Below are 57671 nucleotides of genomic sequence, written 5' to 3' on the forward strand. Positions count from 1 at the left end.
TGGACATGGCTGCCTACCATGAATGGCGAAACAACCGTTGATATCCATTCCGATAAGCTAGATGAGATTTTACACACAAATTTGGACTTGACCTGCATAATGGTTATCTTTTCTAAAATAGAAGGATTTCCTCCCGCTAAAATAGCTTTAAGCAGCTGGATAGTCATTTTAGATGGAATTCATCCTGTTAATTAATCCCTAGCAGCCGCCTTTCGATTGATTTGTTGAAATTAGCAGGAGAAACTCCATATAAATAACAAAAATAGACGATTTCACCTTATTTTAAAGGGAAAAATTCCAACTAAATGAAACGGGCTAAGCTACCTTGCCTAAATCTCATTCGTCTGGGGGGTACTGCTGATTAATTGTGGACATTACACTTTCGTTTTGGATAATGTTCCTTCGTTTTTGATATTGCTCATTGATGTAGGACACTACACGTCCATTTGGACGCTGATTAGTTGTATTGGATACTGGTCAATCGTATTGAATACAGATCATTTGTTTCGGATTCTGCTCCTTTGTTTCTGATATTGCTCACTTGTTATGTACACTGATCGATCGTATTGGACACTGACATCCGTTCTAGATACTGCTTCATCGTGAAGATGCTAAATATCCGTATTGCATGCTGCAAACAAAGAGATGTGTCAGCGTGTTCCGGTGAGTTAATGTGTTTCAATATGTTAGTGTATTCCGGTTGTTAATATGTTCCAGTAGTTAGGTTAAGCTGAGATGAGCTAGTGGAGTGGAGAGTGCTTGAGCGGAGTCTGAGTCTGTAAATACGCAGTGGCTAAAAAACAAAAAGACTTTGCATCCTGTTTATGACAGTTTACAAAGTCGTATTTTACATGATGAGACTAACTGACCGAAGAGTTGATCCTGCCTAGTTCATTTTCCACCAATGTTGTTAATTCATCCTCGTAGCCACCGGTAATCCGATATTTGCGAATGTACTCTTTAACAAACTTCCGTGGGTCCTTGGGTTGAAAAATTCTCGTGAGTTCCTTCAGGCTTTCCTTGACTTCATTCTGGCTATGCTTCGCCATGAAATCTCCTCCCCTTTACGTTGGATGGTCGTCCTAAACAGCATTATACGAGACCGCATGCGGCGATTACTCCGCAAGAACCCCCATTCGGTGCAGGTAACTCCATGGCCAATGAGTCACAATGTTTGCATTTTTCTTACTATTATAACATTTTGATTTCGAATATGAAAGTGAACAATTCTTAATCTTGCGGAGCAGCTTGTTCGGTTTTCGCTTCATTATTATGCCCGCTATCCATTGTTTTAGCTGTAACGGCGCCGTTTGGAGGCGAGACGTCGGCTGCGTGATGCGACGTCGAAGAGAGCCTGTCTTTACGAAACATTCTTAAATAAGCAATAACTCCAATGACCGCTACGCCAATGCCAAAGCCCAAAACGACGATCGTTGCCCATCCCTGCACCATGTTCTCGCCTCCTTTCTCCTACTATATTTATCGGCTTTACAAGCTCAAATATTAGCCAATGGATCATCCAATTAACTTCCATTTATTAGTTATTATTATAACCAATCCACTACGGCCAAGCAAATGACCGCAGCCTCACCTTAAATAATACGGTAAGCCCCGCTGCCGAGTACCAGCAGCTTGCCCGTATCATCCCTGACTTGGGCTTGCAGCGTCAGTGTTCGAGCGGTACGATGAATTAGCTCAGCTTCGCATAAGATGACGCCGCCCTTGCTGCTGGAGAGGAATTGCGTATTTAAATTTGCGGTTACGGATCGCTCCTCCGGCGCTGCAAGCATGACGACAAGACCCATCGCATTATCAAGCAGCGACATGAGCACACCTCCGTGTACAATGCCAAGCAGATTCATATGACGATCCGAGGCGTCCAGGCAAATGGTCGCTTTACTGGCATTTGCCTGCACCACCTCACAGCCGAGCACCCCCCAGAAGGTGGCTTGAGCACGCTCCGCGAGTCTAGTCAAATGACCGGCCTGATCCGCTTCTTGAACAAACCAATCCTCATCCACGCCGACCACTCTCCCTTCCAACCCATGCCCAGCTATTTCTGTTCAGCTACTTCCTCCTCCTGCAGCTTCCGGCGCAGCACCTTACCAACCATCGTCTTTGGAAGCGTTTCCCTAAAGGCATAGTGGTGGGGTACCTTATAAGCTGCCAGCCGTTCCCTGCACCAGCGATCCAGCTGACTAGGCGAGACCTGCCAACCCTCTTTGAATACGATAAATGCTTTTACCGTCTCACCACGGTATTCATCCTTTACGCCAATAACGGCAGCCTCCCGCACCGCCGGGTGCTCAAACAGCACCTCCTCTACCTCGCGCGGGTAAATATTAAAACCGCCTGCAATGATGACATCCTTGATCCGATCCATAATCGTAAAAAAACCGTCTTCATCCATCGTAGCGAGATCGCCTGTATACAGCCATCCATCCCGTAGCACCTGCAGGGTTTCAGCCGGTTTATTCCAATACCCCTGCATGACTTGCGGTCCACGAACGATAAGCTCGCCGAGCTCACCTACTCCCAGTCTTTCACCGGTTTCTGGATGAATAACAACAGCCTCTGTATCCTGCAGAGGGATGCCAATCGTGCCGATTTTGCGTTTTCCCCATATCGGATTGGCATGCGTCACGGGAGAAGCCTCTGACAGGCCATAGCCTTCAATAAGCCTCCCTCCCGTCAGCGCTTCGAATTTCTCCTGCACCTCAAGCGGCAAAGCGGCAGAACCGCTGATACATACATTAATGGAGGAGAGGTCCGTTTTTGCAGCCTCCTTATGATGGAGAAGAGCAACATACATCGTCGGCGCTCCCGGGAAAATCGTAGGCTTCTGCTGATGAATCGTCTGCAGCACTGCCTCCGCATCAAAGCGCGGAAGAAGGATCAGCGTGCCGGCACGCAGCACAGACATATTCATTAATACCGTTAATCCAAATACATGAAACAGGGGCAATGCTGCAAGAAAACGTTCCTTGCCATCCTCCGCTTTGTAGCACCAGGCTGAGATTTGCATCGTATTCGCAACTAAGTTGCGATGCGTCAGCATCACGCCCTTTGGCGTACCTGTTGTGCCGCCCGTATACTGAAGCGCGGCAAGCTCAGCTCCCTTCGCAGGCTCGGGAAGCTCCGCCGACTCTTTCCTCGCTGACAGCAGCTTCTTGTAGGCTACAACTCCAAAGCTTCCATAAGGAATATCATCCCGAAACCCATCCTTGCGCTGCTTTATCGGATACAGCAAGCTTTTTGGAAAAGGCAGCCCGTCCTTCATCGACGTGATAACGGCATGGCGAAGCTTCGGCAGCGGTCCGGTCTCCGGTACCTTGCCGCGTACCCGGGACAAGCGGGCATACAGCAAATCAACCGTAATAATGGCAACGGCACCGCTATCCGCGAGCTGGTGCTCCAGTTCCCGTTCCACGTAAAGCGGATTAGTCTGAACGACCACTCCTCCCGCAAGCAGCACCCCATAATAAGCGATAACCGCCTGCGGGCAGTTCGGAAGCATGATCGCTACCCGATCCCCTTTAGCCACGCCAAGAGACTGCAAGCCGTATGCGAGCCGGACAGCATCGTCATACAGTACGCGATAAGTTACTGTTTTGCCCATAAAATGAACGGCCGTATGATGAGGATGACTTTTAACGGAATTCATTAAAAATTGGACGATGCTCTGATCGGGATAGCTCTGCGTAGGAGAAACTTCCTCCGGGTAATCGCGAAGCCATGGGCGCGCGAGCTGTTCGACTTCGGCTGACGACTTTTCAGGCATAAGCGGGTCCTGCGGTCCGAGCGATTCCATCCTTGCTCTCCCCCTTCACAAGACATAGTGCTCACTGCGAATCACACGAGCGGCAATGCTTCGCTTCAAAGCGACCGTATCCGAAAGCGGCGCGCGCATCAGTTTTTTCAGAATGGAAAGCTGCATCTGGAGACCGTCTCCCTGCTCGAGGGCGGCAAGCGCAAGCTTCGCCAGTGACTCGACTCTCTCCATCGCTTCCTGCACGTATACCGTCGTCATCGCCACCACATTGCCTGTTTTCTCTGTCCCCTCTCCACCGCTCGCTTTCAAGATTTTTTGCGAGCGCAGCAGGGCGCTTTCCATAGCAAAAATTTCAATCATGAGATCAGCAAGCGAGCACAGCACTTCCTGCTCCTGTTCTAGGCGCAGCCCAAGCTTCTGGACGGCAAGCCCGCCCACGGCGAGAAACGTTTTTTTCGCTTGAGCGAGCCGATAGGCTTCCTTGCTAAGCGGCTTCTCGAAGGGAGGCAGCGGCATGGGCTGGATCAGCTCCGCTTGCAGCGAGCGAATCTTGCGGAGCAGCGGCAGCTCTCCTTTTAAAGCTTTTTTCATCAGCGTGCCCGGAATAAGCATCCGATTAATTTCGTTCGTCCCTTCAAAAATCCGATTAATCCGCGAATCCCTGTAGATTCTCTCCACCTTATAATCACGGATATAGCCGTATCCGCCATGAATTTGCACCCCTTCGTCCGCAACAAAGTCGAGTGCTTCGGATGCAAATACTTTAACGATCGAGCATTCAATGGCATACTCACCGATGGCCTTCGCTATCTTCATTCCATCGTCTGGCGTTCCATCAGAATCCTCCGCGGTCCGCAGCATCGCATCGATCCAGCCCGCGGTCCGGTACACCATGCTTTCGAGCACATAGGTGCGGATATTCATGTCTGCCAGCTTGGCGCCGATGAGCGGATAGGAAGAAATCGCCCTGCCGAACTGCTTGCGCGTATTGGCATAGGCGGACGCCAGCTCAATCGTCTCCTTGGATGAGCCAAGACAAGCTGCCCCAAGCTTAAAGCGTCCAATATTCAAAATATTGAAGGCGATATGATGCCCTTTGCCAACCTCCCCCAGCACATTTTCGACGGGTACCGGCACATCTTCAAAAAACAAAGGGCGCGTCGAAGAACCCTTGATGCCCATCTTATGCTCCTCTGGCCCAATACTGAACCCCGCCATGCCTTTCTCTACGATAAATGCGGTAAAATACTCGCCATCCACCTTTGCATATACGATAAACAGATCAGCAAAACCCGCATTCGTGATGTAGAGCTTAGATCCGTTCAGCACGTAAAACTTGCCGTCTGGCGAAAGTCTAGCCGTCGTTTTCGCACCCAGGGCATCCGATCCGGAGGCTGGCTCTGTCAGGCAATAGGCGGCAATTCGTTCTCCGGTGGCGAGCGCCGGAAGATAGGTTTTCTTTTGGGCTGGTGTGCCAAAAAACACGATCGGCAGTGTTCCGATGCCGGTATGGGCGCCTACCGAAAGCGCAAACGAAGAGGCTCTCGCCAACGTTTCTGCAAGCAGCGTCGTGCTTACCTTATCAAGCCCTAAGCCGCCGTAAGCCTCCGGCACGTCTGCACCCAACAGCCCCAGCTCGCCTGCCTTGCGCATAAGCTCGGTGGTCAGATCATAATCGAGCGCCTCAAGCTCCGCATCACGCGGCGTAATTTCCGTTTCCAGAAATTGCTGCGCCGCATCCCCCATCATGCGCTGCTCCTCCGTAAAATCCTCGGGTGTCACGACTGATTCCGGCACGCTGTCCTCCACGACAAACCGACCGCCAAACCGTATCGTTTCCGTCATGCCGCAGCACTCCTTCCATCCTTCAATTATTAGGCCCGTTAACTTTTAGCGGCTTAAACCATTCATGCCCTGACAACCAGCTGATCCCGAGGATCAACCGCCATATACTTCAATGACGCCAGCCGCCCCCATCCCGCCGCCTACACACATCGTGACGACGCCAATCCCGCCACCTCTGCGGCCTAGCTCATGAATAAGGGAGACGGTCAACTTCGTTCCTGTACAGCCAAGCGGATGTCCTAGCGCAATTGCCCCTCCGTTCACGTTCACCCGCTCCGGATCGAGGCCAAGCTCCCTGATAATCGGCACGCATTGTGCCGCGAACGCTTCATTCAGCTCATAAAGATCTACCTGCTCGAGCGTAATGCCCGCTTTGCCCAGCGCCTTCGGGACCGCTTCAATCGGCCCAATGCCCATGACCTCGGGGGCAACGCCTGCAACGCTAAAGCTGCGGAACACAGCGAGCGGCCGCAAGCCCAGCTCCGCGGCTCGGGCCCGGCTCATCACGATGACCGCGGCAGCGCCATCGCTCATTTGAGAGGTATTGCCCGCCGTAACCGTCCCTTCGCGCGCGAACGATGGCTTGAGCGCTGCCAGCTTTTGCGTTGTCGTCTCTGGCCGCACGCCCTCATCGGCTTCAAACGTAAATACTTTGGACCATGGGCGGCCCGCATCGTTTACGCCCGAACGGCTTGTCGTGATCGGCACGATTTCCGTTTGGAATCGGCCGGCCTCGATAGCAGCTGCCGCCTTCCGGTGGCTTGCTGCTGCGAAGGCATCCTGCGCCTCGCGTGTAACGCCGTAACGCCTCGCCACCTCCTCTGCCGTATGACCCATGCCCATATATACTTCCGGCTGCGCATCAACGATGGCCGGATGCGGAGACAGCTTTAAGCCGGTCATGGGCACGTGGCTCATGCTCTCCACCCCGCCTGCCGCAATCACATCCGCATCGCCCAGCCTGATCCGCTCGGCTGCATAAGCGATCGCCTGCAGCCCGGATGCGCAAAACCGGTTAATCGTAACCGCTGGCGTTGACGCCGGCAAGCCCGCATAAAGCGAAATGGTGCGAGCCATGTTCAAGCCTTGTTCGCCTTCCGGCATCGCGCAGCCAATAATGACATCCTCCACAAGCTCCGGCGACAGGGCCGGTACCCGCGCGAGCGCGCCTTGCAGCACCGCCCGCCCCAGATCCTCCGCCCGTGTCTCCGCTAAGCTTCCCTTGGATGCTTTGCCGACCGCCGTCCGTACCGCAGCAACGATAACGGCATCGCGGTCGTGATCCTTAAACGGTGATGCAGCTGACATTTCGATTCCTCCTTTTCAGCTCCCTTTGGCTTGTTCCGCGGCTAATTACGGAGCGGCTTGCCGGTTGCAAGCATATGGCTCATGCGATCCTGCGTTTTGCGCTCGCCGCATAGGCTGAGGAATGCTTCGCATTCCAGATCGAGCAAATACTGCTCGCTCACCTCCGCGCCCGGCTGAATATCGCCGCCCGCAAGCACCGATGCGAGCTTGCCCGCGATGAGCGCGTCATGCCCGCTAATATGGCCGCTCAGCCGCATCGCCTGCACCGCGACCTTCAGCACCGCGTTGCCCTCCCGGCCAGCAACGCGAATGCGCCCCTCCGCCGGCGGCAAGTAGCCGGTTCGGTCCAGCTCAAGCACCGCCCGCTTGGCCTCGCCAAAGCGCGCCTCCTGCCGCATAATGACGCGGTCCTCAGGCCGCATCAACCCCAGCCGGCTCACCTCATAGCCGCTGGAGGAGGTTTTGGCGAGCGCAATCGTCTCAAACAACGCATTCAAATGCGGCTGCAGGTCTCCGCCCGCCTTGCCGCCACTTGCGATAAGAGCCCGTTCAGCCGCCATCGCAGCCGCTTCCTTGCAGCCCCCGCCCGCAGGAATAAGGCCCACTCCCGTTTCCACAAGCCCAAAATAGGTCTCTGGCGAATAGATGATTTGATCCGCTGGCAAACAAGCCTCTACCCCGCCCCCAAGCGTCATCCGATGCGGCGCTGCCACCACCGGCCGATCCAGCCTCTTCAGGGCCAGCATGCTGCTCTGGAAGAAACGGATGATTTCCTCTACCTCATCCCATTCTCCGCTTTGCGCTTCCATCAGCAGCAGCATCAAATTGGCGCCGACGCAAAAATTCCGGCCTTCGTTCGCAAGAACAAGTCCCCGCCAGTTCTGCGATACCTCTCTCACGCTTTGCTGAATTGCGGATAAAATGTCGCCTCCAATGGCGTTGTTAGCGGAATGGAACTCCAGCAGCGCCACATCATCGCCGATATCAATCAGACTGGCGCCCGAGGTGGACAGCACCGTTTTTCCCGAAGCTTTTAACGCCGCTAAAGACAGGGAATCCGCTTCTCGCTCCTCCGACTTATAAGCGCCGCTAGATGCGTAGACGCGTTCGTTGCCTTCCGCTTTATAAAAGCTCTCATGCCCTTCTTCAAGCCACGCCAGCACCCAAGCCGGGATCGTCTCCCCCTCCTTCTGCATCTGCTGAACCGACTTTCGCAGCCCGATCGCATCCCATAGCTCGAAGGGCCCCAGCTCCCAGTTGAAGCCCCAGCGCATCGCACGATCAATATCAGAGAGCGAGTCCGCTATAATACCGACCTGCGCGGCCGCGTAAAGCAGCGTTTTCTTGATCGTTGACCATGCGAACCTCGCATAGCGATCCTGCGGATCGGTTCGCAGCAGCGCCTTTACCTTGGCCGCCGCTCCCTTCGCCGCTTTGGAAGCGTCGATTACAGGCGAGCTGACCGACCGCTTCGGGCCATATTCGAGCGTATCCAGCCTTAAGGCTTCAATCTCGCTGCCGCCCTTCCCCTTCACCTTTCGGTAGAATCCTGCCCCGGACTTTTCTCCAATGCGGCCGGACGAGGCCAGCTGTTCCAACAACTGCGGCCTTGCAAAAACCGCTTGCTCCAGCGGGTCGCCGCTTCTCTCCCGCACGTTGTCCACGACATGAAGCAGCGTATCCAGCCCCACCAGATCCAGCATCCGCAGCGTTGCTGTTTTTGGCCTGCCCATGGCTGGGCCAGTCAAGGCATCCGTCTCCTCTACCGTCAGCCCGAAAGCCAGCGCATCCTGAAGGGTCACCAGCATGCCGTAAGTGCCAATTCGGTTGGCGATAAAGTTTGGCGTATCCTTCGCAATGACCACGCCTTTGCCAAGCCTCTTCTCGCACACCTCCTTAAGCAGGCTAACAACCGCTGGAGCCGTATCCGCAGTCGGTACGATTTCAACAAGCTTCATATACCTAGGCGGGTTAAAAAAATGCGTGACGCCAAAATGCTGCCGAAACTCCTCGCTCCTCTCCTCCGCCATGGATGCAGCCGATAAACCCGAGGTGTTGGTGGATACAATCGCCCCAGGCTTGCGGGCAGCTTCAATGATGCTAAGCACCTCACGCTTGACTTCAAGCCGCTCGACAACCGCCTCAATAATCCAGTCCGCCTCGCCAAGCAAGGCCAAATGATCCGTCAAATTTCCCGGCGTAATGCGCGACGACCACGACGGATCATACAGCTGTGCCGGCTGGGCCTTGCCCATCCTCGCAATGGCCGCGCTCGCCAGCCGGCTCCGAACCTTGGCATCCGCGAGCGCAAGGCCCTGCCGCTCCTCTTCTTCTGTCAACGTCTGCGGGACGACGTCCAGCAGGCTTACGCGCATGCCCGCATTCGCCAGATGGGCGGCGATGCCCGCCCCCATCACGCCTGAGCCGATAACGGCAGCTTGGCGAATGGAACTTGCATGTTTAGGTGATGCTTGCAGCGCCATAGGCAGCCTCCTTCTTTTTCTCAGTGAAAGCCCCAGAATTCATACCGAGATTACCTCTATGAACCATGATCGCTTTGGTTAGCAAACCCTTGCGGCTCTTTCCTATTCCCCGAACACGCTCTCCGCAAGCAGCTCCGCCACGTCACGCGCAATGACTTTCTCGCCCTCGGACAGCGCCTTCAATCCATCCTCCATCATCGTCAGGCAATACGGGCACGCCGAGCTGATGACCGACGGCTTCACCTCCAGCGCTTGGGCCACCCTCGCCAGGTTCACGCGCGTGCCGGAATGCTCTTCCATCCACATCAGGCCTCCGCCAGCTCCACAGCACATCCCATTGGAGCGCGAGCGTTCCATCTCCTCAATCGACACGCCGGGAATGGCGCGCAGTAAATTGCGCGGAGCTTCATAGGTGTCGTTATAGCGGCCGAGGTAGCAGGAATCATGTACCGTGACGCGTTCATCAATCGTATGCACCGGAAGCAGCGAGCCCTCCTCCAGCAGCCGCGCCAGCAGCTCGGTATGATGCTCCACCACGATATCCGGGTTCAGGCCAAAATCAGGATATTCGTTTTTGAACGTGTTGTAGGTATGCGGGCAAGGGGTGACAATATGCGTAACGCCATATTTGGAGAGCGTCCCGATATTCTCGCGGCAAAGCTCCTGAAACAGCAGCTCATTGCCGATTCTCCTTGCCGTATCGCCGGAGCTCTTCTCCTCTAGGCCAAGCGTCGCGTAGCTGACACCCGCTTGATCCAGCAGCCTTACAATATCGTACAGCACACGGCGGCTGCGCATGTCGTAAGCTCCCATCGAGCCCGCCCACAGCAAAATATCCACTTTCTCTCCCCGATTCTTCACCTCCTGCATCGTCTTGACCCTGATCCCCGTGCGGGTCTCGCAATCGGTAATCCATGCCGCCCGTTCCGCGCGCGGCAGTCCCCACGGATTGCTCTGCCGCTCGATGTTCTGAAGGGCGCGCTGCCCATCGGACGGCATTTTGCCCTCCATCAAAACAAGGTAACGGCGCATATCAATAATTTTGTCGACATGCTCATTGCCAACCGGACACTGCTCCTCACAGTTGCGGCAGCTCGTGCATGCCCAAAGCTCCTCCTCGGTAATCACCTCGCCGATCAGCTGCACCTCCTCCGGCTTGACGCCTTCCCGCACGCTCCAAGCACCTGCTTGCGCGGTCATCGTCGGTTCGATGCTCGTTCGGCCCTCCGCCTCCGATTCCCAAGCGGGGAGCACCGCTCCCATCACATGCGCATAAGCCCCGTTTGCCTTCGACTGCCACAGACCGGCCGGGAGCCAAGGCGACTTGGACGTAATGGCAGCGCCTTTCTCCGTCAAATGATCGCGCAACTTCACGATGAGATGCATCGGTGACAGCAGCTTGCCTGTGCTTGAGGCCGGACAAACATTGGTGCAGCGCCCGCATTCGACGCATGCGTACAAATCGAGCAGCTGCTTTTGCGTAAAATCCTCCACCTTGCCTGCGCCGAACGATTCCGCTTCCTCGTCCTCCAGATCCAGCGGCACAAGCCGGCCAGGCGGCGTGCTGCGACGAAACCATAGATTCACTGGCGCGGTCAGCAGATGAAAATGCTTCGACTGCGGCACATAAACAAGGAAGCTAAGCAGCACAAGCAAATGCAGCCACCAAAACACCTCCAGCCCTACATCCGCTGCGGCGCTTCCTGGCCGAATACCAGCCCCTTCCAGCAGCGCTGCCAGCGGGGCACTCACCGGAGCATAACCGGCTTCGACGATATGGACGCTAGGCGCCCCCCCAGCTATCCCGTTTCCTTGCAGCTCCGTTCCCGCCAATCTTTCAAACGATAGAGTAAATAGGATCGTCAACATCAGCGAGCCGATGAACCACATGACCAGCGAAGGCTTCCACCCCCTCTTCAGCCGCGGCAGCCGCTCTCCGTAGCGGCGAAACGCTCCGTAAAGCACAGCCGCGAAAACAAGCGTGACGGTGATCTCCTGCGACAACGAAAACCAAGGATAATAAGGCAACGGAAGCGGTACGCCGTCATTCAGCCCTTTCCAGATCAGGTCCGCCGCGCCAAACTGAAGCACAATAAAGCCGTAAAAATAAACCAAATGCATGATTCCGCTTCTCACGTCATTTAGCAGCCGGCGATGGCCAAGCACCTGACCGCTGAAGCTCGACTTGCTCCCCGGCTTTCGCCTGAATCTGGTGAATGGGGCAGGCGTACCAAGCTGCATATACAAGATCCGTCTGTGCACGACAAGGACAAATAGGCCAATCGCAAGGAATACGGCCGCAGCAAAAAAAATCCACCTTCCCCAATGCCACCAGTTATCGATCGGTTGGATGGCCAACAACGAATGCATATGCCTCGCCCCCTTATAGGCCGAATCATGGAATCAAGCATGACAACGCGGAGCAGCCGGACAAGCTTTAAAGCGCTTACAAAAATAGCCGCGGTGCTCCAAGTATATGAGCTTTTTGCCATGAACATGCCGCCCAGAAGTCGATTGCCTTCGGTCTATTCGCCAGAAAATGCTCATATCGTAGCACTGATGGACAGTGCCAGCAAATACTGAAATAAGGGAGGGATCTCCTGTGCTGAAAATAGTCGTGCTGCTCAAGCAAACGTTTGATACGGAGGAAAAAATAACGGTAACGCCTGCCGGCGTCGATGAAAGGGACGCTAAGTTTGTCATTAATCCCTATGACGAATATGCGCTGGAGGAAGCACTCCGCCAGCGCGAGCTTCATGGCGGAGAGGTGATCGCCGTGACCTGTGGCCCTGAGCGGGCCCAGGATGCGCTCCGCACGGCGCTTGCGATCGGAGCCGATGAAGCAATACGGCTGGATAGCGGGGGCGTGCCGGATGACAGTTCATCCGTCGCGGCGGCGCTTGCCGCTGTCATCCAGCCTCTAGCGCCAGATCTGGTGCTGGCCGGATTATTTGCCGTCGACAGCGGCTCCGGCAGCGTTGCGCTTCAGGTCGCTGAGCGGCTCCAGCTTCCCCACGCCTCCTCCGCGGTGAAAGTCACGATTCTGCGCGCGGAGGAGCTAGGGGATTGGGCTGGCGGAGGAACAAGCCGTACTTCTGGGGCAGCAGCATCGCCTGGAGATGAAGCTAGAAAATCTTCTTCTGCGGCGGCGGCTACGTCGGGAGATAGAGCGAGCAAATCTTCATCTGCCGTGCCTAACGCGCAGAATAACGGAGGAATAAACAGCGCCGCTGTAACGCTTAGCGCCGAACGGTATGCGCTCGTTGAGCGCGATGTTGAAGGCGACACAGAAACCGTCTCCATTCCGCTGCCTGCGCTTATTACCGCACAGCAGGGATTAAACGAGCCGCGATATCCGTCGCTGCCCGGCATTATGAAAGCCAAGCGCAAGCCGCTGCGCACCGTCACGCTGGAGGAACTGATCACTAGCGCCGCGCTCTCAACTGAAAGCGTTTCTCCACGCACCTCGCGCTCGGAGCTTCTTTCCCCTCCGCCCCGCGCAGCAGGCAAGCGGCTTCCGGGCGCTCCAGCGGAACAAGCCACGGCTCTCGTCTCCTTGCTGAGAGAAGAGGCGAAGCTGCTCTAAATTTACGAATTCATTCCTTCTCAGATGTTGAGATACAAAACTTCTATAAATTCGAAAATTCATGCTCCGCCTGAAGCCGGAAAGAATATCACCTTCATTTTTATAAGCGATCACATAGTCGATTCAGCATGTCGAGCGCTATGCCGTGTAGATATAAAGCAAAAGACTAGTCTGCTCCAAGACTGGGTATACGCATCAAAGTTAGGTGAGAGGAGCTGCATCCCATGTCCAAAACGATTCTCGTATTCGCTGAAAGCCGGGACGGTGCGCTGCGCCGCGTAGCGCTGGAAGCGCTCGGCGCCGCGCGCCTGCTTGCAGGCAAGGACGGCACTGTGCATGCCGTCCTTGCCTGCTCCGGCGGCGCGGCGGAAGAAGCCGCCGCGCTAATCGCGCGGGGCGCGGACGGCGTGCATATCGCCGACGATCCGGCCCTTCGCGCCTTCGCGCCCGAGGCGTACATCGCCGCCCTGGGCGCAGCCATGGCTGCGGTGCAGCCGGACGCGCTGTTGCTCGGCCACACCGCTATGGGGCGCGAGCTCGCGCCCCGGGTGGCCGCTGCCTATGGCGCCGGCCACATCGCCGACGTCACCGCCATCGAAGCCTCTGGCGATGGCAGCGACGTCGGCTTCATTCGCCCGCTCTACGCCGGCAAGGCGTTCGAGCGGCGCAGCTTTGCGCCGGGCCACCCGTGGGTCATCACGGTGCGCCCGAACAACCTGCCGGCGGCCGAGCCAAGGGACGCCGCCGAGCAGACCGGCACCGTTACGGCTCTGCCGTTCACGGTGCCGCAGCTGTACACCGCCGTGCGCAGCCTTGTGCGCCGCGCCGGCGGTCAGCTTGATCTCGCCGAAGCCGACGTCGTCGTATCCGGCGGACGTGGCGTGCGCAGCGCGGAAGGCTTCGCGCCGCTGCAAGCGATGGCTGCCGCGCTTGGCGGCGCAGTCGGCGCCTCGCGCGGCGCGTGCGACGCGGGCTACTGCGATTACGCCCTCCAAATCGGGCAGACCGGCAAGGTCGTGACGCCGCAGCTGTACATCGCCTGCGGCATTAGCGGCGCCATCCAGCATCTGGCGGGCATGAGCCAATCGCGCGTCATTGTGGCCATCAACAAGGATCCTGACGCACCAATCTTCGGCGTAGCCGACTATGGCATCGTTGGCGATCTGTTCGAGGTCGTGCCCCTCTTAACCACCGAGCTGCTGCGCGAGCGGGCCTAGCTGCTTTCAATAATCGTTCTTACACAACACGCTGCTAACCATCACCAAAACCATATCCCAGCTCATATTCCGATGAAACGCCACACACTTGCCTTTACAGCTCTTAAATTAGATGGAATTTATACCACTAAAATGGTTATTATCGATGTAAACATGAATTAGATGGAAATAATACCGTTAATCCAGCCCTTGTCCATCAATTCCGCACAAATTATATAAATTAAAGGGAAAAATTCCAGTTAATCTTCATAAAAAGCTAAAATGCTTTGAATTAGAAGGAGAAAATCCATCTAAATCATACGAAGCCATGTTATAAACCAAATTATATCTGACACCATCAACAGATTATACTTTGAGATATTTCAGATGTTTTCTTTGAAAGCTTAATTAGGAATACAGCTAAGAGCCTTAAAGGTTTGTTTCGTGTTGTTCGTGTTGTTTGTGTTGTTTGTGTTGTTTGTGTTGTTTGTGTTGTTTGTGTTGTTGATGTCGTTGGTGCTCTTGGTGCTCTTGGTGCTTTTGGTGTTCTTGGTGTTCTTGGTGTCATTTTGTTATAAATGTTCTTCTTAACGTTCTTTCTATCCTAAAGAGCTAGAGAGGTTAGTCGGGTTTACGGGTTTACGGGTTTACGGGTTTCCAAGCTTCCGGGCTTCCGGGTTTACGGGTTTACGGGTTTCCAAGCTTCCGGGCTTCCGGGCTTCCAGGCTTCCGGGCTTCCGGGCTTCCGGGCTTCCGGGCTTCCGGGTTTCCGGGTTTCCGGGTTTCCGGGCTTCCAGACTTCCGGGCTTCCGGGCATGTTAACTGAGCTACTAAAGTTACCAGGGTAGCCACCCTAAAAAACTTTAAATGTCTCCAATGTTCTTGCCGTGTCTGCACACAAAATGACACGTAAAATAGCACTCTCAGCCAGAAGTCAAAAGTCGAAATATTGGCAATGGCTAGTGGTCTCCAACCAACAAAAAAAGGCCTACGTCCCCCCCGATTGGCTTCAATTGAAGCCGGGCGGGGGGAAACGTAGGCCTAACGTATTCTTAATCTATGTTTATTCTATGCTTAATCTATGCTTAATCTATGCCTAAGCTTCGAAACGTTCAGCTATGCAAAATCCGGACGAATCTCGCGAATGCAATCTGGCGACTCAAACAGATCGTCATGTACAGCGTTAGTCACAGGGTAAGCTCGCATGAGATAGGAGTCCATAGCTTCCAGATGCTTGCGGAGCCCGCTAAACTCCGTAATTTGCGGATTCAGCCAGTCCTCGATGCCTTCCTCGTCCAAAATAACCGGTACCCGCGGCTGCCAAACCGACATGGCACCCGTGGCGGCCGCCGTTACCATCGTGAAGGCGCGAACCTCTTTGCCGCTCACGTTTTTCCAGCAATCATAAATACCTGCGATACCGAACAACTGCTGGCTCGGAACGACAATGTGCATGGCCCGCGGGTCACGCTCTTTCCCGATTTGTTTTTGCCCGAAGAACCCGCTGCACGGAAGCACGCAGCGCTGCCTGCGCAGCATCCGTTGCAGGAAAGGCTTCTCGGATAGTGTCGTATGGTCCGCGTTGACCGCATCCTTCGCCCAGAACGGGAACAAACCCCATCTTGACTCCTGCATCGTGCGTTGATCGAAACGATCGTTCATCACAATGGATACCGTCTGTGTCGGTGCCACATTAAACCGGTTTGTATGACCGCGAATAACCTTCCCTACCTGAAACATATCTACAATATCGCCTAATTCTGCCGTTAACGAAAACCGTTCAATCATCGCGATCACCCTTTTCACGTTGTTGAATCCAGTTTTTGTTAAAGGCCTAAAAATTATGCAAAATTTTTCTTGATTCGCTTTAGCCCTCTCGCTGCTTGTTCGATATCAAAATATTCACATCGTAAAGCGTTTACGGAATTTTAGCGGCGGCATTCCCGTATGGGCCGCAAATAACCTTGAAAAATGAGGGGTTTGCCGAAATCCGGTTTCTTCCGCTACCCGAGCAATGGTCCAATCCGTTTTGATGAGAAGAAGCTTCGCCTGATCCAGCCTATAATAAAGTAAATATTGCTGCGGCGTGCAATCGAATACCTCTGTCATGCAGCGCGTTATGTAATTGGTATGAAGCTGAAGCACATCGCTAAGCATCGTGTTGCTGATCGGACTGCGATAATTCAGCTTCAAATAGGCAGCTGCCCGTTCCGCAACCGACACCGCTGCCTTCGCTGCGTCGGATCTCCATCCCTCATCCAGCATTTGAAGCAAATGCAGAAAACGCTGCTGGCGTTCCCAGAATGCACCATGCGATGAGCTTTTGGCCGCTTCGTGCAACTGCGAGAAGATCAGCTTCGCTTCATCGGGATAGGTCAGCTTCATTTTTTTCGGAAGGCGTATTGCGTATGTATAATAATCGCCTCTAAGCGAGCCACTCTGGCTGCCCTCCGTCTCCTCCCAAGCGCCTACCGTCTGAAAGTGAATCCAGTCAAACACCGTGTCCTCCTCGCAAGGACGGGTGGAATAATGCCAACGGTCCGGCCGGAGAATAAGCACATCGCCAGGACCGAGCGTCCAGCGGTGATTATCTTCGGCGACATGAAGCGCTCCCTTATTGACGAATAACAAATCAAATACGCCTAGATTCGTCCGGTTCGGATGCTCCTCCCCCGCCCGGTAGGTTAAGCGGTTCGATTCTATGAAAAACGGCAATGGCGGTGAGCGAAAGGTTAGTAATAGTTCCTCTGACAATCTAATCTCTCCTTCTAGCGTTTTGCCTCGCAAAAATTTGCTTCATGAGCATAGTTACAAGACTCTTCCTAGCACAGCTGGCAGCAATACGATGCGCATTCCAAAATTCACGCGCTTAAGCATGCGCAAGCGGCTGTTTTTGCTCAAAATAATTAGATTCATCCTCTTTTTCATGTGCAAATATGCAAAAATGACTACTGCCCATGTTACTTGAAAACCATTTCATTTGTCTACAACTGTCTACAACAAAACAAAGCCCCTATCATTCTGGGTAAGAGAATGCGAGGGACTTGCACTTAAATCTATTCTATTTATGAAGAAAGGCTACATGACGAGCTGAACAGGAAAAGCCGGGTTTACCTTAAATACATCTGCCTCCGGCAGCAAGCTTTTGATTAAATACATATAGTCGTAAGACTGCTCAAGCGAGGCTTCGTCAGGAACAAACACCATATTTTTTCCGTTTAGAAGAGATAGGACTTCAATACGGGAAGGGAGCTTCTCGAACGCACTCATACAAAATACCGATGTCATATGGAACAGCAAATCCAAGGCTTCAGAATCCACATCCACCGCGAGCTTCTGTACGATATAATCGTCAGCAGCCCCTACCTCATCTCTTGATATCAAATGGAAAATTTGTGATATTTCCAGATCCAGCTCTTCTACGTAAGTAGACAGCTGCTCAAAAAAGACAATCGGCATCGCCGGGCATGAGCCATTTAGCAGAAAAACCTTAAGCTGGTCTTTAATTTGCTGCTTCATTTGCAAATAATGCTCATCCGAATGAAATTTATAATTGCGGTTCGTCCACCAATGCTCGACGGAAGCTTCGATCGCTTCCGGCGTTCGCGCTGCTTCAGGAAGCCCATAGAAATCATTTATGCTATGGCTGGCAGCGAATTGGACCATTTGGCGCCAATTCACGTCGCCTTCCCGCTTGCGTCCCGCTTTTCTCTTGGCGAAACGTTCAGGGCAGCGCAGCAGCTCTTCAAGTTTGTAATCTTCAATTCGTAGCACCGCTGGTATTTGCTCCATCACAACGTCCGCCTCTCTCGCTTAAATTAACCTGCTACCGCAACAAGCCCTGCAATTTGGCGCCCTAAGCTTCTGCCCTGCTCCTTCTCTGCTTCCGAAGGATTGTATTCAAATTTAATGCATTCACCTGAAATTTCTGCTCCAAGCTCCTTCAGCTTTGCTTCGATAATGTCAACCGCGGCGCAGTAGATCGGATAAGACGTATCTCCGGATCCGAATACCGCAGCTTTCTTGCCGCTGAGATCAAGCGAATCCATCGCTTCATAGAAGTCGATAAATTCATCCGGCAGCTCGCCGTCTCCCCATGTATAAGCACCAATAATAATGCCCTCGTATTCGTTCAGTTCTTCTGCACTTGCATCGAAGGCTTCCTTGGAGACGACCTCTGCGCCCGCTTCCTTTGCTCCCTCTACAATAGCTTCGGCCATTTCTTCCGTATTTCCTGTCATGCTTGCATAAACTACAAGTACTTTCGGCACCCGTTATTCCTCCTCTTCCTGACTCTTATTTATGAAATGCTTACCGTTTGAATGCCTTGAAATAACGTCGCCATATATAAATTTCCATTTTGCATATCTATATCCGTGACCGGGCAGCCCAGCTTAACGGAAAGAAGCGTAACCTGGTTACACAGATAAGCGAGTTGGAACAATCCCCGGTCCGTGCACACGTAGACGTCATTGCCTTTCGCAAGCACGGAAAAAATAAACGGCTTGCCGAAGCGAATTCGGTCAAATCTGCCTTTCTTATCGCCAATCAACAGCTCGCCATGCTCGCTCGTTCCGATCAAATGACCTCTAAATACAGCCAAGCTGGTGACACTCGTTTCTAGCTCGAAATGTGCCCATTCATCCATAAAGCGGTCATATAATGAAACGCCGCTCTCATGCGCAATAATTAAATATTGCGGAAGATTGATAAAATCATATACCCGCTTTTCATTGCAGGCGATTTGCTCCCATTTGGAGCTAGCCTTAGACCACAGCCCGTATTCCGTTGCAGCGTAGCTGCTTCCACCGATTTTGCGATATTGGTAGCAAGGAATCGACAGTCCGTCATTCTCCCATGCGTGGTCATTCCATTCATATAAACCATTGCTCGTGCAGGCATGCAACAAATCGTGCTGCAGTTGCAGCCGATTGACATTGGTTTGGTCCTCCATTCCTTGAGCGAGCTTCTCCCATCCGCCTTCTGCATCGATATGATAAATACCGTGGCCGACTGAAGCCGCGAACAAGCCATCCGGACCCGCCTTTACCGATGAGAACGGAAAAAGCAGCCAATTCCAGGGCTTACTTGTTTCAGTCTGCATGGTTCTCACTCCTTCTGAAAAAGTTGCATTAGCTCTGTTGCCTTATCTCATTGCTGCCGTATCTCGTCAGCTCTACATTTATGGTTAGCTTCTGGCGTATATTTCCCTCTATGCTTTGTTTCCCATTGCCTTGCTGCTGCAATAGGAAAGCCGATTTGCGTTTTTTGAGAACCATTTCATAAAGCAAGCCCACTAGCCCTGCCTCCGCTCTATATGCCTATGTACGCATTATTATTGATAATGATTATCACTTTCGTAATTATGATAACCATTCTCAACGGATATGTCAATCAGTTTCTTTAAGGCTCGGCTGTTCAAACGGAGATTTCCCCCTGCGTTATTCAGACAAAGAAATAAGTATAATAATCCTTTTAAATCAAGCTAGAAGGCTGAATACTCCCCAACAAACGTACAATTCCGCAAATATAGTTGAAGGTCTACGACCCTATAAGCCATTTACCCAATCAATAGATAGAGTACAAACGTAGAATAAGGCAAATACCAAGGAGGTGCTTTCGCTGAGTTATTCAGATGGTCACAAGAAACGCTGTGTTAGAAAACCGAGTTCAGGCTGCAGTCCAAAAAGAAAGAAGCATGGAGATAAAGTACTTGTAGTGAAAAAGAAACTCGTCATTAATACTCCTAGAGGAGAAAATGGACGCAGAGGTCCGCAGGGCCCTCAAGGGCCTCAAGGTCCGCAAGGAATTCAAGGAGTCGCTGGTCCTGCAGGCGTCGCTGGAGTTACAGGCGCTGCAGGTTCTACCGGAGCTACGGGATCTATCGGAGCCACTGGAGTTGGTACGACTGGAGCTACAGGTGCTACCGGCCCAGCTGGAGCTACTGGTCCCGGCGTAGGCGCTACTGGTCCTACTGGCGCTACAGGTGAAGCTGGTGCTGCAGGTGCGATTGGAGCCACAGGTGTTACCGGGGCTACGGGTGCCACTGGCGCTGGCGTAACTGGTGCGACTGGAGCTACAGGTGAAACGGGTACGGCTGGCGTTACTGGTGCCACTGGGGTTACCGGCGCTACCGGAGCCACTGGCGAGACTGGAGCCACGGGGGTTACCGGGGCTGGCGCTACGGGCGCTACTGGGGTTACGGGTGCTACAGGCGCTGGAGCCATCATTCCATTTGCTTCCGGCTTGCCTGCCGCTCTGACTACGATCGCAGGCGGTTTGGTAGGAACATCAAGTCTGATTGGTTTTGGCTCTTCTGCTGTTGGTGTCAGCATTCTTGGCGGTATTATCGATCTCACAGGCGCTGCGGGAACTCTTCTGAACTTTGCGTTCTCCGTACCTCGTGACGGAACCATTACTTCTCTAGCTGCATATTTCAGTACGACTCTTGCACTCTCGCTTATAGGTACAACGGTTACGATTACGGCTCAATTGTACAGCTCCCCAACTCCGAATAACACGTTTACCGCAGTTCCTGGCGCTGTAGTCACCTTAGCACCTCCACTCACTGGCATATTAGCTATTGGCGAAATTAGCAGCGGAATTACGACTGGCTTGACCATTCCCGTTACTGCAGGAACTCGTCTGCTGCTCGTCTTCTCTGCAACAGCAGCCGGAATTACCTTGATCAACGCAGTCGCTGGCTACGCTAGCGCAGGCTTAACCATCGATTAGTTTCCAGAACCCGCAATAAAAAACGACAGTTCCTGGCCTATGCCAGGAACTGTCGTTTTTTCATTCTATTTCGTTAATACCGTTAAAGCTGAAGCTTGATCTGCAGCTTAAACCTGATTTTAATTTGATCCAGCAGAAATTGGACATCCGTTACGGTTACCACATCGCTAGCCGGCAAATCCAGCGGCACAATAATGGTATCCAGCATGCTGACTGGCAGCTTTAGTTTTTTGAGAGACAGGGCCTGCGGCCTTAGCACAATGTTTGGAGACTGCCATTCCAATGAGTACACGGCATCTAACCCAGCATGAATTCGATCTTTATAAGTCACATTCAGACGAGCAATGAGTTTATCCTCTTCAAGCTCAAAGCGTGCGCCGTCTATTCGAATATCTTTATCAAGCCCCATAACAGCATCTCCGGAGACACTGTCTACATAATCGTCATTCATATGCATTTTAATCAAATGGTTAATATCCGCTTCTGTGAGAATCAGCTCCGGCTTTAAGCTTTTGATCATATTCAGCGCCTTCTCCTTCACATCAATAGCTTCGTAGCCCAGATCCAGCTGCTCCTCTGGTGCGATATAGGACAACAGCCACCAGCTTGCGCCGCCAAGCAATAACGCGAGAACAATTATTGTCGTTAGCAAGCGTTTGAAAAATTTTCTCATGCTACTCCTCCTCCCCAATTCATCGCATCCAAATTTCTGATGCGTCAATTCGGCATGATAGTGCTATAATGGATCAAATAATCTATGCTGCCGCTTAAGATAGACTGAGAGGATGGTTACCGTGAATACGAACAACGCACCATTACACCGCATCGGGCTTGAAGAAATTGTCCAGGCTCAAATGCATTTAAAGGATGTTATTACACGGACGCCGCTCCAGCATAACCGTGTGTTATCCGAACGCTACAACTGCACCGTGCTGCTGAAGCGCGAGGACCTGCAGATTGTCCGCTCGTTCAAAATACGAGGAGCCTATCATCTGATGCGCTCACTTTCGCCCGAGACGCTAGCCAAAGGCGTTGTCTGTGCAAGTGCAGGCAACCACGCGCAAGGCGTAGCCTACTCCTGCCAAACGCTGGGCATTCCAGGCAAAATTTATATGCCAAGCACGACTCCGCGCCAAAAGGTATCCCAGGTCAGTTTCTTTGGCGGTTCCCAGGTAGAGGTCATCCTCACCGGAGACACCTTCGATGATGCCTATGCCGAGGCGGTAGCCGAAAGCAATCGCAGCGGCATGGCTTTCATTCACCCTTTCGATGATCCGAAAATCGTTGCAGGCAACGGTACCATTGCTCAAGAATTTATGGAAGCTTCCGATACCGTACCTGACTTTGTCTTTGTGACCGTTGGTGGAGGCGGGCTTGCTGCAGGCGTGTCCTCCTATGTCAAAATCGTCTCTCCCTCGACGCAAGTCATTGGCGTAGAGCCAGAAGGCGCACAGTCGCTCAGAGCTTCACTTGATGCGGGCAAGGTCACCCCGCTGGACCAAATCGATAAATTCGTAGATGGCGCGGCCGTCAAACGAATTGGAGATCTGACCTTCGAGCTTTGTAGAGACCAGCTTGACGATGTCATTGCCGTACCCGAAGGCAAAGTATGTACCACGATGCTGGACTTATACAATGAGAACGCGATTGTAGCTGAGCCGGCAGGCGCTTTGTCCATCGCAGCGCTTGAAGCCTATCGGGAGCAAATTCAAGGCAAAACGGTCATTTGCGTCGTGAGCGGCGGCAACAATGATGTGGACCGGATGCAGGAGATCAAAGAGCGATCCCTGATCTATGAAGGCTATAAACATTACTTTATGGTCAGCTTTCCGCAGCGCGCCGGAGCTCTCCGGGAATTTCTGGATCAAGTACTGGGGCCAAACGATGATATTACCCGCTTCGAGTACACCAAAAAATCCAATAAGGACAACGGTCCCGCACTAGTCGGCATTGAGCTTAAATACAAAGAGGATTACAACCCTCTAGTTGACCGCATGAATAAAAAAGGCTTTCAATTTCTCGAGCTGAACAAAGACCCTGTCCTATTTAATCTATTGATTTGATTGTTCCTTAGAACCCAGTTCGCCCCGCTTCCAGCAATGGAAACGGGGCGATTTGTTTTTTACCAAGCGTACGCGCGAGGGGCGTCCCCGCCTGGGCCAGGGAATATTTCATCGATGCGCTTAAGCGCGGACTCATCCAGCGTAATTTCCACCGCGCGCAGGGATCGCTCGAACTGATCGAGTGTACGCACGCCAATAATCGGAGCCGTAACGGCCGGATTGGCTAGCAGCCACGCGAGAGAAACCAAATCCTCCGGCTCGCCTAGCTCATCACAAAAAGCCGCAAAGGCATCGAGCTTGTCTCGATGCTGCTCCAGACGTTTCGAATCGCCGCTGCGGCGCCCGCCATCCTTGCGGCGATGATTGCCTGCAAGCAGGCCTCCATCTAGCGGACTCCAAGGGATAACACCGAGCCCCAAGGCTTGTGATGCCGGCAATACCTCAAGCTCAGGAAGACGGCAAAGCAAATTGTATTTGTGCTGCTCCGACACAAGGCCAATGGAGCCTCTTGCCTTCGCTTCTCCCTGCGCTACCGCGATATCCCAGCCGGCAAAGTTGCTTGAACCTATGTAGCCGATCTTGCCTTGGGATGCTGCCGTTTCGAATGCGCCCCATAGCTCGCTCCAGTTTACGCTGCGGTCCACGTGATGCATTTGATAAAGCTCGATATGGTCTGTCTGAAGACGTCTAAGCGATCCTTCCAGATGTCTGCGGATCTTATAGGCAGACAAGCCTGCCTCGCGGTTCGGTCCGTCGTGCGCGTCGCTCATATCGCCGTAAACTTTCGTCGCCAGCACGGTGCGCTCACGTCGTCCATCGCCTTGCTTAAACCATTTTCCGATGATTTCTTCCGTACGGCCTGCATTCTCTCCCCAACCGTATATATTTGCAGTATCAATAAAATTAATGCCAGCATCAAGTGCAGCGTCTAGTATGCGAAAGGATTCCTTCTCATCGGTGTCCACTCCGAAATTCATAGTGCCCAAGCACAATCGACTTACCCTTAAACCCGATCTACCCAACTTCGTATATTGCATGTTCATCATCGCTCCTTCAATTTTTGAAATAGGATGGATTACGTATCCATTATACAAAAATTACACAAAGTAACCAAACCGCGTTCATCATCGCAAAACAATTATTCGCTACACTAACGGCAGGAGGTGTGTATATGATTCATGATGATAACCCTTTACAGCCAAAACTGCTTATTTTGTACGCGTCCTACGGAGAAGGGCACCTGCAAGCCGCCCGCGCCATCAAGAGCGCATGGGAAGAGCTTGGCAATCATCGTACGGTCATGGTCGACCTGATGGCTGAATCGCACCCTTGGCTGAATGAAATGACCCGTCGCTTTTACTTAAAGAGCTATACGCACATGCCCTCGCTCTACGGCTGGATGTACGATTTCACTAGGCTGATGAAGCATGACTCCTGGTTTGGCGGCTTGCTCCACTCCTTCGGAAAAGACAAAATCAGACGCATCCTGACCATGGAAAAGCCTGATATCATCATGCATACCTTTCCATGCTTCGCACTGGGGGAGCCGGGGCAGCGAAAGAACCCTTATCCACCCTCCTATGCCGTCATTACCGATTTCGATCTTCATCGCCGCTGGGTCCATCCAAGCATTGACCGTTATTATGTAGCTACTGAGGATTTGAAGAAGGAGCTGACCCTTCTTGGTATACCGAATTCTGCAATTCAAGTGAGCGGAATCCCTCTCAAGCGGGGTTTTGTCGCCACAGAGGCATCCTATCCGTTATATGATCTCTACAATTTGCGCCCTGACCGTCCCGTCGTCCTCATTATGACAGGGGCCCAGGGGGTCATGCCTGATGTATCACACATCTGCAGCCTGCTCCTTCAAGATGACAGTATTCAGATCGCACTCGTATGCGGCCGAAATCTTCCCATGAAAGAAGCCATCCAGCACCAATTTCGACATCATCCCGAAGCTTCGCGTCTACAGGTGTATGGTTATGTGGAATCCATTCACGAACTGATGGCACTATCCGATTGCTTGGTCACCAAGCCTGGAGGCGTTACGCTCTCCGAAGGAATAGCAGCGGGATTGCCCATTTTCATCTATAAGCCTGTTCCAGGGCAAGAAAAACAAAATGCGCTGTATCTTGCATCAAAAGGGGCGGCCGTACTGTCCCAAGACCCAAACGAGCTGGCAGAAAATATTTTGAAACTTGTACACGATCCGCTTCGTCTTACTGTTAGCAGACTATCCATGAAGCAGCTTCAGGTCTCGCAATCAGCGGCGGAGAGCATTGTTTTGGATATGCTATCCAATTTGCGTATAATGGAAAATACAGCGACTTTATAAGGGAGAAGGGCTTATCTGTGCGTACAAATCAGAGCGTTTGGTTTGGAGCGGAGATGCGACTCATCTCCGTTATTTTATTCGTTGTGGAGTTCGTACGGGGAGCAGTGCTCGTCAGCTTGCTGCCGATCTATGGCGCCAAGACGCTTGGGCTTGCTCCCGATGTTATTGGAGCCGCTATTTCAGCCCATTACATAACCGATACGCTGCTCAAAATGGCGATTGGCTATTTATTGGACCGCTTCTCGGTTCGTATCGTCGTGCAAGCCGGGCTTATAGTTTCGCTGGCTGGCGTGTATTTGCTGCAATTTGCGGAGCTGCCTTGGGTGTTCATAAGCGCAGCTGCATTATATGGAATAGGCATGTCTCCGATTTGGATCGTCTGCTTGACTAGAGTAACCGAGGAGAAGCGCGCCACCCAGATGGGATTCCTCTATACGATCTGGATGGTTGGCCTTGGAAGCGGCCCGATTGTTTGTAATATTTTGCTCGATTACAACGTATCGTTTACGTACAAGCTGCTTGTCAGCATGTCCGCAGCCGCATGCTTGCTCACGCTATTTATGAGCAAAGAAAGGGCAATGACGCCAAATCGAATTCCTCTGCGCATGCAGCTGGCTATCTTAAAGGAACGGCTTGGCCGCATGAAGCTCCTGCTTCCCGGCATGATCCTGCAAACGACAGGAGCCAGCATGCTCGTTCCGATTCTGCCTGGCTTCGCAAATCAAGAGCTTGGCCTATCCGGTACGCAATACTCCATTCTCCTTACCGCCGGGGGAGTCTGTGCAGCTGCCGGGCTTATGCCCATGGGGCGGCTCTCGGATAAACTAAGCGGAAAAAAATGGTTTTTAGTCGCAGGTTTTACGATATTTGCGCTTGGCCTCTACATGCTGGCCTCTGGTCTGACGTTCTGGTATTGTTTACTTATAGCAGCAGCTCTCGGCTTGTCTTATTCGGCTATATTGCCTGCTTGGAATGCGCTGCTCGCCACGTATGTCCCTCCGAAGCAGGAGGGGCTGGGCTGGGGAATTTTATCCACCTTTGAAGGCATCGGGGTTATGATTGGGCCCGTTGCAGGCGGCCTTATTGCGGCTTGGAGAGGCGAATCCGCCGTTTTCTGGGTTAGTGCTGTCCTCTTCGGACTCATTGGACTGTTTTATTTTTGGCTCCCGAATCGGGTGTTTCAAGCAAATGAAAAAGATACAAACAAGTAGAACGGGGTTAAAGCGATGGACGATTGGCGTAATTGGCTGGAATACATAAAACATTTGGACCTGGATTCGATACAGTGGACGCTGGAGAGCTACTCCCAGTGGGGGCCCTTCCCGGGCATTCTCCTTCCGATGATTGAATCCTTTCTGCCCTTCCTCCCGTTAATTCTAATCATTGCGGCTAATGCCAATATTTACGGGCTTGGATTTGGGTTTCTTTTCTCTTGGATTGGCGTTACGGCAGGAGCCGTATCGGTTTTTTGGATAAGCCGGACGCTAGGACGCAATGTGAAAGGCCGGCTGGAGCGACGGTTTCCGAAGTCGGAGCGATTTTTTAACTGGGTGGAGAAAAGAGGTTTTACGCCCCTGTTCCTGCTCGCTTGCTTCCCATTCACGCCTTCCATTGTCATCACTGTCGTTTCGGGCCTAAGCAAGGTTCCATTTCCTACGTTTTTGCTGGCTACTTTGCTCGGAAAAGCGGTCATGATTTTTTGCATCTCATTAATCAGCTTCGATATTGGCAACCTGGTCAATGAGCCATGGCGGATCTTTGTCTCGGTTACTGCGGTACTGGTCATGTGGTTCGGGGGCAAGCGCCTTGAATCCCGTTATCAATTGAATAGCTAGCGGAGGCACTTTGACGGCAGCCTTCCTCCAATTTGCCAGTGTGGCGGCGCATTTAGCGCCGTTTTTGTTTTCCTGAACTCATACATTTCTTCCTTCGTGGCACACTAACGGAGGATCTTCTTGCGAAGAACGTTAAAAACCACAGGAGGGTGACCGCATGTCAGGCAAACAGCCATCCGATCAACAGAAAGCCGCCAGCAAGGCGCAATCTAGAGCAGACCGCAATCTAGCCAGCAAGGAATCAGCGAGCGAGCTGCAATCTGATGCAGACCGCGCAGCCGTGCCCAAGCACGGATTATAAGCATAGGAAGGTTGGGTGAGCGTATAATGAGCAATTCATCTAATCATCATGAGATGAATCCCCTATCAGGGGAGCCGGTCGAGGTAAAGGGCACCTACCGCAATGAGTGGGGACGCGAGGAGCAATTGGAGCGTGGCGATGTTTTTCCAGCGGATCCTATGCTCGGAACAACGGAGTGGCAGCTGGTCGAGCTTTTTTTCAACAATCACCATCAGGGACATACCGATCCAAGACTTGTTCCGCATGATGATGATAACGACCCTGAAGCCCATATGCAGCATCCCCGCCGTCATGAGGGCAGCAACAAAAACGACGACGATCAATAAACGTCAGCTTACAAGGCAGTTTTAAAAAAACAGCAGGCCGCAGCGGATAATCCTATCGCTGCGCCTGCTGTTTTTTTCAGATGCTTTAGCTTTTTTCGCATCAAGCCCGCTTCTGCTTTTCTTCTTCCGGTTCTTCTTCGCCCCGCTTGGCGTTTTCCTCGCGCTGCTGAACCTGATCAAGCAGCTTCTCCAACCGCCGCAAATGATAAGCATATTCGAACAAGCCCGATGCGACAAATACCAGCCGCTTATGCTCATCCGGATCGTCCAATATGTATTCGGTCAGCTCTTTCACAAAGCGCGCTTCCCGCTCCTCCTCTGGCTCGATCAGCGCATTCGGCTTCATTTTGTCTTCCGCCTTCAACAAAATTTGCTCATGGTACTTGGATAAATCCTCTATTTGCCGATCGAATCGAAGCGCCCACTCTCCGGCGCTGGGCGAGGCAAAATAATGCTCCTCCACCACATCGAGAAGGTCAGCCCCTTTCTGCAGCGTCTTGATCATTTGCTTGGAGACCAGCAGCTGCCTGGCATGGCTCGTCTTTGTTCGGGCAAGCACCTTGCGCTCCTCCTCGAAGACAGCATAACGATCCTCCAGCTTGCGCAGCGTTCCGTGCAGCTTATCCTTCTCTTGGCGGAAGATCTGCTCCTTCATTTCATTGGAGACAGCGGTCCGCAGCAGCAGCGAGAGCTGGGTATACGCCTGGTGCACTTGTTCGGTGAACTGGCGCCTTGGGCGCGGCGGGAAGACGAGCACGTTCACGGCAAAGGAAGAGCCGATTCCCGTAAGCACCATCAACAGTCGCTCAATGGCGACATCCCAGCCTTGGCCGTTCGCTTCCATGATCGCGACGACGGTTACGAGCGTCAGGCTGATGGTCGTCTCCATTTTCAGACGTATGCTGATTAGAATAACTAGAATACAAACGAGCCCTACAGCAATTGGCGTATGTCCGAACAGCCGCACCGCAATAATGGCAAAGATAGCGCCCAGTATATTCGTCTGCACCTGGTCCGCCACGCGCTGCCACGAACGGTAAATCGATGGTTGTATCGTAAAAATAGCTGCCACTGCCGCGATAAGCGGCGAGGCAAAGCCGAATAAGCTGCTTAAATAAATCGCGAAGGCTACTGCCATTCCCGTTTTTAGCACTCTCGCGCCGATGGTCATGTCGGGTCAGCCTCCGTCACGAGAAGCTCAGCGGCGGCCACTTCTCTCCCGTTCACCCATAAGCTCATGCGGTGAAGACCGCTATAATGCTTGCGCGTCGTCAGGTCGGCGAATCGATGGGCACGCGTTCCCTTCGCTACCGCTCCCCCAGCATATTCCCGGTCCGACAACAGAAAGCGTTTGATCGCCGTTTTGCCGCTGGACTTCACGAAGTCAATCCCGTATTCAATCCGCAGCTTGGCCGGTTCGCCCTCACGCAGCTTCACAACATACTGCAGCTCCGCTTCTCCTCCAATCGGTACCGTACTAGGCTGAACCTCAAGCTCTGCTACAGCTACGAGTGCACTGCCGCCCTCCGGATCGTCCTCATGCTCAGAATAACCAAACAAGGCCATAATTTGCGGATGGGCTTGCTTAATCAAGGTCCGGCAGCCGTGACGAATGATCCAGTCCGTGTGAGCGTCCTTGCCATGCCAAGCCCTTGCAAGCTGAATCACCAGCTCCGGATGATCCTTTGCGATATCATTCAGATTATTCGCCACGCTCTTGCGCACGTAAAGCGAAGGATCTGCCTTCAGCTGCTCGAGAATCGGAATAATAGGCGCGGGATCACGCTTGAACATGGGAAGCGCCTGCGCCCACGGCAGACGGGGCCTAATGCCTTCGCTCGCCAGCCGCCTGACATGCTCATTCGGATGGCTTGTCCAGGCCAGCATATGCGCAGCCATCCGCTCCGGATCGGTTAATATAAATGCCCTTATCGCGAATTCCGAGGTTGAGCGCTCCGTAAAGCGCTCAAGCGCCGCCATAGAAAGCTGCCAGCGCTGCGGCGTCATTCCGAATACCTCAACGAAGTCGGGAAAGAAAATATAAGGCAGTCCTCGGCACTGTTCATCTATTTGATATAAAACACCCAATGCGTCTTCATAGGCCTCCGGCAGCTCTGCACCGAGCGCTATCGTAATTTTGCGGGCCCGCGCTTTCAGCTCAAGCTGCTCCCAGCTGTCGTCCCTCACGCGCTCCACAAAGGCCGCTTCCTTGAAAGGAGGCCACGCCGTTTTGACCAAGCCAGCAAATCGTTCCAAAAATAATCCATCATACATCACCTTAAGCGGTTCAGCCAACGTCAATCCCCTCCTCCAGCTATTATACCGAAAAAACCATTTCAATCACTACCGTTAAACCCTCTCCATCTGAAGGCTTTCCGATTAAGCGCTATTCCTCATTTGTACCCCTGCTGACTCCTGCAAGAAACATAGGCTTTCGAAAGCAAAAAAACCTGGAGCTGCTCTCGCAAGAGCAGCTCCAGGTTCATGCGCGATATCCCCTACTACACGTAACGCGAAATAATGTCCGTCAATTGCCTTGCAATCACTTGCGGACCGGCTGCCAGTTGGTCATTCGTGAAGCGAGTGCGAACGAACGACTCATCCATATTCATGGCCTCTGCAAAAAAACTGGACAACCCGCGTGCGCGGCGGTCAATTTGCAGAACCAGCTCAAGCTCATGGTCCGAAGGGTAAAACATCACTTCCAGCTCGTCAAGCTGCGCGCGGAACTGCGTCGTCGGCACGAATTCGAGCTCTTGGATAAAAGGCATTTTGCCGCCTAGCCGTGACGAATATTCGCATTCCGCCTTGCGCAAGCGGAACCCAATCACTCCGAGCGCCTCCAATACCGTATTCATCGCAGCTGTCGGAATAACGTCTATCCGGTCATTGTCCCCGGGATCGATTCCACCCCGAACGTCAAGCTCCGTCTTTACCCATACGGGTGCGCGTCCGATCGTCAGCGGCGTTTGGTGCGGCAGCCGGAAGGAAAACGGCACCTCGCGGCTCTCTCCCGACTGAAGCGTGAACGGCGCGCTAACCTGGTAACGCCCGACCTCGCCATGCTGCTTGATCTTATTATCGTTGCTTTCTCTTATATATTCTGTCATGACCGATAGCTGAATGGTTTCAATTTTTTGCTCCACGCTGCCGCCTTGAATCTTCACAACGCCCCTAACCTCTTCGCCAGGTGAATACCGTGCCTTCTCCAGCAGCGTATCAATCTTGGCGGAGCCGATCCCGATACTGGCCAAAAACCGATTGAACATCAACATGACCTCCACTCCAATGATCTTGAACCCTTATTGCATAAGCATATTACGAGGCCTGCTGTCTTAGGTTTCAATTTCAATTTTTTGTTTTTCTGGATCGGGCTCAACCTCCCGTTTCTGATAAGGCAGCTTGATAATGAAGGTGGTTCCGACCTCGACTTCGCTCTCGGCCATAATTTGGCCATGGTGATTATCGATGATTTTATACGTAACCATTAAGCCAAGCCCCGTCCCTTTATCCTTGGTCGTATAGAAAGGCTGGCCAATCTTCGCCAACTGCTCTTTCGCAATGCCCGAGCCTTCGTCCTTGATCCTCACGATTACGTTCTCTTCCTCTTCCAGAGACATCGTAATGCTTACCACGCCTCCAGCCTGCATCGCTTCAATCGCATTTTTGAGCAAATTAATAAAAACCTGCTTCAGTTGATTCTCTACGCCAAATACCCAAAGCGGCCGGACATCCGCTTGGTATTCAATCATCACATTATGCAAAATAGCCTGGGTCTCCAGAAGGTTGACCGTTTCCTCCATAATTTGACGTGAATCCTTATACACGCATTCGTACACCTGCGGCTTGGACAGCATCAGTAATTCACTGACGATCGATTCAATTCGCTCCAGCTCTGATTTCATAATGTCATAGAAATTGTTGCCATTCCCTCTGCCGGAAGCGATCAGTTGCAAAAACCCTTTCAGCGAGGTGAGCGGATTACGGATCTCATGAGCGATGCCTGCAGCTAACTGGCCGGCGACGTAAAGCTTTTCCGAATTAATGAGCAGCTCCTCGTTCTTCTTGCGTTCAGAAATATCCCGAATGATGACCTGTACAATCTTTTTGCCTGAGAACGAGGAACTGGCCCTCACCATCTCCGTATGAAGCGGCCTGCCCTGCACCGACATCCATTGCAGCTCGATCGGCTTCGCCGAAACAGACTCGCCAGTCTGCCCTTCTTCAAGCCAATCCGCCATTTCACGATGATATTTTTTGTCCAGCAGCGCATAAAGGTTCGTTCCCATAATTTCTTTATCCGATTGCACTTCAAACATCCGCTGGCCTGCCCTATTCATAAACTCCCAATGCCCATCGTTGATCAACGCAATCGTATCCATGGAATTTTCGACAAGCAGCTTGTACCGCTCATCCATTTGATTATATTTGCTGGCAGCAAGCCAAGTCGTCAGGCTAAAGCTGAGAATAATCAAAGTCGACAAGCCAAGCAAAAAACCAAGCATCAGCAAATACTCATTCAGCAAATCCGTTGATAGTACTTCCATATAATCAACCTGCAGCGCATGCAGTCCAATTTGATGCATGACCATATTCGAGAGGCCAAGCGACAAACAGCTTTTAAACTTGTAACTGGGCGACTTTCCCTCTAGCCAGGAGAAAGCCAAATACGCGCCTGCAAAGCTCACTCCATAAGATAGCCAGAAGAGCAGCCAGTTCATTTTTAATAAAATAACCGTTTCCGAAAGCATGGACATGTACTGCAGCATCGTAGCACCGAGTGCCATTAATAACGCACTGATCAAGAAGCGTCCCCGCTTAAGCTCCCGGTTCTTAAGCACAACCAGTGCGGCGTAGACCGTAATTGCACACACTACCAAAATGACCAACATGCTCCAATTCATAGCCAAACGGTAATTGGAAGCCAGCAGCGACACAACGTGCATCGTCCATAAGCCTAATCCAAAAACGGACGCTCCGCCAATCACCCAATTAAATCCGTATGCCCTTTGTTTTGGCTGGAGCTGTTCAATCATATTGAGCATCGTATACGAAGCAAAACACATAATAATAATCGACAGAATGAGATAATAGGGATTTCCGCTAATCAAAGGATGGGTCATAAGACTCCTTAAATATCCATAAATTTACTTCCAGATAGTAAAATTCGACAATTATTAAAAAAATCCTCTCCTAACATTCGAAATTTTGCTGCTTTTTGTCAGAAACACGCAAGGTATTTCTCTTCTCTTCAACTTCGGCTATTATGATAGAATGGCAATTGTTAATAGGAGGAGAACCAATGAAGATCATTAAGGAATTTAAAGAGTTTGCCATGAAGGGCAATGTCATTGACCTCGCGGTCGGGGTTATTATCGGGGGAGCGTTCGGCAAAATCGTCACTTCGCTCGTTAATGACATTATTATGCCTCCGATTGGGAGAATTTTAGGCGGTGTAGACTTTAAAGATCTAAAGATTCCTCTTTACACCAAAGCACAAATAAACGAACTAAAAGATCCACTGACAGCCCCATACATTAATTACGGCCAATTTATTAATGTTATGTTAGATTTTCTAATTGTGGCATTCTGTATCTTCTTGCTTGTTAAAGTAATTAACGTTTTACGCCGCAACGAGAAGAAAGAAACCGCTCCTGTAGAAGCGACCGAGAAGGATTGCCCGTACTGCTTGTCCAAGGTGCCGATCAAGGCTTCGCGCTGCAAGCACTGCACGTCCCAGCTAGAGGCAGCAGCGCATGGCTGATGAGCTGTTCGACATCTACGACGAGCAGCTCCGCCCGCTGGGCACCGCAACCCGCGCGGAGACGCATGCCAAGGGCTATTGGCACCGCACCTTTCATTGCTGGCTGACGCGGCGAGAAGAGAACCGCAGGTTCGTGCGTTTCCAACTGAGACAAGCCGGCAAGGATACGAATCCCGGCTGCTTTGACATTACCGCTGCCGGCCATTTGGCCGCGGGAGAAACGATTCGCGAAGCTATGCGCGAGCTTGAAGAGGAGCTGGGGCTTACCGCCACTTTCGAGCAGCTTATCCCGCTCGCGCAAATTCGCGAGGACGTCAGCGGCGAAGTCAATGGCATGCTCTTCATTGACCGCGAGGTCAGCGACGTATTTGGCCTCGTAAGCGAGGTTCCTTTGACTTCACTGCGGCTGCAGCCTGAAGAAGTGGCCGGCGTTTACGAGACTGATCTGGATGAGTTGATTGCGTTGTTCGAGGGCTCTTTAGCCTCGGTGCAGGCGACTGGCGTCGAGCTGTCCGGACAGGACGGATCGCTGGCACAGGTTCAGCGCTCGGTTCAGGCAAGCCAGTTCGTGCCGCGCGACTTTTCTTATTATACGAGCGTACTTCGGGCGCTGCATGGCTGTACTTGACGCCTGCAGCGTTTTTGCTTGCTTGCGTACGCACGCCCCATGCACGTTCCCAGTTCGTATACCACTGGTCAATTAGGCCATGGATGTTATAAAACTCGGTATGGCGCGGCGCAAGATCAAAATCGTTTAGCTCTGGCTGATTGAACAGCCGCGCTCCCATCTCATGGAAGCAGCCATGCAAATTGGTTTCAATAAAGCTGCCCAACTGGTCCGCAGTCGCGAATGAGCGTGGATTGTTCTGCACACGCTGCTCGGCTCTCGGGTTATAACAGTTGGATCGTCTAATCCCCTCTGGAATCTGAGGCCAAGGCGCAATCCAGCTCCGATCGTAACCCATCGAATCATGCCAGCTGTACACTCTATTGATAAAATCACGATGAAATCGCAAAAAACGCTCCCCATAACCAGGAGGAGGCACAGTCCCCGGCACCAAATGATTGGTATGATGCCAAATACGATGCTCATCCAGCAGAGCTTGCGGAAAATTAGGTATTTGCGGCATCCGTTTTCCTCCTTGCTTGTGCGATTATCTCGCCTCTCATTTCCCTATCTTATGCCGCCGATGCACCTGCGGTGATTTGCGTCTATCTTCACGCTTTCGCTCATGCGCGATATGTAAATTGCATTTTCTTACGTCTGTCATCATATTTGCGCTCTTGCGGTGATATATATTGCACTTTTTCACGCCTGTCTTTATGTTTTGGCTCTTGCAGTGATATATGTATTTCACTTTTGCGTCTTTCTTACGCTTTTGCTCATGCAGTGATATGTGTATTTCACTTTTTCACGCCTGTCTTTATGTTTTAGCTCTTGCAGTGATATATGTATTTCACTTTTTCACGCCTCTCTTTACGTTTTGGCTATTGCAGTGCTATGTATATTGCACTTATGCAGGCAAATGGGCTGCTTTCCACTTGAAAATTAGCCTATACTGCACATTAGCATCATAGTTGATATCTCTAACACAAAAGCACGTGAAATCAATATTGAGCAAGTAATAATAATGCAAATCTGCAGGATAGACCCCTTAAACCCTCCAATCAGGAGCAAGTTACTGCAAAAGTGCAGGATAAGCCAGACCCTTCACAAAAAAACAGGGACGTTCCCTCTAAGCAGCCTAACTGCTCAAGGATTCGTCCCTGCTTCCCATTCCTGTCACTGCTACTGTTCCTATTCCGAGCCCATTACCCTTACTCTTCTTCTCCAACGAACTTTAGAACGGAGCTATTGCTTGCATTAGAACCAAGAATTGCGACGGCATTCATCCTGCACTCTTCTTACGCAAATATCAAACGTGACTGTTACATCGTTGGATCTACCGAAAGAACAGCAAATTCTTACGCAATCCTTATCGCGTGTGCAGAAGAAGCAAACGACGCGACAGTTGCAATCGAGCAAGCTTTGAACTGCTCTTGCATCGCGGCAACGAATCGCTTTGACCAATTTGGCAGCGGTATTCTCATCCTTCAATTGCTTGAAAATGTCGCTTAGCTCTTTTCCTGCCTCTTGCATCGCTTCAACGGCTGGGTCTTCTTTGCGGCGACAGCCACAGCTTTTGTGATCGTCTTTGCATTTGCAATCCGATGATATGCGTGCACGGCTTGCCGTTTTGCGAGCAGATTTCACACTGCGGATGTTAAGTTTTAATTTGGCGGACATTTCTATCCCCCCTCCCTCTCGAACATACTCTATTCTATGAAGATTTAAGAGAATCGTGTGGACGAGTGCTACCCTCCAAACGTTGAATTTGTCCTTTGCAAATTTCGTATGACCAGCTGTCCGCCTGCATACCTATATGACATACCATACGAATGGAGGTTTTGGGCTTGGCTGAAAATATGACGAATATGGGCAATATCGGCAATATGGGCAATGTGCCGAATACAGCCGGCATGAGTACCGCTCCCAACATGGGTCAGATGGGTGGCATGCCAAACATGGCAGGAATGGCGAACGGCCCCAACATGGGCAGCATGCCAAACATGGCAGGGATGGCGAACGGCCCCAACATGGGCAGCATGCCAAACATGGCAGGGATGGCGAACNACGGCCCCAACATGGGCAGCATGCCAAACATGGCAGGGATGGCGAACAGCCCCAACATGAACAGCATGCCAAACATGGCAGGGATGGCGAACAGCCCCAACATGGGCAGCATGCCAAACATGGCAGGGATGGCGAACAGCCCCAACATGGGCAGCATGATGCCAAACATGGCAGGGATGGCGAACGCTCCCAACATGGGTCCGATGGGCATGGAGAAAGCAGCACCCGTTCTCTATGAAGCGGAACCGCAGCATACGGCAATGGTCATGGAGGTACGCGACCGCGTCATGAACATGTGCGGAGGGCATATGCACAAGTATGTTTGCGTCCAAATGGTCGACGGGCATATTTATGAAGGAAGAATTATGCATATCGATCACTGCGTCTTATATTTGCAATGTACGATGCGTGATCCTCGTGCCTTTATGAATTCCTATAATGCGGTGCTGCCGCTTATCCTCTACGAGCTGCTCGTCATCACGCTGCTCTCTACCTAGTTAATTCGGTCTGTCCATTCGACAGGAGGTTGTCCCTTTTGACATCGACGGTCTATGGCTGCGAGAGCTGTCATACATATGAGTGAGTGGAACTGTCGAAGAGAAGAGGTGAGCAAGCTCGTGATTGAACGGATAAACCGGCTTCAGATAGAGCTCCCGCCGTCCCCTTACGCGGATGCCAATGCTGCTGCAGCGGTACAGGAGCTGCTGGGTGGGAAGTTTGGGGAAATGTCGACCCTGAACAACTATATGTACCAATCCTTTAACTTTCGTGAAAAGAAAAAACTTAAGCCTTTCTACGATCTTGTATCGAGCATAACAGCAGAAGAATTTGGCCATGTCGAGCTTGTTTCGACAGCCATCAACATGGTGCTCACGGGCACGACAACGGCTGGCGATCCCAATTCCACTCCTCTGCGGGAGGGTGTGAACAAGCGCAACAGCTACTTTTTTATCCAAACGGCACAAACCTCTTTGCCCGGAGACTCCATGGGCCGCGCATGGACGGGTGATAATGTATTTAGCAGCGGCAATCTCGTGCTTGACCTGCTGCATAATTTTTTCCTGGAGTGTGGAGCGCGCACGCATAAGATGCGTGTGTATGAGATGACCGACCATCCTACCGCACGCGCAATGATCGGGTATTTGCTGGTTAGGGGCGGCGTGCATGTGCTTGCCTATGCCAAAGCGCTCGAGATCGCCACAGGCGTTGATGTGAAACGGCTGATTCCTATTCCCGATCTTAGCAATAACAGCTTTGAGACGGCGCGAAAATATGAAGCCATGGGGCTCGGCAACAAGCTTTATACGTTCAGCCAGAACGATTACAAGGATGTTGTGCTCATTTGGAATGGCCAGAACCCGCTCACTGGAGCACCGCTTGAAGTCATCCAAGGCGCTCCGCAAGGAGCACCGATGCCCGATTTGGGAGAGCTGCCCGAGGAGTTTGCGCCCGGCATCTCGCAAGAGGATTTCTTGGAAATTGCCCGCCGGTTGCAGAAAAATGCCGGTCTCTAAGCCCATAATTCATAACGAAGACCTCCTTAGCCGCGCCGAGCGGGCTGGAGGTCTTCCTGTTCCTTATCTCTTGAATCGCTTATACTAAAAGGTATAACTTCAAGAGAATGTAGGTGGAATCCATTCAATTTCTAGCTATGCTTACGATGCTGATTGACCATGTGGGGCTCGTTTGGTTTCCGGAGAACTCCGTCTGGCGAATCATCGGGCGTCTGGCTTTGCCATTCTACGCTTTGTCCATTGTAATCGGCTATTCTCGAACAAGCGATATCAACCGGTATCTGAGAAGAATGGCCGGCATCGCCCTCCTGTCGCAGCTGCCTTATCAATTTGCCTTTCACAGGCTTGAAGTCAATACGGTAGGCTCTCTGCTCGTTTGCCTGCTGCTTCTGCGCCTTCTTGATAAATTAGGCGATAAGCCTCCCCTGCAAATCCTATTAGCCGGTGCCACAGCAAGCCTGCTCGAAATATTGCCGTTCAGCTATGGCGCTTATGTCGTGCTCCTTGTGCTTGTCTACCGTTACGCGCAGGCGCAATGGTTCACCTTGTTTCACTTTACGCTAAACGTGGTAAGCTTTTTTGTGAAGGGCTGGTTCATTCAACTCTTCAGCCTGTTTGCTACCATTCTTATCGTGTATATGCCCGACTTCATGCGCAGCGCCGATAAAATAAAAGTTCCCCGCATCGTTTGGCGCAGCTTCTATCCGCTTCACCTTGCGATTATTGCCATCATCTATCCGATTATGAGCAACCAAAGCTTTGAGGACGTTTTACGTGCGCTGTATGCCGCCTAGATATTTGCAAAAAATGTCGAATTGTTAGAAAAGTGTAAGTAAAATAAACAAAATCCTCATGACAGTTTCATAAGAGGCTAAAAGGTATACGATAGAATGGAGGAAATCGATCGGAGGTGTTATAGGAAATGATGAAAATCGTTACCTTCAAAAGTCGTTCCGTCCCTGTCTACTATCCTAACGAACAATCAGCATCCTTAGAACTGCTTAATCATAAATTGTACGAATTGGAATTGGATTTTGATTTCCGCAAAAAATGGAGAAGAATCAAATCGGTTGAAATGGTGCGCGACGTGGCTATTTTCCAATATAACGACGGCACGAAGCTTTATCTTGAAGTATGTTAACGCTACGTAGAAGTAGAAAAAAGACCTGAAGGCGCATTTCTCCAATGCCCCCTCAGGTCTTTTGCATTTCGGCTTTCCTTGTCAGCGTTTCTTGCCACTCTACCCCTCTGAACGACGAATCATCGAGAGATCGAGAACATCTGGCTCCTGCGGCTTGCCAAGAAGAAAGCCCTGCACATAATTGCAGCCCCATTCACAAAGCAGTTCATACTGCTCCGCATATTCGACGCCCTCCGCGATCACCTCAAGCCCAAGCTTGTGCACCAGCTTGATTACGCCTTCGACGATAATTCGTTCCGCGCTTTGAAGATCAATTTTTTTCACGAAAGATTTATCAATCTTTAAGCATTGGATCGGCAATTGCTTTAAGTTGGCGAGTGAGGAGTAGCCAATCCCAAAATCATCAAGCGCAATGCGCACACCAGTCGCCCGAAGCCAGCTAAGCGTAGAAATCGCTGTGTCCGAGGTGTAGAGCAGGTGGTTCTCCGTAATTTCAAGCTCAAAGGAGTCCGGTTGCAGATGATGATCCTTGAGCGCATTCAGTACGGTCTGCGAAAAGGTGGGATCCAGCAGCTGCATTGGCGAAATATTAATAGACATAATTAAGCTGCACAAGCCGTATTTGCTCATGCCTGCGAGCATTTTGCAAGCTTCCCGAAGCACCCATTCGCCTATAGGAACAATCAAACCGTTTTGCTCGGCTAAAGGTATAAATTCCGTTGGCGAAATATCCCCAAGCTGAGGATGCTCCCATCGAATCAACGCCTCAAATCCTCTTAACTTCCCGTCTGACATCCGATAGATGGGCTGATAGCTGAGGCGAAACTGCCTTAAATACAAGGCTGGCCGCAAAGCCGCCTCGATATCAATCCTCCGGTTGAGCTGGATCGTATCCTCTAAATTATAAAATCGGGCCCGGTTTCCGCCTTGCGACTTGGATTGATATAAAGCTGATTCTGCACGCGTAATCAGCTGCTCGCTTGTCCGGCCATCCTGTGGAAATAGCGTTGCGCCAATGCTTGATGTGAGATACAGCTCCGTCCCTTCGACATCAATTGGCCGCTCGACCGCATTTTTAATCGCTTCCACGGCCTGAAGGCCTCCGTTCTCTTCCGGTTCTACGGGCATAGCGATCAGGAAACGGTTTCCTCCTACTCGGCTCACGCTGGTAGAAACCATCCTTGCCTCTGCTAGGCGCTTGCTCATGATACATAGCACCTCATTGCCGAAATCCGTCCCCAATGCTTCGTTCACCCGATAAAACCGATCAATATCAACGAGCGCCACTACCATCCGTTTACCGGCCGCACGTACAACATTTACGGCTACCTCCAGCTGTGCAAAAGCTTCTTTGCGGCAAGGCAAACCGGTCAAAGCATCCATGTCTTATAAACACCGTCCTCATCCCTTAGTTATCCTTATTCTGACATACAATCATTAGAAAAATTAAAGAGAGAGCTTTAGAAGAATGTTAGTTATTTTAATACAAGGGACAGCAGCCTTACAATTCAACACCAACAGGAGTGATCCTAACTGTTTACAGCAAAAAAAGAACCATTCCGCGTTAGCGAAATGGCCCTGAGAACAAGATATAAAATCAAAAGTCATTAGCTCTGGCTTATGCTTGTATGCTCAGCCGTATACTTGTAGCCAAATCCCCAAACCGTACGAATAAGCCGCGGCTCTTTCGGGTTTTGTTCGATTTTCTTGCGAAGGTTGACGATATGTACGTCGATGGCACGGTCTGTCACAAAGGAATCAAAGCCGCGAATCGTATTTATAAGTTCTTCTCTACTGAATACCTTGCCCGGATAAGCTAGAAAAAGCTTCATAAGCTCATATTCCGAGAAAGTAGTCTCCACGAGCTGGCCGCGCACAAGCAGCAGTCGTCTCTCAAAGTCAAGCTGAATAGCATTGCTATCGTCGACGGTCTCGATGGCCGCAGCAACCTGCTGTACCGAATCGGTATGCATCGTATTCGAGCGGCGAATTAACGCTTCTACCCTGGCGGTCATTTCGTGCATGCTGAACGGCTTGCACATGTAATCATCTGCTCCGGCCTTCAAAGCTTGAACCCGTTCGGACACTTCACTCTTCATAGACAGGATCATAATTGGAACGTTAGAACGTTTTCGAAGGAGCGCACAAACTTCCATGCCGTCCAAATCAGGCAAAATCAAATCAAGCAGCACTAAATCAGGAGCAAACTCTGACGCGAGCCTTAGCCCCTCGTCCGCCCTATAGGCTTGCATGACAGAATAGCCTTCTTCTGATAAATACATAGACAGCATATCACTCATCATGACGTCATCTTCAATAACTAGAACTTTATACATTGTCGTCACCCTTTTTGAGGATTGAAGATTTCTGTCGAATATTTATTGTATCTCTACTATACAATACCGACTTGAAAGGGACAACAATTTGTTAGAAATTTGTTAGGATTTATTGTCGAATGTTTCCTTGGCACTGTGGAGGCCTGCCAGAAGCCGCTTCAAAGCCGATTCTACATCGTTAATCGCCGTTTGAAGCTCCTCCGTCGCCAGCTCCGGCTGCTTAACAATTCGCTCTACTTCACATACCGCTTCTAACAATTCATAAGCGGATAAATAACCTGCTGCTCCCTTTAGGGTATGAGCCATCCGCTTGACGATTGTCAGCTCGGACTGCTTAACCATCATACGAAGCTGATCGGCGAATGAATCATAATCCAGCATAAACTGCTCCATCATATGGAGCAAAATCGGCAGTTTGCCATTAACCCGGGCAATAGCGCTATCTACGTCCATACCGGCAATCGGCGGCAGCGGGCTTTTGGCAGCAGGCACTACGGCTTCCGTACGGCTAGCCTCTGCACGCTGCTCTAGACTATCCGCGGGCTTGGCTGCTGGCTCGTTTTGCTTAAGCCAGTAGGAAATAACCGTATGCAGACGCTCCGAAGAAATCGGCTTGGTCACGACGTCATTCATGCCCTGCTTCAAATACCGTTCATGATCGTTGCGCAGCACATTGGCCGTTACCGCAATGATCGGAACTTCATCATATTCCGATTGGCTCCGAATGAGCCTAACCGCCTCCGAGCCATCCATGACAGGCATATGAATATCCATCAAGATCAAGTCCCAGTGTTCCTCGGACAGCTTCTGGAGTACCTCCTCACCATTTTCGGCCAAGCCCACCTCATAGCCTTGCTCCTTCAAAATCTCAATGGCAACAAGCTGATTGATTTTATTGTCTTCAGCCAGCAAAATACGCGTGCTGGATTCGTTCTTCATCACTTCGGCCGCCGGCTCAGCGTTCTCTTGTTCGCGGGCATGCCCGTTCTTCTGCTCCAATACGCTTTCAATCGCACGCAGCATGCCTGAGCGCATAATCGGTTTGATTAACAGCGTGACCGGCCTTTGCTCTGCCGGAAGCTGCATCATTTCGTCGCGTCCATACGAGGTCGTCATAGCGATCGTCTTCACGCCGGCCAGCTCCGCATCTCGGTGGAACTCCAGCCAAGTTTCGGCTCCGTACATATCTGGCATTTCCATGTCGAGAACAATTAGCTTAGGCAGCGCTCCGGCTCCAATGCGGCGAAGACGGTCACGGGCCATTTTCCAAGAGTGGAAAGGTATCGCCGTTAAGCCATAGGATTCTATAATTTCAATCCAATGACCGCGCATCTCATCGTCATCCTCCACAATCCAGACCGGCTGCTCCATCAGCTCTTTCCGAGCCCGCCAAATATGCTCCGGATAGCTGTGCAGCACTTTGAACGGCAGCGTAAAGAAAAATTGGCTGCCCACGAATGCTTCGCTCGACACCTTCAGCTTGCCGCCCATCAGCTCAACCAAAGATTTAGAGATGACCAGGCCAAGTCCAGTTCCCCCGAACTTGCGGGTTGTTGAACCGTCTGCCTGCGTGAATGGCTTGAATAGCTTATCGACCTGGCCTGCACTCATGCCGATCCCCGTGTCTGCGATCGTAAAGCGAATGCTGATCGCTTTGTCCGACTCTTCTATCAGCTCCAACTGCAATCTAACATGCCCGCGGTTCGTAAATTTGATGGCATTCATGCATAGGTTGAGCAGCACCTGCTCCAATCGAAGCGCATCTCCGATAATCGATTGCGGCAACCGCTCCGGGGTTGCAATAATGAACTCGAACTGCTCCTTGCCGCCCATAAATACGCTTAATTGGTCGCTTATCCGGTGCATAAGCTCGTCTGGCCGGAACGGCTGGCGTTCGATGTCCACCTTGCCCGCTTCAATTTTGGAGAAATCCAAAATATCGTTAATCAAGCGCAGCAGCGTCTCCGAGGAGGTGTTCATCTTATCCATGTAGTCCTTTTGCGATGCAGACAGACCCGTTTTGCGCATTAATTGCGTCAAGCCGATAATGCCATTGAGCGGCGTTCTGATCTCATGGCTCATCAGCGCTAGGAAGCTGCTCTTCGCCTGGTTCGCTTCCTCCGCCTCAAGCGTAGCGCGGATAAGCTCCTCCTGCACCAGCTTCTGCTCCGAAATGTCACGGGCAATGCAGGAGAAATACAGCTCGCCCGTGTCCTCGTTCTGATGCGCCACGACAACCATGGACACATGAACCGCTTCGCCGTCGCTTCTAATCAACTGCGCGCCGCTTTCCCAGAAACCAAATTCCTTCGCCAGCGCGGCTCCCTTTACAAGCTCGGAATACATATCCGGTTGGGAGTGCTCCCTGACGGTATACTTGCCATCTACCGCGCTTTGCAAGCCAAGCATTTCTCTGCCCGCGCGGTTCATGTAGACAACCTTGCCCTCCGAGCTGACGGAGGCGATTAAGTCTTTCGCTGACTCGACGATATCTAGCAAGCGATTGCGCGCTTTCTCCATATGCTTGCGGTCAGAGATATCGAGCACCATGCCAACGACGCCAGAGAAACGTCCATTGCGGTCACGAAGGCCGTTCGAGCTGTGCAGGGCCGGTATGCGCGTGCCATCCTTATGAATAAACGTCCACTCGCGTTCATAGGAGAACGTATCGGACCGCAGCTCCTTAAACACCTCAAGACCCGGCTGAACCTCTCTGCCTAGCTCAAGCGTAAGCCTCTCTGCTTCCAAACGAATTTCATCAAGATCCATGAACATCAGGGGAGTCGCGATGCCTGCCAATTCTGCCGTTTTGTAGCCTAACATCTCCTCAGCCGTCTTGTTCAAGTAGGTCACTTTATAATGCTCATCCAGAACGATAAAGGCATATTGATTCTGATTAATGATGGCCTCCAGCCGGTCAAACATATCCTGTAGATGCTCCATCATCCCATTGACGGAATGGCCTAACTGCCCAATCTCGTCATGTGGCTCTACTTCAAGATGCTCCGCTTGGAAGCGCCCCGCAGCAGCCTGCTCCGTTACGCCCAGTATGCCTTCAAGACGCTTCACAATCCGCTCAAAATATAAATAAAAGAAGATTACGATAATCAATTCAGAGACGGCAATCGTCGTAAAAATACGCCAAAAGATCGGCTTCATCTGACTCTGAAGCTCCGACATCGGCACCTGCAGCGCAAATCGCCATGGAGTATCGTTCACCTTCGTATGGAAAATAGAATAGGGAGTACCCTCGATATTAAGCTTGGTTACGCCCTGCTCCGACTCCATTAGCTTACCGGCAACCGGAAGCCAATCGGAATTCTCGTCAAATAGACTGATATTATCGATCAGATCCAAATTGGAACAATAAATGACACCTCCACTATCATTAAAGAGGCGCACGAGCGTATTCTCTTCCGCAAATTCAATAAAGGGGCGCATGGTAGTAAATACGATAGAAGCATACACGACGCCCTTCAGCTCGTTGGTTGCCCCATAAACAGGCACGACAATCAGCGATTGCTTCGTATCAGAGAAAGAAGGCATAAACGGATCGGTGATGACAATCTTTCCATCCTTGGCTTCCTGAAAGAATTTCTCGTCGCTTAGGTTGGTCCGTCCGCCATCGGTACGCAGAGCCATCCCATCCTCATTAATGAATCCAATTGAATGGTAGATGAAGCCGCCGCGAACAAGCTCGCGCCCGAAATAATGAATGCGCTCTTCGTCCGTGCCGAATCGAACGACCTCCGTGCGGCTCATAACGACAACCTCAGCCTTGCGAATCGCCATCCATGAAGCCAAATTATTCGCCCGTATATTTTGCTTGCTCGTTGTTTTCTCAATTTCTGATTGAAGCATGGCTTCCTTCACGGCGGAGTAGTTGCCTACCCCTGCAATTAATAGAGGAACCAAAGAGATGAGAACAATCAATATCAATCCTTTTGTCCGCAACGACATCTTTTTCAAGCTGCTTTCCCCTTCCGCTCCGCATGAACCGCAAATGTCGAACTTTGACACTATTATACCTCTTTTGCCTACCGCTTGGAGAATAAAAAAAACGCTGAAGCATGCATGCCGCAAAACCACGGACAGCTGCCCCAGCGCTGGGATAATTAAAGTTTTAACAAGTATAAACGCAAACCTTTACTCCGCTGCCAGAATGACTTCCAGGCGGCTTAGTTCCTCGTCACTGAAATCAAGACGGCTAAGTGCAGCGACGTTATCATCGATTTGCTCCACACGGCTTGCGCCGATTAGTGCTGACGTTACTTTCCCGCCGCGCAATACCCAAGCCAGGGACATTTGGGCTAGCGATTGGCCGCGTTCCTGAGCAAGCTCATGGAGCTGCTTGATCTTATTCAGCTTGCTGTCCGTGATTTGGTCTGTCTTCAGGAATACGCTAGGTCCCGCTGCACGCGAATCGGCAGGAACGCCATTTAGGTAACGATTCGTCAGTAAGCCTCCGGCAAGCGGAGAGAATACGATTGAACCGATCCCCTCCTCTTCCAGCACATCCTGCAAGCCATCCTCGATCCAGCGGTTGAACATGGAATAAGAAGGCTGGTGAATGAGGAAAGGTGTTCCGAGCTGCTTCAAGATCGCTGCCGCTTGCGCGGTTTGCTCTGCGCTGTAGTTGGATACGCCGACGTAAAGCGCCTTCCCTTGGCGAACGACGTGATCGAGCGCTGCCATTGTCTCTTCAAGCGGCGTATTCGGATCCGGGCGATGATGGTAGAAAATATCGACGTAGTCGAGATTCATCCGCTTCAAGCTTTGATCCAGGCTTGAGATCAAATATTTGCGTGAGCCCCATTCGCCGTAAGGGCCTTCCCACATATAATAGCCAGCTTTGGTGGAGATGATCAGTTCATCACGGTAAGCGGTAAGGTCCTGTTTCAGGATTTGTCCGAACGTCTCTTCGGCAGAGCCCGGAGGCGGCCCGTAGTTGTTAGCCAGATCGAAATGGGTAATTCCCAAATCAAATGCCCGGCGAACCATTGCCCGTCCACTCTCGAGGCGGTCAACGCCGCCAAAATTATGCCATAGCCCGAGGGATATAGCCGGCAGCTTCAAGCCGCTGCGTCCAACGCGATTGTATTTCATGCTCTCATACCGGTGATTGTCTGCCAAATACGTCATTTTCGATACCCTCCAACCAGTTCTATTGAAAACCCTCATGTTTTTTTAACCTCATGAAGCTCTCCTACCTATTGTACAACTGTCGATAGCCAAAAAGGAAATGCATAGAATGAGCCATGGCATCGGTTATCGAACATGCCTTTTGTCCAGCTTCAGGTGAGGACTATTGCGAATCGTCTCCTCGAAGAAGCCCGGCTGTTCCTTAACCAGGCGCTCCCATGCTTCTACGCATGAAGGATCAAAGTGGCTCCCGCTCTCCTTCAAAATAATCTCCATTGCCGCTTCATGTGACATAGCCTTCCGGTAAGAACGCGAAGAAGTTAACGCGTCATAGACGTCTGCCACAGCGGTTACTCTCGCCAATAACGGAATTTGCTCGCCTGCCAATTGGTCAGGATAGCCGCTTCCGTCCCATTTCTCGTGATGCGAGCGAATAACTGATAGCTCTTCCGGCATAAATCCGAGCCGTTTGCATAAATCATAGCCCGACACCGGATGCACTTCAATAATATTCCGCTCCTCTGGCGTGAGCTTGCCCGGCTTGTTCAGAATCGTATCCGGGATGCGCAGCTTGCCAACATCATGCACAAGCCCGCCCTGTGCGATCGCCCGAAGCTCGGCTGAGGTTAAGGAAAGCTCCTCACCCAGCTTCAGAGCATATAATGCCACCCGGTAATTATGGCCTGCGGTATAGGAATCGCGTGCTTCCGTCGTCATCACCAGTTCCCGAACGCTAGTTGACATGTACGTGTTAATCCAGTCCCGCGGATTCGCGCGGAACATGAGCTTTATCGAAGCCGTAATCGATTTGGAGCTGACATATTGGGATACGATTCCCATCACCATGACAATCACTGAGGCAAGCAGCAGAAAATGATATAGCCACCAGCTTAGATGCCAGGAATGCCCGCTCGCGATAATTACCTGTGCCACGATCATCCAACCGGAGCTATAAACGATCGACAGCTGCAATGGAAAACGGGAGGATAAGTAAGTCCTCATATAACGGTAAACCGTCCAGCCATTTAAGAGGAAGATAAACACGCTAGCGATCCACCTCATCGCCGTCTCCTTCAGGTGGAAATAATGCGTCAAATTCGGGTGATACCAAAGCACCAAGCAAAAAACAAGCAGCAGCGCCGACCATCCGGGGAGTAAAAATCGTTGCCAATCGGCAAGCCACTTAATCAAAGGCTGATCTACTGAAACGGAGGATAACCACAGCCAGACAGCAGCAATCATGACGCTAAGCTGTGCTGCGCTAGCTGCGATTCCAGTATGTTCCATTAGGAAGCCAGGCGTGGACAACCCATGCAAAGTGAAAAGAGCAGTGAGAGATACATAAGATAGCGATAGAAAACTAATCTTAATATTACGCAGCGAAATCGCAACAAAGCCCACCGCAATGGCAAGCATTAGAGATAACGCTGAAACGAGACTGACGATATAAAAATGCTCGTGCGGTGCATTGATGCTTTTGTCGAGCGCCGTACCGCGCAGCACAAAATACCCTGCCAGAGGCAGCAGCATGCAAAGGATGAACCGGGTGTATACCCCTATATTTTGGCGCAAGACTATTCCTCCTACAATTAGATCAAAATTATGTTCATAAACGATACCGCCTGCCGCCTGCGCAGATGTAACATTTATTCTGGTTGTCTGCTGAAAATATCACGAATTATGTAGGATAATGTTGGAATACCTTTTATTCCTATCATATCATCCCTCCTGCATCTGATAAACAGCGAAATTACGCAAGGTGAAACGTCTTCGCACCCCTTTGTCGGCGCGACGTGTTTCATTTCAAGAAATATAGAGAACGTACGCCCTAAGGATGTATTTACTCTATATATTAAAATAACTGGGCTTTCGACCCTAAAATCCATCTTTCGCGCTTGATATCGATAGCAGCATACGCTTACAATGGAAACGCATCGACAAAAAGCAAAAGTTGTATTTTTATTTTAGATTAAGGTTTTTTGAAGCATGTTTTGTTATAGTAATGAAAGACAGGTAAATCGAAGGGAGTTTATGGAATGGATAACAAAGAATCGCAGTCCAAAAAAGACGTAGAAAACGAATTGGCTGCGAAAGAAGAGCTTCACACAACCGAGAATGACATAAGTTTGGACAAGCTATCCGAGCAAGATGCTGCAATTGAAGAGGAGCTTCGCTCCGAATCAAACGGTGAGCTTCCAGAATCGCCAAACGCGGGATTCAATCCGGCAGCTCCAGGCCATGACGGCCATCAGCAAGCACCTAAAGGTGGCGGTGGCGGCAAAGCATGGATCGTTATTTCCGCTCTATTGGCTGTCGTGCTTATCATCGTATTGATCAAACCGCCATTTGGCGGAGCAGACAATGAGTCCGTGGCTACCGTCAACGGCACCAACATTAGCAAAGAAAGATTATACGATGAGTTAATTACGGCTGGCGGCCCTGCAACGCTTGAGAACCTCATCACTCAAGAGCTCATCATGCAGGAAGCGAAAGCCAACAACATTACCGTTACTGACGCGGACATTAACTCCGAAATCGATCTGATCAAGAAAAGCTTCGGATCGGAAGAAGAGTTCAACTCGACGCTTGCCCAATACAATATGACAGTTGAAAGCTTGAAAAAAGATACAAAAATCAATCTCACGATTCGCAAAATTCTAGAACCAAAAACGGACGTAACGGACGAAGAGGTTCAACAATACTATGATGCGAACAAGGCTACCATGGGTACGCCTGAGGAAATTCAAGCTTCCCATATCCTTGTGGCAACCAAAGAAGAAGCAGATGCGATCTTGGCTGAGCTTAAGCAAGGCGGCGACTTTGCAGCCATTGCCAAAGAAAAATCGATTGACCCAGGCTCGAAGGATAAAGGCGGCGACCTTGGCTTCTTCGGTAAAGGCGACATGGTTGCCGAATTTGAAGAAGCAGCATTCGCGCTCAAAATTAATGAAATCAGCGCTGTCGTTCAATCACAGCACGGTTTCCACATCATTAAGAAAACAGCCGAGAAGGCTGCTGTCGTTCCGACTTTCGAAGAGAAGAAGGAAGAAATCAAGAAGCAGCTTGTGGCTACGGAAGCCAATCAGCTTTCCGAGGCTTGGATGAGCGAGATTCGTGCGAAAGCAAAAATCACAAACACCTTGACGCCTGAGGCTTCTCCAGCGCCTTCAGCTACGACAGAAACAAAAGAATAAATAGGTTACCCTAAAAGAGCAGCCACTTGCAAAAGCTTAATAGCCGATGCAGTGCTGCTCTTTTTTGTTAGATAAGCAAAAATCCACCCTGTCGCTCGGAGGGAGGGAGCTTGGGGTGGATTTGGCTTCAGAGTTCGCAAACAGTCGGTCCACTACATTACATAGACTTATCGTCTTTTGTTGCGATTTATTAGTGCGGCATTTTAGTTAGATCTGCTGTGCTCTGAAGTTAATATATACTATGCCACTCTCTTAAAAGGGAGTAGATATTTGTTTTACTAGATTCGACCATTTTGAAACAGGCATATTTCGTGCAAGCGGTGAGCGGTCTGATGGCGGGGAACGCAAAATGACTCTATAGGCGAGGATCAGGCTATAATAATTGCGATATCGCGTTCAGCAAATATGGTATGATGGGAAAAATAGGACATGCTTTAAATACTGGAGGGAATCAATTGAGCAACTACGAAGTACGCAGCTACAAGGAAACCTATACGTTATATGAATTAACCGATAAAAGCACCGATTCTCGTGTGCTTGTGTGCCCGGAGCGCGGAGGAATCACCATCGGTTGCCAGCTGCATGGGCTTGAGCTTTTTTACTTAGACAAGGAAACCTTTGAGAACCCTACCGCGAATATTCGCGGCGGCAATCCTGTATTGTTCCCGATCTGCGGTCAGCTAGAGAACGGGACATATGAGTGGAATGGCCAAACATACAAAATCGCCAACCATGGTGTCGCGCGCACCGCTGCGTGGGACGTTTTGTCTACCTCAACGGAAGGCGAGGCCTCCATTACGATTCGACTTCAAAGCAATGAGGAAACGCTTCGCGTCTATCCATTCGACTTCGAGCTTACGTTTACCTACGCCCTGCAAGACGGCCAGTTACATACTCGCCAGCAATACCGCAACTTAAGCGAAGCAGCTGCAATGCCGTTCTACGCTGGCTTTCATCCGTACTTTGCAATCGATTCGGACAAAAAGATCGCCTACGACATCGAAGCAACCCGCTATGTCGATTACAACGACAATGTAGAGAAGCCATTCGACGGCGTTATCGACTTGGAAGGGCTTGTGGAGTCGGTATGCTTGCTTGATGTGAAGAAAAGTGAAATTTCCTTCCCAGCGCTGCAAGGGGCCCGCGTTCGCCTGACTTATGATGATATTTTCAAATACATGGTGCTGTGGTCGGTGAAGGATCGCCCATTCGTATGCGTAGAGCCATGGATGGCGATGAACGGCGAATTGACTCGCCAGGACGAGCTAGTTATGCTAAATGCAGGCGAGGAATTGCGTGCGAATATGACGATCAGCTGCGAGCGTTAAGCTGAACTTTGCAGCTGTTTGTTGAGATGTGTTGAGATGTGTTGAGATGTGCCTAGCTGGACTGGGCTGGATTGAGTTACACTGAGCTTTCTTCTCCTGGATCGCGTTGGTTTGAGCTGGACTGAGCTTTCTTGTCCTGGATTGCGCTGGTTTGAGCTGGACTGATGCCAGTCCGGCTCAAACTCATCAATTAATAGGAATTTCTCCCGTTAATATTCCCCCAGCCTATACTCGACTTCGATTAACAGGATTTTCTCCCGTTAAAAGCAGCAATATCAGCTTAACCATGGATGAATTGCTCATTTAGCAGGAAAAATTCCAGCTAATCGCTAAGAATCGAGCTCCACTGTTGAATTAACGGGAGAAATTCCCGTTAATATTGACTCAGCGTTACTCTGTTTTGACTAACTGAAATTCCTCACGTTATGATGACCTCAGCTTATACTCGACTCATACTAACTGAACTTCCTCACGTCATGATTGCCACTGCCTATACTCAACTTCCACTAACATAATTCCTGCACGTTATGTTTGCCACAGCCCATACTCGACTTCCACTAACTGAACTTCCTCACGGTATGATTGCCTCAGCCTATACTCGACTTCCACTAACAGGAATCCTGCACATTGTGTTTGCCACAACCAACATTCTGCTCCCGTTAACGGGAATTTCTCCCATTAACATTCCCTCAGCCATACTCAACTTCCACTTTCAGGAACCCTCACTTTATGATTACCTCAGCCTTTACTCGACTTCCACTAACAGGAATCCTGCACATAATGCTTGCCACAACATACATTCCGTCCTCATTAAAGGTAATTCCTGCCATTAATATCCCCTCAACCATACTCAACTTCCTCTTTCAGAAACTCTCACTTTATGATTACCTCAGCCTTTACTCGACTTCCACTAACAGGAATCCTGCACATAATGCTTGCCACAACATACATTCCGTCCCTATTAAAGGTAATTTATCCCATTAACATTCCCGCTACCCNAGGTAATTTATCCCATTAACATTCCCGCTACCCGTACTCGACTCCCACTAACAGGAATCCTGCACAGTATGATTGCCACAACCTACATTCTGCTCCAATTAACAGGAATTTCTCCCGTTAATATTCCCCCAGCTTATACTCGACTTCGATTAACAGGATTTTCTCCCGTTAAAAGCAGCATAATCAGCTTATCCATGGATGAATCGCTCATTTAGCAGGAACAATTCCAGCTAATCACTCAGAATTGAGCTCCACTGTTGAATTAACGGGAGAAATTCCCGTTAAACCACTGAATATCTTTCAAACACAGCAAAAAAGGAGGGTAGCGCCAACAAACTGCGCTTCCCTCCTTCTCATTTTACAGACAGCGTGCCGCTTAGCTTAGTAGCCTTCGCCCTTACCGCCCGTAACGATGGCGATGCCTGAGCTGGCGCCAATGCGCGTAGCACCTGCAGAGATCATTTGCAATGCCGTTTCACGGTCGCGAACTCCGCCGGATGCTTTCACGCCTAGATCAGGACCCACTGTGCGGCGCATTAGGGCAATATCCTCGACCGTTGCTCCGCCTTTGCCAAAACCTGTCGATGTTTTCACGAAATCAGCGCCCGCTTTTACGCAAATTTCACAAGCCACTACCTTTTCCTCATCCGTCAGCAGCCCTGTCTCCAATATAACCTTAAGTACGGCTTGACCCTTTACAGCTTCAGCCACGCCTGCTACGTCGCGCTGAACGCCTTCGAGGTCGCCCGACTTCAGCAAGCCGATATTCAGAACCATATCTACCTCGGTTGCGCCATCCGCGATCGCAAATTTGGCTTCAGCCGCCTTGGATGCTGTCGTTGTCGCGCCTAAAGGAAAGCCCACCACGGTAGTAATGCCGACGCCTGAGCCTTTGAGCTCATCGGCCGCGACCGCTACCCAACCTGCATTTACACAAACCGTAGCAAATTGGTACTGCTTGGCTTCGCGGCAAATTTGCAATACTTCTTCCTTCGTAGCGTCTGCCTTCAGTATCGTATGATCAATCATCGCCGCTACTTCTGCTGGCGTATAGTCCGTTCTGGTATTCATCCTCTATTCCTCCATATCAATTCATACTCGATTGCATAAGTTATGTTCCATTATACGAAGCTTTGTCTTAAACAACAATCATCCGGTGCCGGTAACCGCTCGGTTTACTTTTGTTCATTCAATACGCTATGATTGTTATGGCAATGATAACCATTTGTTCTGCAATAATAACATAGGCAGGATTGAACAAAATCAGGGAGGTACATCAACGATGGACAACGTGCTAGTCAAAATAAATGAAGCTGCAGCCTATATCCGCAGCCAACTGCAGCAGCAGCCGCAAATCGGCCTGATTTTGGGTTCAGGCCTCGGCGTCATGGCCGATGAGGTGACAGATGCGATCACCATTCCTTACGAGAAAATTCCGCATTTCCCCGTTTCCACGGTGGAAGGGCATTCTGGCGAGCTGGTCATCGGGCAGCTCGAAGGTAAAACAGTCCTCGTCATGAAAGGCCGTTTCCATTACTATGAAGGCTACTCCATGAAAGAGGTTGTCTTCCCCGTGTATGTCATGAAGCAGCTCGGTATCCAAACCCTGCTCGTCACCAACGCCGCAGGCGGCATGAACCGCTCGTTCGCCGCGGGAGATCTGATGCTCATTACTGACCATATCAACAATACCGGCAGCAATCCGCTCATGGGCGCGAACATTCCGGAGCTTGGCCCCCGCTTCCCTGACATGTCGCAAGCCTATAACCGCGAGCTTCGCGCTATTGTGGCTGCGAAAGCGGAAGAGCTGGATATCAAGCTTCAACAAGGCGTCTATGTCAGCATCTCCGGACCAACCTACTGCACGCCGGCTGAGCTTTCCATGATGGCAGGGTGGGGAGCAGATGCGGTCGGCATGTCAACGGCTCCTGAGGTCATTGCCGCTAACTATACCGGCATGCGCGTTGTAGGCATCACTTGTATTACCGACATGGCCATTGGCGATGAGCTCGAACCGCTCACGCATGAGCAAGTCGTTCGCGTAGCAGAGCAAGCCAGACCGAAATTCATCTCGCTTGTAAGAGCATCCGTAGGTGCCTTCAAAGCGTAAGGCACTGCAAAGCAAGAAGCTGTTTCCGTCATCAAAACGGGAGCAGCTTTTTTTTCGTTTCAACAGCCGTCAAGCGGCCCTGCCAGACAGGGAAAAGTTGCCATGTGGACAAACGCCGGGTTGTATTCTATTCTTTACTATAGACTAACAATCTTATCCAGTACAGACAGCAGGAGAGGTGCGAAGCTTGACCTTGATTTCAAAACCGAATCGTGAAGCCGATTTATTCCGCAGTGCATTTCATTACGCCCCGATCGGCATGGCTTTAGTTGATTTAGACGGCAGTATCTTGGTAGCGAATCCCTCCGCTCTGATTATGCTGGGCTATGAGGAGAAGGAGCTGTGCAGCAAAACCTATGAGCACATCACCCATCCGGATGATTTGGAAGAGGATAACCGTTATGTGAAGCAGCTGCTTCTCGGTGAAATCGACACTTACCAAATGCAAAAGCGATATTTCAAAAAGACCGGGGAAACCGTCACGGTTCTCTTAAGCGTAACTCTTGTCTACGACAAGGAGGAAAATCCCCTTCATTTCATTTCACAAATGATGGATATTTCCGAAAAAACACAAGCAGTATCTGAAGTAAAACAGCTAACGAAGCATATTACCACCATCCTCGAAAGCATTTCTGATGCCTTCTTCTCGCTGGATGAGCAGTACTGCTTCATCTATACGAATAAAGCAGCCCAGACGCTGTTTAGAAAAAGCGAAGAAGAGCTGACTGGCCGCAACATCTGGGAGCTTTATCCTTGGCTTGTCGGTTCTATCAGCCAAATCGAATGCAAGCTGGCCATGCAGCTCCGCGAGCAGCGGCTATACGAGCAATTCGTGCCTCTGCTTAATGATTGGTTCGAAGCGAATCTTTACCCGTCCGAGTTCGGGCTATCCGTTCATTTCCGTCAAATTACGGAGCGGAAGCGCACCGCCGACAAGCTGCGTGAGAGCGAGAAGAGCTTCCGCCTGCTTGCCGAGAATTCCAGCGATATGATCTCCAAGCATGACCGAAACGGCTTGTTTACGTATGTATCGCCAGCATGCTATGCATTGCTGGGCTACAGGGATGATGAGCTGATCGGGAAGTCTCCGTTTCATCTCTATCATCCAGATGACATGCAGCGAATGCTCGACAATCAGGAGCTTCTCTATACCCACATTGATGAGAATACGATTACGTACCGCATCAGGCGCAAAGATGACAGCTACCGCTGGTTTGAGACGACTAGGCGCGTCGTCTTTAATGAAGGCGACCGCACGCAAACCATCGTGGCAGTCTCCCGAGACATTACGCCCCGTAAAGAGATAGAGCTGAAGATGCTGGAGCAATACCAACTCATGCATGCGCTTTCTCATACGGATGAATTAACCGGCATCGCCAACCGCCGAACCTTCGACGAAACGTGGAACCATGAATGGGAGGATGCACAGCGCCATCATATGCCGGTAACGTTAATGCTTGGCGACATTGATAATTTCAAAGCCTATAACGATACGTTTGGACATCAAAAAGGCGACGAATGTCTAAGACAGATCGCCGCCGCTATGCGAGCCGCCCTAAAGCGCCCGCTTGATATTGTCGCCCGTTACGGCGGAGAGGAATTCGGTATCATTTTGCCTCAAACAAACAAGGAGCGCGCTGCCACAATCGCCAATCGCCTGCTTGAAGCCGTCAGGCAATTACAGCTGCCTCATTCACAAGAAACTGGTCATCCATATGTCACGATCAGCTTGGGCTCCGCTACATGGAATCCCGATTGCTCCCTCTCGCAGGATGAGCTGTTCACGCATGCCGACAAATCGCTCTACCAAGCCAAGGATGAAGGAAAAAACCGCTACATTTCTCACTAACTGCCTGTGCGATCGTCTCTGCTGTTCGCAGCGCTACGGTCGCTTTCCTGCTTCAAGCAAGCTTGTTTTTTTCAAGTGCTTCTCATACCCGTAATAAACGATTAAATAGATGATAAAAAACACGCTTGATACCAAATACATAGTTGCATAATTGGACCAAGTCGCCACTAACCCCAGCAGCATTGCGCCGCTTCCAATTCCGATATCGAATGCGTTATAGAAAGTCGCTGTCGCTACGCCTCTGCGCTTCGGTTCTACCCGATCAATAACCCATGCCTGCAAGCCAGGAAAAATCGCTCCAAAGCCCGCACCGTAAAATACCGCAGCAAGCAGCAGCATCCCTGTTGATTTGGTCATAAAGAGAATTACACAGCCCACCATACAGAATATAGCTGCCGGGAATAATACCCAGAACCGGCCTCTCGTATCAAAAATTCTCCCGCTCACAAACCGAATCAAAAACTCGCTAAGCGCGAGCACAAGGAAGAAGAAACCGATATTTTGTACGCCGGTTTCCTTGCCGAACAAGGTAATAAAGCTGATAACTCCTCCTAGCGACAAGCCTACGAGAAGTCCGAGCAGCGAGGGCATAAGCGCCTTGGGCTCCACGAATCGCAAGAGCAGCGACGTCGGTTCAGCGGCAGCAATCTTGGCCTGGGCGCGTTCCTCTTTGGAATCCCCTTTGACGAAAGACGTAAAGATGACGGCCAGCAGCAAAATACAGGCGCCCACAATAAACAGCGCGGAGAAACCAAACTCCTCCATGAGCCAAATGCCGAGAAAGGGGCCCAAAGAAATCGCAATTGCGTTACCCGTACCGAAAAAACCCATCCCCTCGCCTCTTCGCGAAGCCGGGATGATATCAGAGGCAACGGTGCCATAAAGCGTCGTTGAGATTCCGAAGCCTACGCCATGAACGATGCGGAGCATGAGCATCATCACAATCGTAACCGCTGCATAATAGCTGGCCGTTCCAATCAAGCAAATTACAACGCCCAAAATAAGGAGCAGCTTCTTTCCGAATTTATCCGAAGCCATCCCAACAAACGGACGTACGACTACTGCGGAATAGGTGAATAAGCCGATGATAAGCCCTATTTGCGCATCAGAGCCGCCCTTATCCGCTGCAAAGACGGGAAGCGTCGGCAGCAGCATCTCCAGCGACAAAAACAAAAACAAATTAGATAAGATCAATAAGACAAACGGTTTGGTCCAAAGGGGTTCCTTCAACATATGTTATCCTTTCGAGTTGCCAGTGATTGCGCGTAGTTTTTAACATTATATCTAATATACAATTTTAAAATGCCGATTTATACTATAGGTACTATGTACCAGTCCATTCGAATTTGCAGAGAAGAGGTCATCCTATGCCATTGCCTACAGAACGCGAGAACCATGACAATCGCGTCTATCCCTCTTTTCTCTCTCAGCTGCTGCGCAATTATATCTTCGGATCAACGGTTGCCGTAGCAGGCGTCGGCGGCATTATCGTTTTTTCCACCCTAACGATTCCCGAAAATGAGCAGCTCACTTTAGCCGCCATCATGCTTATCTCACTTCTCATTATGATTGGCATTGAGCTGTTGGTCTTCTATCGGCATATTAAACCCATTCAAATCCTCTTCAAGGCGGAGAAACCAACATCGAAGCAGCTAAAAATCGCATATGTGCAAACACATCGATTTCCAACCTTGGCCGTGAAGCGCACCTTCGGTCCGCATTTTCTAGGACTATTGCTGCCGGCGATTGGGATGGCTTACCTTTGCATACGCTTGGGATGGTTGAAGCTTCCTTATTTTTATATCGGAATTGCAGCCGCAGTCGCTTTGATGATT

At 50.9% G+C, this 57671-nt stretch carries 49 protein-coding genes and 1 pseudogene (1 of these 50 running past the window's edge); 22 read left to right on the forward strand and 28 right to left on the reverse strand.

Going from position 1 to position 57671, the window contains the following annotated elements; all coding sequences use genetic code 11:
• The coding region (locus FJQ58_RS32795; protein ID WP_238403718.1) for a hypothetical protein at positions 1 to 195 on the forward strand (195 nt) is incomplete at its 5' end.
• A gap of 665 nt (positions 196 to 860) precedes the next feature.
• On the opposite strand, the gene FJQ58_RS01670 is transcribed toward FJQ58_RS32795, so the two are convergent.
• The 8 genes from FJQ58_RS01670 to FJQ58_RS01705 all read right to left on the reverse strand — a co-directional run bounded on the left by FJQ58_RS01670 (position 861) and on the right by FJQ58_RS01705 (position 11778).
• Entirely contained in the window at positions 861 to 1049 is a 189-nt protein-coding gene (locus FJQ58_RS01670) for a hypothetical protein (protein ID WP_054026245.1), read from the reverse strand.
• A gap of 181 nt (positions 1050 to 1230) precedes the next feature.
• On the reverse strand, positions 1231 to 1452 hold the full coding sequence (locus FJQ58_RS01675) for a hypothetical protein (protein WP_139990719.1): 222 nt from the start codon (positions 1450 to 1452) through the stop codon (positions 1231 to 1233).
• A 140-nt stretch (positions 1453 to 1592) separates the two neighbouring features.
• The gene (locus FJQ58_RS01680; RefSeq protein WP_162341249.1) at positions 1593 to 2021 is read right to left on the reverse strand and encodes a PaaI family thioesterase; all 429 of its coding nucleotides are present in this window, start codon (positions 2019 to 2021) and stop codon (positions 1593 to 1595) included.
• A 32-nt stretch (positions 2022 to 2053) separates the two neighbouring features.
• A complete protein-coding gene (locus FJQ58_RS01685) occupies positions 2054 to 3781 on the reverse strand; it encodes a long-chain-fatty-acid--CoA ligase (protein ID WP_139990762.1) in 1728 nt (575 codons plus the stop codon).
• A gap of 45 nt (positions 3782 to 3826) precedes the next feature.
• The gene (locus tag FJQ58_RS01690; protein WP_139990721.1) at positions 3827 to 5617 is read right to left on the reverse strand and encodes an acyl-CoA dehydrogenase family protein; all 1791 of its coding nucleotides are present in this window, start codon (positions 5615 to 5617) and stop codon (positions 3827 to 3829) included.
• 93 nt (positions 5618 to 5710) lie between these two features.
• On the reverse strand, positions 5711 to 6925 hold the full coding sequence (locus FJQ58_RS01695; RefSeq protein ID WP_139990722.1) for an acetyl-CoA C-acyltransferase: 1215 nt from the start codon (positions 6923 to 6925) through the stop codon (positions 5711 to 5713).
• 41 nt (positions 6926 to 6966) lie between these two features.
• A complete protein-coding gene (locus FJQ58_RS01700; protein WP_139990723.1) occupies positions 6967 to 9408 on the reverse strand; it encodes a 3-hydroxyacyl-CoA dehydrogenase/enoyl-CoA hydratase family protein in 2442 nt (813 codons plus the stop codon).
• A gap of 102 nt (positions 9409 to 9510) precedes the next feature.
• On the reverse strand, positions 9511 to 11778 hold the full coding sequence (locus FJQ58_RS01705) for a (Fe-S)-binding protein (RefSeq protein WP_139990724.1): 2268 nt from the start codon (positions 11776 to 11778) through the stop codon (positions 9511 to 9513).
• Positions 11779 to 11817: 39 nt separating this feature from the next.
• On the opposite strand from FJQ58_RS01705, the gene FJQ58_RS32220 reads away from it, so the two are divergent.
• The 4 genes from FJQ58_RS32220 (at position 11818) to FJQ58_RS32225 (ending at position 14768) form a co-directional block, all read left to right on the forward strand.
• On the forward strand, positions 11818 to 11991 hold the full coding sequence (locus FJQ58_RS32220; RefSeq protein WP_162341251.1) for a hypothetical protein: 174 nt from the start codon (positions 11818 to 11820) through the stop codon (positions 11989 to 11991).
• Positions 11992 to 12010: 19 nt separating this feature from the next.
• Positions 12011 to 12994, forward strand: a complete 984-nt coding sequence (locus tag FJQ58_RS33145) for an electron transfer flavoprotein subunit beta/FixA family protein (protein WP_274382310.1) — start codon at positions 12011 to 12013, stop codon at positions 12992 to 12994.
• A gap of 224 nt (positions 12995 to 13218) precedes the next feature.
• A complete protein-coding gene (locus FJQ58_RS01715) occupies positions 13219 to 14211 on the forward strand; it encodes an electron transfer flavoprotein subunit alpha/FixB family protein (RefSeq protein ID WP_139990725.1) in 993 nt (330 codons plus the stop codon).
• A 416-nt stretch (positions 14212 to 14627) separates the two neighbouring features.
• Positions 14628 to 14768 (forward strand): hypothetical protein, encoded by a 141-nt coding sequence (locus FJQ58_RS32225; protein WP_162341253.1) that lies wholly within the window; start codon positions 14628 to 14630, stop codon positions 14766 to 14768.
• Positions 14769 to 15306: 538 nt separating this feature from the next.
• Here FJQ58_RS32225 and FJQ58_RS01720 read toward each other — a convergent pair.
• From FJQ58_RS01720 to FJQ58_RS32230, 6 genes are all read right to left on the reverse strand, one after another.
• Positions 15307 to 15978 (reverse strand): SOS response-associated peptidase, encoded by a 672-nt coding sequence (locus tag FJQ58_RS01720; protein ID WP_139990726.1) that lies wholly within the window; start codon positions 15976 to 15978, stop codon positions 15307 to 15309.
• 114 nt (positions 15979 to 16092) lie between these two features.
• Entirely contained in the window at positions 16093 to 16944 is an 852-nt protein-coding gene (locus FJQ58_RS01725; RefSeq protein ID WP_139990727.1) for an AraC family transcriptional regulator, read from the reverse strand.
• 324 nt (positions 16945 to 17268) lie between these two features.
• Positions 17269 to 17982, reverse strand: a complete 714-nt coding sequence (locus FJQ58_RS01730) for a hypothetical protein (protein WP_139990728.1) — start codon at positions 17980 to 17982, stop codon at positions 17269 to 17271.
• A 26-nt stretch (positions 17983 to 18008) separates the two neighbouring features.
• A complete protein-coding gene (locus FJQ58_RS01735) occupies positions 18009 to 18461 on the reverse strand; it encodes a flavodoxin (protein ID WP_139990729.1) in 453 nt (150 codons plus the stop codon).
• A 29-nt stretch (positions 18462 to 18490) separates the two neighbouring features.
• Positions 18491 to 19294: a hypothetical protein gene (locus FJQ58_RS01740; protein WP_139990730.1), complete on the reverse strand. Its 804-nt coding sequence runs from the start codon at positions 19292 to 19294 to the stop codon at positions 18491 to 18493.
• Between the two features lie 28 nt (positions 19295 to 19322).
• Positions 19323 to 19487 (reverse strand): hypothetical protein, encoded by a 165-nt coding sequence (locus FJQ58_RS32230; RefSeq protein ID WP_162341255.1) that lies wholly within the window; start codon positions 19485 to 19487, stop codon positions 19323 to 19325.
• A gap of 454 nt (positions 19488 to 19941) precedes the next feature.
• Between FJQ58_RS32230 and FJQ58_RS01745 the strand changes: the two are divergent.
• Positions 19942 to 20925: pseudogene (locus tag FJQ58_RS01745) on the forward strand (exosporium glycoprotein BclB-related protein); the annotation flags it as partial.
• 82 nt (positions 20926 to 21007) lie between these two features.
• Here FJQ58_RS01745 and FJQ58_RS01750 read toward each other — a convergent pair.
• The gene (locus FJQ58_RS01750) at positions 21008 to 21598 is read right to left on the reverse strand and encodes a hypothetical protein (protein WP_139990732.1); all 591 of its coding nucleotides are present in this window, start codon (positions 21596 to 21598) and stop codon (positions 21008 to 21010) included.
• Between the two features lie 112 nt (positions 21599 to 21710).
• On the opposite strand from FJQ58_RS01750, the gene ilvA reads away from it, so the two are divergent.
• Positions 21711 to 22988, forward strand: coding sequence for a threonine ammonia-lyase IlvA (ilvA, locus tag FJQ58_RS01755; protein ID WP_139990733.1), 1278 nt, complete (start codon positions 21711 to 21713; stop codon positions 22986 to 22988).
• A 59-nt stretch (positions 22989 to 23047) separates the two neighbouring features.
• On the opposite strand, the gene FJQ58_RS01760 is transcribed toward ilvA, so the two are convergent.
• Entirely contained in the window at positions 23048 to 24025 is a 978-nt protein-coding gene (locus FJQ58_RS01760) for an aldo/keto reductase (RefSeq protein WP_139990734.1), read from the reverse strand.
• Positions 24026 to 24159: 134 nt separating this feature from the next.
• On the opposite strand from FJQ58_RS01760, the gene FJQ58_RS01765 reads away from it, so the two are divergent.
• The 5 genes from FJQ58_RS01765 (at position 24160) to FJQ58_RS01780 (ending at position 27785) form a co-directional block, all read left to right on the forward strand.
• The gene (locus tag FJQ58_RS01765) at positions 24160 to 25323 is read left to right on the forward strand and encodes an MGDG synthase family glycosyltransferase (protein ID WP_139990735.1); all 1164 of its coding nucleotides are present in this window, start codon (positions 24160 to 24162) and stop codon (positions 25321 to 25323) included.
• A 17-nt stretch (positions 25324 to 25340) separates the two neighbouring features.
• Entirely contained in the window at positions 25341 to 26534 is a 1194-nt protein-coding gene (locus FJQ58_RS01770) for an MFS transporter (protein ID WP_238403719.1), read from the forward strand.
• A 15-nt stretch (positions 26535 to 26549) separates the two neighbouring features.
• On the forward strand, positions 26550 to 27158 hold the full coding sequence (locus FJQ58_RS01775; RefSeq protein WP_139990736.1) for a TVP38/TMEM64 family protein: 609 nt from the start codon (positions 26550 to 26552) through the stop codon (positions 27156 to 27158).
• 157 nt (positions 27159 to 27315) lie between these two features.
• Entirely contained in the window at positions 27316 to 27459 is a 144-nt protein-coding gene (locus tag FJQ58_RS32490) for a hypothetical protein (RefSeq protein WP_175598055.1), read from the forward strand.
• 26 nt (positions 27460 to 27485) lie between these two features.
• Positions 27486 to 27785: a transposase gene (locus FJQ58_RS01780; RefSeq protein ID WP_139990737.1), complete on the forward strand. Its 300-nt coding sequence runs from the start codon at positions 27486 to 27488 to the stop codon at positions 27783 to 27785.
• 100 nt (positions 27786 to 27885) lie between these two features.
• Here the strand turns inward: FJQ58_RS01780 and FJQ58_RS01785 are convergent, their stop codons facing one another.
• The 4 genes from FJQ58_RS01785 to FJQ58_RS01800 form a co-directional block, all read right to left on the reverse strand.
• Positions 27886 to 28956, reverse strand: coding sequence for an FUSC family protein (locus FJQ58_RS01785; protein ID WP_139990738.1), 1071 nt, complete (start codon positions 28954 to 28956; stop codon positions 27886 to 27888).
• On the reverse strand, positions 28953 to 30080 hold the full coding sequence (locus FJQ58_RS01790; protein ID WP_139990739.1) for a DNA alkylation repair protein: 1128 nt from the start codon (positions 30078 to 30080) through the stop codon (positions 28953 to 28955). Before FJQ58_RS01790 ends, FJQ58_RS01785 begins: the two co-directional genes overlap by 4 nt.
• 206 nt (positions 30081 to 30286) lie before the next feature.
• Entirely contained in the window at positions 30287 to 31054 is a 768-nt protein-coding gene (locus tag FJQ58_RS01795; protein WP_202915191.1) for a sporulation protein, read from the reverse strand.
• Between the two features lie 66 nt (positions 31055 to 31120).
• A complete protein-coding gene (locus FJQ58_RS01800; RefSeq protein ID WP_139990741.1) occupies positions 31121 to 32908 on the reverse strand; it encodes an ATP-binding protein in 1788 nt (595 codons plus the stop codon).
• A 179-nt stretch (positions 32909 to 33087) separates the two neighbouring features.
• On the opposite strand from FJQ58_RS01800, the gene mscL reads away from it, so the two are divergent.
• Positions 33088 to 33549, forward strand: coding sequence for a large-conductance mechanosensitive channel protein MscL (gene mscL / locus FJQ58_RS01805; RefSeq protein WP_139990742.1), 462 nt, complete (start codon positions 33088 to 33090; stop codon positions 33547 to 33549).
• Positions 33542 to 34177, forward strand: coding sequence for an NUDIX hydrolase (locus tag FJQ58_RS01810; RefSeq protein WP_139990743.1), 636 nt, complete (start codon positions 33542 to 33544; stop codon positions 34175 to 34177). The genes mscL and FJQ58_RS01810 overlap by 8 nt, the downstream gene beginning before the upstream one ends.
• A gap of 1236 nt (positions 34178 to 35413) precedes the next feature.
• Here the strand turns inward: FJQ58_RS01810 and FJQ58_RS01815 are convergent.
• Complete coding sequence (locus tag FJQ58_RS01815; RefSeq protein ID WP_139990744.1) at positions 35414 to 35836, reverse strand: hypothetical protein; 423 nt, start codon at positions 35834 to 35836, stop codon at positions 35414 to 35416.
• Between the two features lie 1004 nt (positions 35837 to 36840).
• Between FJQ58_RS01815 and FJQ58_RS01825 the strand changes: the two genes are divergently transcribed.
• The 3 genes from FJQ58_RS01825 to FJQ58_RS01835 all read left to right on the forward strand — a co-directional run bounded on the left by FJQ58_RS01825 (position 36841) and on the right by FJQ58_RS01835 (position 38878).
• On the forward strand, positions 36841 to 37737 hold the full coding sequence (locus FJQ58_RS01825) for a manganese catalase family protein (RefSeq protein WP_139990746.1): 897 nt from the start codon (positions 36841 to 36843) through the stop codon (positions 37735 to 37737).
• Positions 37738 to 37850: 113 nt separating this feature from the next.
• The gene (locus FJQ58_RS01830) at positions 37851 to 38531 is read left to right on the forward strand and encodes a TraX family protein (RefSeq protein ID WP_238403721.1); all 681 of its coding nucleotides are present in this window, start codon (positions 37851 to 37853) and stop codon (positions 38529 to 38531) included.
• A gap of 128 nt (positions 38532 to 38659) precedes the next feature.
• Positions 38660 to 38878, forward strand: a complete 219-nt coding sequence (locus FJQ58_RS01835) for a hypothetical protein (protein WP_076337062.1) — start codon at positions 38660 to 38662, stop codon at positions 38876 to 38878.
• A 99-nt stretch (positions 38879 to 38977) separates the two neighbouring features.
• On the opposite strand, the gene FJQ58_RS01840 is transcribed toward FJQ58_RS01835, so the two are convergent.
• The 5 genes from FJQ58_RS01840 to FJQ58_RS01860 form a co-directional block, all read right to left on the reverse strand.
• Positions 38978 to 40261: a putative bifunctional diguanylate cyclase/phosphodiesterase gene (locus FJQ58_RS01840; RefSeq protein WP_139990747.1), complete on the reverse strand. Its 1284-nt coding sequence runs from the start codon at positions 40259 to 40261 to the stop codon at positions 38978 to 38980.
• Positions 40262 to 40485: 224 nt separating this feature from the next.
• Positions 40486 to 41214 carry a response regulator transcription factor gene (locus tag FJQ58_RS01845; RefSeq protein ID WP_139990748.1) on the reverse strand — a complete coding sequence of 243 codons (729 nt, stop codon included), beginning with the start codon at positions 41212 to 41214 and terminating at the stop codon, positions 40486 to 40488.
• 102 nt (positions 41215 to 41316) lie between these two features.
• Entirely contained in the window at positions 41317 to 45174 is a 3858-nt protein-coding gene (locus FJQ58_RS01850; RefSeq protein ID WP_238403727.1) for a response regulator, read from the reverse strand.
• 186 nt (positions 45175 to 45360) lie between these two features.
• On the reverse strand, positions 45361 to 46356 hold the full coding sequence (gene mgrA, locus FJQ58_RS01855) for an L-glyceraldehyde 3-phosphate reductase (protein WP_139990750.1): 996 nt from the start codon (positions 46354 to 46356) through the stop codon (positions 45361 to 45363).
• Between the two features lie 126 nt (positions 46357 to 46482).
• Positions 46483 to 47928, reverse strand: coding sequence for an HD-GYP domain-containing protein (locus FJQ58_RS01860; RefSeq protein ID WP_238403723.1), 1446 nt, complete (start codon positions 47926 to 47928; stop codon positions 46483 to 46485).
• Between the two features lie 464 nt (positions 47929 to 48392).
• Between FJQ58_RS01860 and FJQ58_RS01865 the strand changes: the two genes are divergently transcribed.
• Both FJQ58_RS01865 and FJQ58_RS01870 read left to right on the forward strand, forming a co-directional pair.
• Complete coding sequence (locus tag FJQ58_RS01865; RefSeq protein WP_139990751.1) at positions 48393 to 49550, forward strand: peptidylprolyl isomerase; 1158 nt, start codon at positions 48393 to 48395, stop codon at positions 49548 to 49550.
• Between the two features lie 455 nt (positions 49551 to 50005).
• Complete coding sequence (locus FJQ58_RS01870; protein ID WP_139990752.1) at positions 50006 to 50878, forward strand: aldose epimerase family protein; 873 nt, start codon at positions 50006 to 50008, stop codon at positions 50876 to 50878.
• Positions 50879 to 52258: 1380 nt separating this feature from the next.
• Here FJQ58_RS01870 and deoC read toward each other — a convergent pair.
• Entirely contained in the window at positions 52259 to 52948 is a 690-nt protein-coding gene (deoC, locus tag FJQ58_RS01875) for a deoxyribose-phosphate aldolase (RefSeq protein ID WP_139990753.1), read from the reverse strand.
• 211 nt (positions 52949 to 53159) lie between these two features.
• On the opposite strand from deoC, the gene FJQ58_RS01880 reads away from it, so the two are divergent.
• Positions 53160 to 53987, forward strand: coding sequence for a purine-nucleoside phosphorylase (locus FJQ58_RS01880; RefSeq protein WP_139990754.1), 828 nt, complete (start codon positions 53160 to 53162; stop codon positions 53985 to 53987).
• 187 nt (positions 53988 to 54174) lie between these two features.
• On the forward strand, positions 54175 to 55836 hold the full coding sequence (locus FJQ58_RS01885) for a PAS domain S-box protein (protein WP_139990755.1): 1662 nt from the start codon (positions 54175 to 54177) through the stop codon (positions 55834 to 55836).
• Positions 55837 to 55869: 33 nt separating this feature from the next.
• On the opposite strand, the gene FJQ58_RS01890 is transcribed toward FJQ58_RS01885, so the two are convergent.
• A complete protein-coding gene (locus tag FJQ58_RS01890; protein WP_139990756.1) occupies positions 55870 to 57069 on the reverse strand; it encodes an MFS transporter in 1200 nt (399 codons plus the stop codon).
• A gap of 134 nt (positions 57070 to 57203) precedes the next feature.
• On the opposite strand from FJQ58_RS01890, the gene FJQ58_RS01895 reads away from it, so the two are divergent.
• On the forward strand, positions 57204 to 57671 hold the beginning of the coding sequence (locus tag FJQ58_RS01895) for an HD domain-containing phosphohydrolase (protein ID WP_139990757.1). Its footprint extends 1077 nt past the window's final position; only the first 468 of its 1545 coding nucleotides appear in the window; it begins with the start codon at positions 57204 to 57206; its stop codon lies beyond the right edge, outside the window.

The organism is Paenibacillus paridis (genome assembly GCF_006345825.1).
Classification (GTDB): Bacteria; Bacillota; Bacilli; order Paenibacillales; family Paenibacillaceae; genus Pristimantibacillus; species Pristimantibacillus paridis.

Excerpts from the sequence above, each read along its gene's own strand:
- FJQ58_RS01775 (WP_139990736.1), top strand. The coding sequence starts at position 26,550 with ATGGACGATTGGCGTAATTGGCTGGAATACATAAAACATTTGGACCTG.
- FJQ58_RS01810 (WP_139990743.1), top strand. The coding sequence starts at position 33,542 with ATGGCTGATGAGCTGTTCGACATCTACGACGAGCAGCTCCGCCCGCTG.
- FJQ58_RS01850 (WP_238403727.1), bottom strand. The coding sequence starts at position 45,174 with ATGTCGTTGCGGACAAAAGGATTGATATTGATTGTTCTCATCTCTTTG.
- FJQ58_RS01740 (WP_139990730.1), bottom strand. The coding sequence starts at position 19,294 with ATGCAGACTGAAACAAGTAAGCCCTGGAATTGGCTGCTTTTTCCGTTC.
- FJQ58_RS01750 (WP_139990732.1), bottom strand. The coding sequence starts at position 21,598 with ATGAGAAAATTTTTCAAACGCTTGCTAACGACAATAATTGTTCTCGCG.
- FJQ58_RS01705 (WP_139990724.1), bottom strand. The coding sequence starts at position 11,778 with ATGCATTCGTTGTTGGCCATCCAACCGATCGATAACTGGTGGCATTGG.
- FJQ58_RS01675 (WP_139990719.1), bottom strand. The coding sequence starts at position 1,452 with ATGGTGCAGGGATGGGCAACGATCGTCGTTTTGGGCTTTGGCATTGGC.
- ilvA (WP_139990733.1), top strand. The coding sequence starts at position 21,711 with ATGGTTACCGTGAATACGAACAACGCACCATTACACCGCATCGGGCTT.
- FJQ58_RS01835 (WP_076337062.1), top strand. The coding sequence starts at position 38,660 with ATGATGAAAATCGTTACCTTCAAAAGTCGTTCCGTCCCTGTCTACTAT.
- FJQ58_RS01845 (WP_139990748.1), bottom strand. The coding sequence starts at position 41,214 with ATGTATAAAGTTCTAGTTATTGAAGATGACGTCATGATGAGTGATATG.
- FJQ58_RS01685 (WP_139990762.1), bottom strand. The coding sequence starts at position 3,781 with ATGCCTGAAAAGTCGTCAGCCGAAGTCGAACAGCTCGCGCGCCCATGG.
- FJQ58_RS01730 (WP_139990728.1), bottom strand. The coding sequence starts at position 17,982 with ATGGAGCAAATACCAGCGGTGCTACGAATTGAAGATTACAAACTTGAA.
- FJQ58_RS01890 (WP_139990756.1), bottom strand. The coding sequence starts at position 57,069 with ATGTTGAAGGAACCCCTTTGGACCAAACCGTTTGTCTTATTGATCTTA.
- mscL (WP_139990742.1), top strand. The coding sequence starts at position 33,088 with ATGAAGATCATTAAGGAATTTAAAGAGTTTGCCATGAAGGGCAATGTC.
- FJQ58_RS01785 (WP_139990738.1), bottom strand. The coding sequence starts at position 28,956 with ATGACCATCGGCGCGAGAGTGCTAAAAACGGGAATGGCAGTAGCCTTC.
- FJQ58_RS01720 (WP_139990726.1), bottom strand. The coding sequence starts at position 15,978 with ATGATTGAACGGTTTTCGTTAACGGCAGAATTAGGCGATATTGTAGAT.
- FJQ58_RS01865 (WP_139990751.1), top strand. The coding sequence starts at position 48,393 with ATGGATAACAAAGAATCGCAGTCCAAAAAAGACGTAGAAAACGAATTG.
- FJQ58_RS32490 (WP_175598055.1), top strand. The coding sequence starts at position 27,316 with ATGTCAGGCAAACAGCCATCCGATCAACAGAAAGCCGCCAGCAAGGCG.
- FJQ58_RS01670 (WP_054026245.1), bottom strand. The coding sequence starts at position 1,049 with ATGGCGAAGCATAGCCAGAATGAAGTCAAGGAAAGCCTGAAGGAACTC.
- FJQ58_RS01700 (WP_139990723.1), bottom strand. The coding sequence starts at position 9,408 with ATGGCGCTGCAAGCATCACCTAAACATGCAAGTTCCATTCGCCAAGCT.
- FJQ58_RS01840 (WP_139990747.1), bottom strand. The coding sequence starts at position 40,261 with ATGGATGCTTTGACCGGTTTGCCTTGCCGCAAAGAAGCTTTTGCACAG.
- FJQ58_RS01795 (WP_202915191.1), bottom strand. The coding sequence starts at position 31,054 with ATGTTCAATCGGTTTTTGGCCAGTATCGGGATCGGCTCCGCCAAGATT.
- deoC (WP_139990753.1), bottom strand. The coding sequence starts at position 52,948 with ATGAATACCAGAACGGACTATACGCCAGCAGAAGTAGCGGCGATGATT.
- FJQ58_RS01765 (WP_139990735.1), top strand. The coding sequence starts at position 24,160 with ATGATTCATGATGATAACCCTTTACAGCCAAAACTGCTTATTTTGTAC.
- FJQ58_RS01880 (WP_139990754.1), top strand. The coding sequence starts at position 53,160 with ATGGACAACGTGCTAGTCAAAATAAATGAAGCTGCAGCCTATATCCGC.
- FJQ58_RS01815 (WP_139990744.1), bottom strand. The coding sequence starts at position 35,836 with ATGTCCGCCAAATTAAAACTTAACATCCGCAGTGTGAAATCTGCTCGC.
- FJQ58_RS32220 (WP_162341251.1), top strand. The coding sequence starts at position 11,818 with ATGACAACGCGGAGCAGCCGGACAAGCTTTAAAGCGCTTACAAAAATA.
- mgrA (WP_139990750.1), bottom strand. The coding sequence starts at position 46,356 with ATGACGTATTTGGCAGACAATCACCGGTATGAGAGCATGAAATACAAT.
- FJQ58_RS01695 (WP_139990722.1), bottom strand. The coding sequence starts at position 6,925 with ATGTCAGCTGCATCACCGTTTAAGGATCACGACCGCGATGCCGTTATC.
- FJQ58_RS01780 (WP_139990737.1), top strand. The coding sequence starts at position 27,486 with ATGAGCAATTCATCTAATCATCATGAGATGAATCCCCTATCAGGGGAG.
- FJQ58_RS01800 (WP_139990741.1), bottom strand. The coding sequence starts at position 32,908 with ATGACCCATCCTTTGATTAGCGGAAATCCCTATTATCTCATTCTGTCG.
- FJQ58_RS01715 (WP_139990725.1), top strand. The coding sequence starts at position 13,219 with ATGTCCAAAACGATTCTCGTATTCGCTGAAAGCCGGGACGGTGCGCTG.
- FJQ58_RS01690 (WP_139990721.1), bottom strand. The coding sequence starts at position 5,617 with ATGACGGAAACGATACGGTTTGGCGGTCGGTTTGTCGTGGAGGACAGC.
- FJQ58_RS01760 (WP_139990734.1), bottom strand. The coding sequence starts at position 24,025 with ATGCAATATACGAAGTTGGGTAGATCGGGTTTAAGGGTAAGTCGATTG.